General features: G+C 46.8%; 42 protein-coding genes (2 of these 42 cut by a window edge). 22 read left to right on the top strand and 20 right to left on the bottom strand.

Annotated features, from left to right (window positions below):
• The 5 genes from DN748_RS13735 to DN748_RS13715 all read left to right on the top strand — a co-directional run.
• Positions 1-358: the end of a RagB/SusD family nutrient uptake outer membrane protein gene (locus tag DN748_RS13735; protein WP_112372399.1), read on the top strand. It extends 1,163 nt beyond the left edge of the window; 358 of the gene's 1,521 nt are visible here — the last part of the coding sequence; its start codon lies beyond the left edge, outside the window; its stop codon occupies positions 356-358.
• 113 nt (positions 359-471) lie between these two features.
• Positions 472-1,983, top strand: a complete 1,512-nt coding sequence (locus tag DN748_RS13730; RefSeq protein ID WP_112372398.1) for a hypothetical protein — start codon at positions 472-474, stop codon at positions 1,981-1,983.
• Positions 1,984-2,267: 284 nt separating this feature from the next.
• On the top strand, positions 2,268-3,683 hold the full coding sequence (locus tag DN748_RS13725; RefSeq protein ID WP_112372397.1) for a sugar MFS transporter: 1,416 nt from the start codon (positions 2,268-2,270) through the stop codon (positions 3,681-3,683).
• A gap of 162 nt (positions 3,684-3,845) precedes the next feature.
• Positions 3,846-6,521: a WG repeat-containing protein gene (locus DN748_RS13720; protein WP_161554566.1), complete on the top strand. Its 2,676-nt coding sequence runs from the start codon at positions 3,846-3,848 to the stop codon at positions 6,519-6,521.
• A gap of 87 nt (positions 6,522-6,608) precedes the next feature.
• Positions 6,609-8,021 carry a sugar porter family MFS transporter gene (locus DN748_RS13715; protein WP_112372395.1) on the top strand — a complete coding sequence of 471 codons (1,413 nt, stop codon included), beginning with the start codon at positions 6,609-6,611 and terminating at the stop codon, positions 8,019-8,021.
• A gap of 11 nt (positions 8,022-8,032) precedes the next feature.
• Here DN748_RS13715 and DN748_RS13710 read toward each other — a convergent pair whose 3' ends face one another.
• Positions 8,033-9,265 (bottom strand): ROK family transcriptional regulator, encoded by a 1,233-nt coding sequence (locus DN748_RS13710; RefSeq protein ID WP_112372394.1) that lies wholly within the window; start codon positions 9,263-9,265, stop codon positions 8,033-8,035.
• Between the two features lie 410 nt (positions 9,266-9,675).
• Between DN748_RS13710 and DN748_RS13705 the strand changes: the two genes are divergently transcribed.
• From DN748_RS13705 to tssD, 7 genes are all read left to right on the top strand, one after another.
• Positions 9,676-10,878, top strand: coding sequence for a DUF5689 domain-containing protein (locus tag DN748_RS13705; protein WP_146746617.1), 1,203 nt, complete (start codon positions 9,676-9,678; stop codon positions 10,876-10,878).
• An 18-nt stretch (positions 10,879-10,896) separates the two neighbouring features.
• Positions 10,897-14,124 carry a SusC/RagA family TonB-linked outer membrane protein gene (locus DN748_RS13700; protein WP_112372392.1) on the top strand — a complete coding sequence of 1,076 codons (3,228 nt, stop codon included), beginning with the start codon at positions 10,897-10,899 and terminating at the stop codon, positions 14,122-14,124.
• An 11-nt stretch (positions 14,125-14,135) separates the two neighbouring features.
• Positions 14,136-15,902: a RagB/SusD family nutrient uptake outer membrane protein gene (locus tag DN748_RS13695; RefSeq protein ID WP_112372391.1), complete on the top strand. Its 1,767-nt coding sequence runs from the start codon at positions 14,136-14,138 to the stop codon at positions 15,900-15,902.
• An 18-nt stretch (positions 15,903-15,920) separates the two neighbouring features.
• The gene (locus DN748_RS13690) at positions 15,921-16,763 is read left to right on the top strand and encodes an endonuclease/exonuclease/phosphatase family protein (protein WP_112372390.1); all 843 of its coding nucleotides are present in this window, start codon (positions 15,921-15,923) and stop codon (positions 16,761-16,763) included.
• Between the two features lie 5 nt (positions 16,764-16,768).
• Positions 16,769-17,587 carry an endonuclease/exonuclease/phosphatase family protein gene (locus DN748_RS13685; protein ID WP_161554565.1) on the top strand — a complete coding sequence of 273 codons (819 nt, stop codon included), beginning with the start codon at positions 16,769-16,771 and terminating at the stop codon, positions 17,585-17,587.
• Between the two features lie 68 nt (positions 17,588-17,655).
• The gene (locus DN748_RS13680) at positions 17,656-18,840 is read left to right on the top strand and encodes a n-acyl-d-glucosamine 2-epimerase (RefSeq protein ID WP_410528313.1); all 1,185 of its coding nucleotides are present in this window, start codon (positions 17,656-17,658) and stop codon (positions 18,838-18,840) included.
• A gap of 303 nt (positions 18,841-19,143) precedes the next feature.
• Complete coding sequence (gene tssD, locus DN748_RS13675) at positions 19,144-19,530, top strand: type VI secretion system tube protein TssD (protein ID WP_112372387.1); 387 nt, start codon at positions 19,144-19,146, stop codon at positions 19,528-19,530.
• Between the two features lie 119 nt (positions 19,531-19,649).
• Here tssD and DN748_RS13670 read toward each other — a convergent pair whose 3' ends face one another.
• Complete coding sequence (locus DN748_RS13670) at positions 19,650-20,249, bottom strand: RNA polymerase sigma factor (protein ID WP_112372386.1); 600 nt, start codon at positions 20,247-20,249, stop codon at positions 19,650-19,652.
• Between the two features lie 343 nt (positions 20,250-20,592).
• Here DN748_RS13670 and DN748_RS13665 point away from each other — a divergent pair, with 343 nt between their 5' ends.
• From DN748_RS13665 to DN748_RS13640, 6 genes are all read left to right on the top strand, one after another.
• Positions 20,593-21,771, top strand: a complete 1,179-nt coding sequence (locus DN748_RS13665) for a FecR family protein (protein WP_146746616.1) — start codon at positions 20,593-20,595, stop codon at positions 21,769-21,771.
• A gap of 193 nt (positions 21,772-21,964) precedes the next feature.
• On the top strand, positions 21,965-25,351 hold the full coding sequence (locus tag DN748_RS13660; protein WP_112372431.1) for a TonB-dependent receptor: 3,387 nt from the start codon (positions 21,965-21,967) through the stop codon (positions 25,349-25,351).
• Positions 25,352-25,370: 19 nt separating this feature from the next.
• Positions 25,371-27,104, top strand: a complete 1,734-nt coding sequence (locus DN748_RS13655) for a RagB/SusD family nutrient uptake outer membrane protein (protein ID WP_112372384.1) — start codon at positions 25,371-25,373, stop codon at positions 27,102-27,104.
• Positions 27,105-27,124: 20 nt separating this feature from the next.
• Positions 27,125-27,946, top strand: coding sequence for an endonuclease/exonuclease/phosphatase family protein (locus DN748_RS13650; protein WP_112372383.1), 822 nt, complete (start codon positions 27,125-27,127; stop codon positions 27,944-27,946).
• A gap of 86 nt (positions 27,947-28,032) precedes the next feature.
• On the top strand, positions 28,033-28,809 hold the full coding sequence (locus DN748_RS13645) for an endonuclease/exonuclease/phosphatase family protein (RefSeq protein WP_112372382.1): 777 nt from the start codon (positions 28,033-28,035) through the stop codon (positions 28,807-28,809).
• Between the two features lie 33 nt (positions 28,810-28,842).
• Positions 28,843-29,928, top strand: coding sequence for an SGNH/GDSL hydrolase family protein (locus DN748_RS13640; protein ID WP_112372381.1), 1,086 nt, complete (start codon positions 28,843-28,845; stop codon positions 29,926-29,928).
• A 71-nt stretch (positions 29,929-29,999) separates the two neighbouring features.
• On the opposite strand, the gene DN748_RS13635 is transcribed toward DN748_RS13640, so the two are convergent.
• The 18 genes from DN748_RS13635 to DN748_RS13550 all read right to left on the bottom strand — a co-directional run bounded on the left by DN748_RS13635 (position 30,000) and on the right by DN748_RS13550 (position 53,851).
• Positions 30,000-30,269 carry a helix-turn-helix domain-containing protein gene (locus DN748_RS13635; RefSeq protein WP_112372380.1) on the bottom strand — a complete coding sequence of 90 codons (270 nt, stop codon included), beginning with the start codon at positions 30,267-30,269 and terminating at the stop codon, positions 30,000-30,002.
• A 311-nt stretch (positions 30,270-30,580) separates the two neighbouring features.
• A complete protein-coding gene (locus tag DN748_RS13630) occupies positions 30,581-32,959 on the bottom strand; it encodes an outer membrane beta-barrel family protein (protein WP_112372379.1) in 2,379 nt (792 codons plus the stop codon).
• 116 nt (positions 32,960-33,075) lie between these two features.
• Positions 33,076-34,032 (bottom strand): PorP/SprF family type IX secretion system membrane protein, encoded by a 957-nt coding sequence (locus DN748_RS13625; protein ID WP_236636869.1) that lies wholly within the window; start codon positions 34,030-34,032, stop codon positions 33,076-33,078.
• 31 nt (positions 34,033-34,063) lie between these two features.
• Positions 34,064-34,297: a hypothetical protein gene (locus DN748_RS13620; protein WP_112372378.1), complete on the bottom strand. Its 234-nt coding sequence runs from the start codon at positions 34,295-34,297 to the stop codon at positions 34,064-34,066.
• A gap of 163 nt (positions 34,298-34,460) precedes the next feature.
• On the bottom strand, positions 34,461-36,092 hold the full coding sequence (locus DN748_RS13615; RefSeq protein ID WP_112372377.1) for an AraC family transcriptional regulator: 1,632 nt from the start codon (positions 36,090-36,092) through the stop codon (positions 34,461-34,463).
• Between the two features lie 78 nt (positions 36,093-36,170).
• Positions 36,171-37,553 (bottom strand): hypothetical protein, encoded by a 1,383-nt coding sequence (locus DN748_RS13610; protein WP_112372376.1) that lies wholly within the window; start codon positions 37,551-37,553, stop codon positions 36,171-36,173.
• Between the two features lie 160 nt (positions 37,554-37,713).
• Complete coding sequence (locus DN748_RS13605) at positions 37,714-38,310, bottom strand: histidine phosphatase family protein (RefSeq protein WP_112372375.1); 597 nt, start codon at positions 38,308-38,310, stop codon at positions 37,714-37,716.
• Positions 38,303-39,739 (bottom strand): FGGY-family carbohydrate kinase, encoded by a 1,437-nt coding sequence (locus DN748_RS13600; protein ID WP_112372374.1) that lies wholly within the window; start codon positions 39,737-39,739, stop codon positions 38,303-38,305. The genes DN748_RS13605 and DN748_RS13600 overlap by 8 nt, the downstream gene beginning before the upstream one ends.
• A gap of 14 nt (positions 39,740-39,753) precedes the next feature.
• On the bottom strand, positions 39,754-41,199 hold the full coding sequence (locus DN748_RS13595; protein ID WP_112372373.1) for an FGGY-family carbohydrate kinase: 1,446 nt from the start codon (positions 41,197-41,199) through the stop codon (positions 39,754-39,756).
• Positions 41,200-41,202: 3 nt separating this feature from the next.
• Positions 41,203-42,168, bottom strand: a complete 966-nt coding sequence (locus tag DN748_RS13590) for a 2-hydroxyacid dehydrogenase (RefSeq protein WP_112372372.1) — start codon at positions 42,166-42,168, stop codon at positions 41,203-41,205.
• A 46-nt stretch (positions 42,169-42,214) separates the two neighbouring features.
• Positions 42,215-43,177, bottom strand: coding sequence for a metallophosphoesterase family protein (locus DN748_RS13585; RefSeq protein WP_112372371.1), 963 nt, complete (start codon positions 43,175-43,177; stop codon positions 42,215-42,217).
• Positions 43,178-43,227: 50 nt separating this feature from the next.
• Positions 43,228-44,187, bottom strand: coding sequence for an endonuclease/exonuclease/phosphatase family protein (locus tag DN748_RS13580; RefSeq protein WP_112372370.1), 960 nt, complete (start codon positions 44,185-44,187; stop codon positions 43,228-43,230).
• Between the two features lie 112 nt (positions 44,188-44,299).
• Positions 44,300-45,217 (bottom strand): endonuclease/exonuclease/phosphatase family protein, encoded by a 918-nt coding sequence (locus DN748_RS13575; protein WP_112372369.1) that lies wholly within the window; start codon positions 45,215-45,217, stop codon positions 44,300-44,302.
• Between the two features lie 88 nt (positions 45,218-45,305).
• Entirely contained in the window at positions 45,306-46,703 is a 1,398-nt protein-coding gene (locus DN748_RS13570) for an FAD-dependent oxidoreductase (protein ID WP_201741482.1), read from the bottom strand.
• A gap of 21 nt (positions 46,704-46,724) precedes the next feature.
• Complete coding sequence (locus tag DN748_RS13565; RefSeq protein ID WP_112372367.1) at positions 46,725-48,488, bottom strand: sodium:solute symporter family transporter; 1,764 nt, start codon at positions 48,486-48,488, stop codon at positions 46,725-46,727.
• A gap of 59 nt (positions 48,489-48,547) precedes the next feature.
• On the bottom strand, positions 48,548-50,239 hold the full coding sequence (locus tag DN748_RS13560) for a RagB/SusD family nutrient uptake outer membrane protein (RefSeq protein ID WP_112372366.1): 1,692 nt from the start codon (positions 50,237-50,239) through the stop codon (positions 48,548-48,550).
• An 11-nt stretch (positions 50,240-50,250) separates the two neighbouring features.
• Entirely contained in the window at positions 50,251-53,304 is a 3,054-nt protein-coding gene (locus tag DN748_RS13555) for a SusC/RagA family TonB-linked outer membrane protein (protein WP_112372365.1), read from the bottom strand.
• Between the two features lie 88 nt (positions 53,305-53,392).
• A complete protein-coding gene (locus tag DN748_RS13550; RefSeq protein WP_112372364.1) occupies positions 53,393-53,851 on the bottom strand; it encodes a hypothetical protein in 459 nt (152 codons plus the stop codon).
• Positions 53,852-54,171: 320 nt separating this feature from the next.
• On the opposite strand from DN748_RS13550, the gene DN748_RS13545 reads away from it, so the two are divergent.
• The 4 genes from DN748_RS13545 to DN748_RS13535 all read left to right on the top strand — a co-directional run.
• Positions 54,172-54,936 (top strand): DeoR/GlpR family DNA-binding transcription regulator, encoded by a 765-nt coding sequence (locus DN748_RS13545; protein ID WP_112372363.1) that lies wholly within the window; start codon positions 54,172-54,174, stop codon positions 54,934-54,936.
• Positions 54,937-55,195: 259 nt separating this feature from the next.
• Positions 55,196-56,932: a glycoside hydrolase family 127 protein gene (locus tag DN748_RS13540; RefSeq protein ID WP_201741481.1), complete on the top strand. Its 1,737-nt coding sequence runs from the start codon at positions 55,196-55,198 to the stop codon at positions 56,930-56,932.
• Complete coding sequence (locus DN748_RS19260) at positions 56,890-57,576, top strand: DUF6805 domain-containing protein (RefSeq protein WP_236636868.1); 687 nt, start codon at positions 56,890-56,892, stop codon at positions 57,574-57,576. The genes DN748_RS13540 and DN748_RS19260 overlap by 43 nt, the downstream gene beginning before the upstream one ends.
• Before the next feature lie 88 nt (positions 57,577-57,664).
• Positions 57,665-57,671, top strand: the 5' end (the start) of a protein-coding gene (locus DN748_RS13535; protein WP_112372362.1) for an MlaD family protein. The gene runs 959 nt beyond the window's last position; 7 of the gene's 966 nt are visible here — the first part of the coding sequence; it begins with the start codon at positions 57,665-57,667; its stop codon lies off the right edge, out of view.

Genomic DNA, 57,671 nt, shown 5'->3' with positions numbered 1-57,671 from the left:
AGCCCTTCGGTTTGCCGATGTTCTGCTGATGTATGCAGAGGCATTGACCATGCAGGGAAACCCGGAGGCAGCGGCTCCGCTGGTGAACCGTATCCGCAGCAGGGCCAATCTGCCTGACATATCCGGCCTGGGGCAGGAGGCGATGATGGCCGAGATCCGTCATCAGCGGATGATAGAGTTCTTTCGCGAAGGACTTCGTTTTTACGACCTGAAACGCTGGAGGCTTATCGGGGAGGAAATTGAAAACAGCGACAAGGTAGGAAAAGAATTCCTGAGCCTCCCCAGGCATGAGTATTTCCCCATTCCGCAGGGAGAGATCAACACCAACCCGGAGATTGAACAGAATCCGGACTGGTAAGACCTCGGGACTATACCTCCTTTTTATGGGAAAGCATATCACAAAATCACTGTTTCCGGTGATTTTGTGATAAGGTTCCGGAGTTTATCTTTGAAGGACCTAAAAATGTTTTTATGAATGCTTATCCCGTAAAAGGACTCGAACAGATAAAGGAACTGCTTCCCCCGGATTGCTGGTTCTGTGAAAGTATGAATCACGGAATGACTGATGGCGACAGGGCCCTGTATATGGAAGGGGATATAAACCTGGACCACCTGGACCTGGACTTTTCTTTTGACGGGGATGAGGTAGCCTATAGTCTTATCCTGGTAAATGGTGATCTCAGGGCAGGAAACATCAGTAACAGGGAGACCGACGGGGCAGTAGGGCTTATCGTTCTCGGTAACCTGAAGGCTGGAAACATTGTTGTGGGTGGACAGGAGATTTATGTTGCCGGCGATCTGGAAGTGAACGGACTGTACTGGGGAGATTACAATCACGGAAACCTGGTCGTTAACGGACATATCGGGGTCAATACTTTTTTGAGTACCGACTACGGTTTTGATCATCAACGCTTTAGTGATGGCCGGGGGGTAGATTATCGTCACTTTTTCTGGGACGAGGCGGAAAGCATCTTTGAACGGGAAGTGCTGGAACCGGTATTTCACCCGGAATGTCTTTTGGACGACGACGACCTGGTTGATGCCCCTTATAGTTATAAGGACTGGCTGAATGATTCTGAGATATTCTACCGGATGAAGGAAGGGCTGGACATACTGCTTGATGATGGTAATATGCCCGTTAAGAATGAAGAGGTACCCCTGGTTTTTGAAAGCCTGGAGTTTAATGGCCATAACCTGAAGCGTTTGAGGGAATCGCCGCTTTTTACGGATGCTTTCGGAGCGAAAATATCCGGAGATTACCAGGTCGTGGAATACTGGAAGGGGGATGATTTTAAAAGGGTAAGCGTGCAACAGCATACGGAGGGAAGTGAAAGGGTGTATTTCCAGAGTGGTGATAAGGCAGTTTTGATCCGGTATGAGAAAAATACTTCGGGAGCGTTGCAGGTCGCGGTAATCTGCAGGTATATCGAAGAAGGAACGGAAACGAAATGGTATTATTACGATCCGGAACTGCCCGAACACGAGGTGTTCGGTCCGCTGACGCAGCCCATGTGGGAGAAATTGCTCGTGGAATGGAGTGAAATGGAACACCTGCGGGAGCGTTTCAGGGAAACGGTTACTGTCGGGGAGGTACAGGCCATACTGGATTTGCCGGTAATCAGGCAGAAATACAGCGATTACTACAACGATGATGCCGAACAGCTGTGGTTTGGCAATTGTAACTGGCAGTTCAGGCAGGCCGATAATCCCGGGGGGAAATGTGCGCGTATCAGTGCGGTTGTACCATTGCAGTATACAGGAGATAAAGACTGCGGAGAGAACGGTGCTTTCGGGTTCTTTCATTTTGATCTCGACACGGGTGATGAGGGCTCCCGGATTAACCTGTATACCCAGTATACCGATGATTACAACAGCGCTGTTTCTGCCGTAAGCTGGTGGGATACGGAACGATATGGAAGAGCGATAAAATACTTCAACGACCTGAAAAAGCGTATTTATGCCCTGAATGAAAACTGGTCATGATCGTAAAGCCCTTTCTTTTACGGCGGTTGCCGGCGATAACGGACCAAGAAAAATCATTCGGGAAAATACCCTTGGATGATTCCTTTTTTCGTATGCGTTTGCCTGCATTAACTTCATTTTTTTTGCTTTGAAAATAGCAATTTATAGATCGCGGCCGGATTTTTATGTTATTTTTGCTTAAACGTTTTAGCAAAATACGGGGCAAAATGATCTTTTCTCCCGGCGAGGATGGTTAAAACGATTTCACTGTTAAGAACCATATATAGTAACAAACACACGCTTTAATGAACAATCAATCATCCAATTCGCAACCGCGGTACCTCGTACCGTTGATTGCGGTAACCGTACTGTTTTTCATGTGGGGGTTTATCACCTGTATGAATGATATCCTTATTCCGTATTTACAGCAGCTTTTCAATCTTACCTATTTCCAGTCGATGCTGGTACAGTTCTGTTTTTTCGGTGCCTATTTCCTGGGGTCGCTGGCCTATTTTCTCGTGTCCCGTTTCCGGGGAGACCCGATCAACCGGATAGGTTACAAAAAGGGAATTATAGCCGGTATTGTACTTGCGGCTTCCGGCTGTGCCCTTTTTTACCCGGCAGCCACTTTTTCGGTATACGGGCTCTTTCTCGGGGCATTGTTTGTTCTGGGGCTGGGGCTTACCGTACTGCAGATCACGGCCAATGCCTATGTGTCCCTTCTCGGTCCGGAGGATTCCGCATCGAGCCGGCTCAATATGACCCAGGCTTTTAATTCGCTGGGGACTACCATAGCACCGGTTCTGGGAGGGCATCTTATTTTTGAATTTTTTGCCGGAGAAGGCGGCAATATCAGCCCGGCAGCCACACGTATCCCCTACCTGGCCTTTGCCGTTGTTTTTGTACTTATCGCATTGATGATCTACCGGGTAAAACTCCCTTCTTTTACTCCGGATGAAGAAGAAAACGCTGAGACAGACGGTCTGGGGGCGCTGAAGTTCCCGCAGTTGCGGCTCGGGGTTATCGGGATATTCTGTTATGTGGGCGGCGAGGTGGCCATAGGGAGCTTTATGATAGGCTTTATGGAACTGGACAGCATTGCAGGCCTGTCTGAAACCGTGAGTAAAAACTACCTGTCCATGTACTGGGGAGGTGCCATGATAGGCAGGTTTCTCGGGGCGGTATCGCTTAACCAGTCGATGTCCCCATCCAAAAAGCTGGCCAGTATGGTGGCCATTGCCGTAGGGGTTTTTGCCCTGGTGTACAGTATTGTAGACCTCAGTTTTAGCCAGATGAGCTTTTTTATCGTGTTTATCATACTCAACCTGCTGGCGTTTTTTGTCGGCCGTTCCAGGCCGGCGTCTACCCTGGCCATTTTTGCTGCAATCAACGTATTACTGCTACTGGCAACCATCTTTTTTGACGGGTATACTGCCATGTATGCCGTTCTGGGTATCGGGATATTCAATTCCATCATGTTCTCCAATATCTATACCCTGGGCATACAGGGACTCGGGAAATACACCAGCCAGGGGTCGTCCCTGCTGGTCATGGCCATCCTTGGCGGGGCCATAGTCCCGTTGATACAGGGGTTTGTGGCGGATACACCGGTGGGATTGCACCGGTCTTTTATCGTGCCGGTATTCTGCTATCTGTATATACTGTATTACGGGGTCTACTGTTCCCGGAAAAAGCTACCGGTACAGGGCGCAGCCCATTAGGGGGTATCAGTAACTTATTAACTTAACAACCCAATAACCGATACCACACGAATAACGGATTTCCTGTATTGACAGAAAGGGAGTGGAAACGTACCTTCGCAGTTCATTTGCGATCCGGGAATGCGGAGGATGCTTTCCGGTGAATGTTTGAACAGGAAGGTTATGAAAATCAGGAAAATACTTGTAGTGTCGGCTTTACTTCTTTCCGGTTATTTCGGAGCGGCACAGGTGGTAGAGGTTACCGTACAGGCGGAAGACGAACCGGGGGATGCCCTTTCCCGTTTTGTAGGGGGATTTGCGAGGATAGTACAGGACGGGAAAAGTTTTTATATAGATACTACCGGGCAGTATGCCTTTGATAAAATATATGACGGGGAGGGTTTTGGCAAGGCATGGGCCGTGGAACAGTTCCGGGAGGAAACAGAAAGCGACCCGGACGGTATTCCCCGTACTGTTTTTGCCGTATATCGCGGCAGGGACAATAAATGGGGTGTTCTTGCCCCCGACGGATCCTGGTTGCTGCACCCACGGTATAATTATACGGACGAAATATTCCGGAAATACGGTATACTACCGGAAAATACCGGAAATACCGGCAAAGCCGGAAGCCCGGACCTGGAGGTTTTTGAAGATCATACCGGCCTGGACGGTACCCGTTTTATGGTAATGTCGGAAGGGAAATGGGGGGTATACGACCTGGAAAAAAAGGAGATGACCGTACCTGCCATATATGAAAAGATGGACTATTGCTGGGGTTGCGGGCTCAAATCGGATTACGTCTATGCGAGTATGGATGACCGATGGGGTGTGGTCTCTTTTGAAAATAAGGTGTTGGTGCCCTTTCTTTACGAACATGAACATTGGGGAATGCGTAGTGACGACTGGGTACAGGCATTTAAAAGAGATGGCGTACCGGTACTGATCTATATTCCCGATGCGAGGGAATTCGCAGGGGGAGAATTGATGGAAGGAGGGTTCGTCAAGACCCTTGCAGGCGGAAAACGAGGCCTGTCGGATAGCCGTGGTAATGATTTATTGCCCCCGGTTTATGATGATATACGTACTGCCCATGATATATACAGCCAGGACCGGTGTCCGTTTTTCCTGTTGAAACAGGGAGATTATTACGGGATAGCCGATATACATGGGAAAGTAGTGCAGGAACCCCGTTATGAAGATATCAGGTTTTACCGGGATTACCTGATCTTCAGGATGGACGGAAAGTACGGTATCATGGATATCGAAGGGAGCGATGTGTTGCTCCCCGGTTATGATGATATATATCCTTTTGAAATATCCCGGGCAGATGGTACCCGCAGTTACCTGTTCAGGACGGAAGATGCAGGGATGTATGGTTTTTATAACCCGGAAAATGATGTTGTGGTACAGCCTGCATTTCACAAGGTGGAAGGGGCTTATAGCGGTTATATCGGGGGCACTGGCGTAGAGCTTCCCGGGCTGGTACAGGTGGAATACGACGGAAAAACGGGATTGCTGGACCCCGAAGGAGAACAGGTAATGCCGCTGCAATACCAAAGCTGGGATCATTACGACAGCCAATACCCGCAACTGGTGGTAGTGGAGCGCAACGGGAACCGCGGACTTTTCGATATCGTACTGAAAAAGGAGGTTATTCCCGCAGCATACGGCGATGTGCGCAAACAGGAACGCAAAGATCTTGTCGTCGTGAGTACCGAGGCCTACGGTCAAGGTAATAAAGGGCTTTTTACTGTAGAAGGAAAACAGTTGTTGCCGGTGGCTTATACAAAGCTGGAACCGGTCGGTGACCTCGGGATATCGGTGAGCAGGAAGGTGTATGGAAAAAACGGTGCTGAAATAACGGTAAGCGGCCTTTTCGGTTTTGACGGAAGAGAAATACTGCCTGTGGAATACGAGGGGATATCGACACTTTCCAATGAAGTATGGCTGCTGGAGCAACCGGGTAAAAACCAGTTGTTCCTGCCCCGTAAGGAAAAACGGGTTCCGCTGAAATATCCCGTAGTCTGGAAAACGGGGTCGCCGGAAGTATTGCTGGTATCGGAAGACAGTCTCTCCGGAAACCTGTACCGGACTTCCGAAAACAGGATATTGCCCCGGGAATACAGTGCTTATTATTACAGCCGTAAACCGGATACTGCGAATACACTGCCTGTAATAAGGGATTTTAATGATGGCCTGGCCCGGATAGATATCACGACTGGCAACCGGCATAAATATGGTTTTATCAATACTATGGGGGAAGCGGTGGTCCCTTTGGAATATGAGCTGGCCTCTGACCGTGTCAAACACGGTATGATCCTTTTGGGAAAACAGGATGATTCCGGGACAGGAAATATAAAGTACGGTTATGCCGACCGTACGGGGAAGCTGGTAGTCCCCCTGGAATATGATTATACCGCACAGGGCGATCCGGTGTATCGCACGGAAAACCACCTTTTGCTGCTGAAGAGGGAACCCGGCGGAATGCAAAGGTTGTTTATGGGTATGGCAGGACACCAGGGAAAAGTGCTCGTCGAACCGCAGTTCAGCAAGGTACTGCCCTTTAAGAACGGAAAGGGCTTTTTGCTGAAAAAGGGAGGAAACCGGTATATAGACAAGAATTACTACGGAAACCGGACCCCCCCGGTAAAATTCGGCGTAGCTGACCCCGGTGGCAATACCGTGATACCAACGGTATTGGACGACATTGCTTTTGACGGCTTGTTGTATCACTTCGATATTACCGTCGATCTCTCGTTCCCGGTGCTGGGTAAGGAAGGGGAGGAGTGGAAGTATTATACCGGAACAGGAGAGAGTTTGAAATGGCTGGGTAAAACGCTTCAAGAGTTTATCCGGTAACACAATAATAAAAATTAATTTAATTACACTGTAATTAATAAAAAAATTTATTAATATTGTTGTCGTTTAATACAGCCATCTTAGTACATGAAAAGTTCGACCGTTTCTTCGGGAGTTAATACCTTATATGTTATCTTTCTTTCCCTGGTAGCCGCACTTGGCGGTTTTCTTTTTGGTTATGATACTGCCGTGATTTCAGGAACCATAGGAATGGTCTCCGAACAATTTCACCTTGATGCTTTTGCCCAGGGGTGGTATGTAAGTTCAGCCCTGATAGGTTCTATGGCAGGTGTATTGGCAGCGGGATGGCTGAGTGACAGGGCAGGAAGAAAGAGGGCTATGGCAGTGTCGGCGGTTTTCTTCCTGGTTTCGGCTATAGGCTGTGCCCTGGCGGCAGAAATGACATTTCTCATCGTGTACCGTATACTGGGGGGAATAGGTATTGGCATGATCTCGATCATATCGCCCATGTATATTTCTGAAATAGCACTTGCGCGTATAAGGGGAGGGCTTGTATCGTTATATCAACTGGCGATAACCATAGGGTTTGTCGGCGCCTATATCGCTAATTATAATTTACTGGAGTTTTCGGGTAGCAGACATTTCGGTGAAGGCGTATTAAACCTTGTCTTTCACCGGGAAGTATGGAGGGGCATGCTGGGGATGGAAGCAGTTCCTGCTTTTCTTTTTCTGGGGGTAATTATGTGCCTTCCGGAAAGTCCGAGGTGGTTGTTGCTGAAAAAAAAGCGGACAGAAGCCGGGAAGGTTCTGCAAAAAATATACGGATCTGCCAGACAGGTATCAGAGCAGATAAAGGCAATTGACCACGGTTCCGGGCAGCGTGGGGGCGGAATGTCAGCTATATTCAGACATAGTGTTTTCAGGAGAATGGTATGGATAGGAGCCGCCATCGCCCTGCTCGGACAATTTATGGGGGTCAATGCGGTCTTGTATTACGGACCGGTGATTTTTGAGAAGAGCGGGCTATCCGGAGGCGATGCCCTGTTTTATCAGGTGCTGATCGGGAGTATTAATGCCATTACCACGATATTGGCTTTGCTGATTATAGATCGTGTGGGACGAAAATTCCTGGTGTATCTGGGAGTAAGCGGTATGATTGTTTCGCTGGTATTAATCGCTCTTTACTTTACCTTTTCCGGAAGATATGGCCTTTCCGATATATGGCTGTTATGCTTTTTTCTCGCGTACATTTTTTTTACGGCAGGCTCTATTTCGGCGGTGATCTTTGTACTGTTATCCGAGATGTTTCCTACCGTTATCAGGGGAAGCGCCATGGCTGTTACGGGGTTTGCCCTCTGGATAGGAACTTTCCTGATAGGGCAGTTTACCCCCTGGTTCCTGGATACGCTGACCCCACAGGGTACTTTTGTCTTTTTTGCCATTATGTGTTTGCCATATCTGTATATTATTCACAGATATGTGCCTGAAACCGCCGGGAAAAGCCTTGAGGAAATCGAGGAATTCTGGTTCCGGAAATAACGGGGTGCTTTTCAGGTATTTAACAGCCGGTTCTTGGCGAGAAGGCAGCTGCCCCAAACCCCGGCCTCGTCACCGAATTCCGATAATTTTAGTTCGGTATCGTTTTTGACCAGATTAATGGAATATTTATTGACAGACATCTGCAGGGGAAGAAAAAAATGATCTCCGGTACTTGCAAGGGCTCCCCCGAAAAGAATCAGTTCGGGATTATAAAGGTGAATGAGTGTAGAAACAGCCTTGCCGAGTTTGGCTCCTATGGCCCCTATTAACTCTATGGCCAGCATATCGTCCTGGAGAGCAGCCTCGATAATATGTGACATTTTTATATCCTTGAGCGTATATTGATGTTGCAGCCCGGAAGTAGAACCTGATTGCAGTTTTTCCCTGAACGACTGTACCAGGGCACGGCCGGAAGCCTCGGTTTCCAGGCACCCTTTCTTTCCGCAGCGACAGATGATCTCATTGTTGAAAAAGGGGATATGTCCGAATTCTCCGGAATAACCGGATTTGCCGTAGTGCAGGTTGTTGTCGATCATGACTCCCAGGCCTATTCCGTAATCGGCATTGACATATAATATGTTGTCACGGTTTTTGATACGGTTAAGATGAAATTCCCCGAATGCTTTTGCCCGGGTATCATTTTCTATGAAGGTGGTAATACCGGTTTTTTGACGAATGATCCTGTTCAGGGGTTCGTCGTGAAAGTTGAAATAATTATGACTGTATCCTGTTTGATGATTAACCCTTCCGGAAAGGTTAATCTCTATCCTGACGATCTTGTCTTTCCACGCTGTTTCCCTGTCTATAAAAGTATTTATTAATGTACAGAGACGGAGCAGTGAACTTTCGGTATTTTCCAGTTCGTAGGGAATGTTTTTCTCAATACAGATAAGATCTTCGTTAAAGTTGATGAGACCCACATCGACATGATGCTCCCGGACATTAACTCCCAGGAAATAGATGGAATCACTTATCAAGCCAAAAAGCTGTGGTTTACGTCCCACTCCCGTCTCCATTTTGCCATAGTCCTTTACCAGACCTATGTCTATGAGTTCCTGCAGCAAGGCATTGGTCTTTGGTGCACTGATATTAAGACTTTTACTGATATGATTGATCGTAGTCTTTCCCTTGTGATCGAGATAACGAACTATTTTTTTCTTTAATAGCAAGTTCTTATAGGTGACACCTGATAAATGCTCATCGCTCAGTTCGGTAAAGAAATCCTGATATACATCTCCTGTCATTTCTGTAACTGATATGATGTTCCAAAAGATAAAAATAGCCAAAAAAACCTATTTGAAATGTCTCTTCTGTAAATTATTTAATAAGTGTCGGGTTTTGTGATAAATAGATTTTATAAGCTAATGTATACAGGTAACTATACTACAGTGACTTGTTAACCTTTATTTAATCATTTTGTATTATTAAATTAATTTTTTAATAATTGAAATATTAATTAAATATTTTTATATTAGCACCTGGTTTAGCTGTTAACAGATTAACCTTAATCTCCAAAACTTAATTATGACCTTTCAGCTTGATATATAAGCTACCTGTTTATGACTTTTTCTGCTGTTGATGTTCCGGGTGGTATTATCGACAGAACGGGTTAGAACAAGCATATCAATTAACTAACAAATATTTATTCAGAAATATGAAAACAAACTATTCAAGAATTATGGTGGTCATAATGCTGATTGTTACGGTGTTATCGTGTTCCGATGATCACCCTGTTGAGCCAGATAGAACTTCGAGACCAGGTAGTATTTCGGCATTGCGCAAGGTAGAGATACACGACGGGTTGAAATTTGGTGAAACTTCTATAAAAGGAGTGGTTATTTCAGATTTTTCACATGGAAATTTTGAGAGTGAAATTCTGGCAGTTCAGGAAGCGGGAAAGTTATCCGGCATATTACTGGAGTTGACCAATGCCATTAATTATGAGTCTGGAGAAGAAATAGACATTAATCTTGATGGTGCCACGCTCCATTACGTGAATGGCGAATTACGGGTAAAAAACTTATCGGCCGTAAATGTAGCTCCGACCGGTAATAAAATAGACATTACACCGCATTTGTCTGATATTGCCACCATAGCAGCGGAATCTCAATTCTGGGGGCCGGTCCTGGTGGCTGTGGAAGAAGTTACATTTACTGCGGAAACCGGCACAATAGGTGGGGAGAATACTATTGATGACGATATTGTTTCTGCAAAACTGACCGTATTGGAATCTGCCGATTTTTATAATGAAAAGGCCCCGGAAGGGTTTGCACAGGTTATCGGCATCAACAGGACAGAAAATGACGTGCTGAAGGTCTATCCGCGTTCTATGGAAGACTTGGCATTGCTTATTACGGAGCTAAAGGAGGATTTTGAAAACGATACGTCTACGACTTACGATAACCATAACCTGAATTTGAGAACGGGTAGCTGGAGACTTTCAGGTGGTATAACAGCAGGAACCACTGCCGATCTCAAGTTCGGAAGTCAGAGTATCAGGCTTCGGGGAGACCTGAACAATGAACTCAGGGATGGAATCCTGGAAATGCAGTTTGATTTGCAAGGCGTAAAAGGGGTACGGTTGTCACACGGTATTTACCCGGCTTCTGCCGAGGTGAGTAACGTAAATCCCACCACGCTGGATTTAGAGATTTCTTATGACCAGGGAAGCACTTATGAATTTGTGGCATCGTTTACCATAGATATTAATTCGGAGGTGCTTATTACTGAAGAAGTAACCCTGGATACTGCAGACCCTGACCAAAACGTAAGATTCAGACTGGTTAATTCCTCTGTGCCGTTTGCCAATAACAGAAAGCCCAGGATTAGTATTGACGATGTAATCTTTCTCTATTAATCATCTAAAAGAATATTGATGAAAACATTACAAGTATTGTTGATAATCCTGACCTTATCTTTTTCTCCGGGTATGGTGTACTCCACACAGCAACAGCAGGTAGTGGTAAAGGGAGAGGTTGTGTCTGAATCCGGAGAGCCTCTTATGGGGGTCACGGTATACCATGAAGAAAGTGGTGCGTATACAGTTACCGGTTTTGATGGGGATTTTGAACTTGGCTTACCTGTTTCCGAGGGTGTTTTACAAATATCTTATTTAGGGTATAAAAGCCGGGAGGAAGCTTTTAGTACAGATCACAATAATCTTACCATCATTTTGACAGAAGATGTGACTGCACTTGATGAAGTATTGGTAGTAGGTTATGGTACCCAGAAAAAGGAAAACCTGACAGGTGCTGTAGATCAGGTAAGTTCTGATGTGTTTGAGAACCGCCCTATAACAAATCTTTCACAGGGCCTTCAGGGAGCCATAGCCAACCTGAATATCATTCCTGCCGATGGAAAACCGACACAATCGGCAACATTTAATATCAGGGGAGCCACTTCAATAGGTCAGGGCGGAAATGCCCTGGTCCTGATCGATGGAGTACAGGGCGATCCGGCATTGCTGAACCCTAATGACATCGCAACCGTCTCGGTGCTTAAGGATGCTTCATCGGCAGCCATTTATGGGGCCCGTGGTGCTTTCGGAGTGGTTTTGATAACGACCAAAAATCCGGGAAAAAGTAAGATGTCTGTTACATATTCCAGCAATATAAGTATAAAAACACCTACGGTATTGCCGGATTATGTCACAGACGGATATACCTGGGCAAGTATGTTTAATGAGGCTTTTTCAAGCTGGAATAATTATGCCAGTACTCCGCAAAATGTAAATGTCAGCATGAATTTTTCCCAGGAATACCTGGCTGAGTTACATCGCAGGTCATTGGATCCGGATGCCCCGATAATAGAAATAGATCCGGTTACGGGAGAATATGTGTACTACGACAGTACTGATTGGATGGATCTGTTATATAAAAACTCAACCCATGCCGTAGATCATAACATATCGATATCAGGGGGTACTGAAAAAGCAGATTTTTATGTAACCGGTCAGGTATTAAAACAACCCGGTTTGTTCCGGTATAATTCTGATGATTACGCCATGTATAATTTCAGGGCTAAAGCCTCTATGCAACTTTTTCCGTGGCTCAAGGTGGGAAACAATGCGAGTTTCTCAAACACCAAATACCACAACCCCATAATTGTCGGGGGTAACGGGGATGTCTGGCGGGTGATGGCGGCTGCCGGATTTCCAATGTCACCGGTGTTTAACCCTGATGGTACCTTAACACATACGGGGGCTTTTTCCATAGGCGACCTGTACTATGGGAAAAATAGCCTGGATAAGGATAACAGGGTGTTCAGGAACACTACTAATTTTGAAGCAGATTTCCTTGATCATGCTTTTAAGGTAAAAGGAGATTTTACATATCAATCTACCGGTAGTTACGAAACCCGGAGAAGAGTTCCGGTGCCGTATAGCAGAACACGTGGAGTTATAGACTATCTGGGGGCTGCATACAATGACTACAGGGTAATTGACGGAGATTCGGAGTATCTGGCAGGAAATATTTACGGGGAGTACAGCAAGTCGATACACGATACCCATAACTTTAAGGTTTTGGGAGGGTTTAATTATGAATCGAATACTTTTAAGAGAGTGGGGATGCAGCGCAACGGACTTTTGTTTGAGGATGCCAGCGATATCAACCTTGCAGTAGGTGAAAGTATGATCACGTCCGGAGGATATGAAAAATGGGTGATAGCAGGAGGGTTCTTCAGGTTTAATTATGATTTCAGGAACCGGTACCTGCTGGAAGTAAATGGTCGTTATGACGGTTCGTCAAAATTTCCTGAAGATCAGAGATATGCATTTTTCCCTTCGGTTTCTGTGGGATGGAATATTGCTTCCGAACCTTTCTGGAAAGTACCTGATGAGATCGTGTCTAATTTAAAGGTACGTGCTTCATACGGTTCACTGGGTAATGGAAATATCAGTTCGTATATGTTTCAGGAACTGTTGAGCATCGGACGTTTGAACAAGATTCTGAATGGGGAGCTACCTTCCTATACTACGGATCCTTCGGTATTGCCTGATGGTCTGACCTGGGAGACGGTAACTACCAAAAATATCGGTGTAGACCTGGCAATGTTAAGAAACAGGTTAAGCCTGTCTATGGATGCTTATGTACGTACTACCAGGGATATGTTTACTGCAGGCCCGGAATTACCGGCTATTTTCGGAGCCGGCTCTCCCAGGGGAAACTATGCCGATTTGGAAACCAGGGGATGGGAAGCCTCCTTGTCCTGGAGAGATGGTTTTGATATGGCTGCAAAGCCTTTTAACTACGGTATCAGTGTTAATCTGGCCGATAACATTACCAAAATACTGAAATACAACAATCCCACCAGGCGGCTAAACGATTATTATGAAGGACAGATTCTGGGAGAAATATGGGGAAAAGTAACCGATGGTTTTTTCTTGTCTGCATTAGATGTAAAAACGTCTGCAGACCAGAGCCTGTTCAGTACTACGGCAGTTGGTGTCTGGAGACCGGGCGATATTAAATTCAGGGATCTGAATAATGACGGGATCATAGATAACGGTGAAAATACCGCAGATAAACCGGGTGACAGAAAGGTAATAGGTAATTCCAGGCCACGCTATTTATTCGGGGTCAACCTGAATGCCGACTGGAACAATATATTCTTTAATGCATTCATACAGGGTGTAGGAAAACAGGACTGGTACCCCAGCAGGGGAGCAAGTGATTTTTGGGGGCAATACAATGCACCGTATTCCACAGCTTTAAAATCACATATCGGAAATATATGGACTCCCGAAAACACGGATGCTTATTTCCCGAGATATACCGGATATCTGGCCTGGGCAGCAGGTGGAGCCCTGAGAGAGGTTCAGACCAGATATCTTCAAAACGCTGCTTACGTAAGGTTGAAAAACCTGCAGATTGGTTACAATATACCCGATGAGGTATTGAGCCGGATCGGGATAAGCAAATTACAGGTATACGCGTCGGGAGAAAACCTTTTTTCGTTTTCACCATTGTATAAAAACACCAAAGCCCTGGACGTGGAAAATATCGGAGCATCAGATCAGGATGTGTCAAACCAGAATTATGGTGACGGATTCAATTATCCGATTTTAAGAAGTGTGTCCTTGGGATTCAGCCTAACGTTTTAAAAAATAAAATTATGAAAAACATATTTTACGCTGGCCTGGTAATTTTGACGATGGCAGGTTGTAGCGAGCTGGACCAGGAACCGGTATCTGCGGTAGGCCCTGAAGCGGTATTTAACTCCGAAAGCGGGTTGAATCTGTACGCCAACTCTTTTTACACTATACTGCCTGATGCCACAGATATTATCAGGGCCGATAATATGTCTGATATTGCCGCGAGAAAGGAAGTTCCTGATTTTTTCAGGGAAGGTGCCTTTGGCCCGCAACAAAGTTCGGGATGGACATGGGACAGGCTGAGAAATATTAATTACTTTCTTGAAAATAATAATAGTGATGAACTTTCGCCGGAGGTTCGTGATCATTACAATGGTCTTGCGAGGTTTTTCAGGGCATGGTTCTATTTTGACAAGGTAAAGCGGTTCGGTGATGTGCCCTGGGTATCAAAAACCATTGATGTGGAGGAAGATGAAATACTTTATGCGGGAAGAGATTCCAGGGTAGTGGTTATGGATTCTATTCTCAGTGACCTGGACTATGCCATATCCCATATAACTGCGGAAAGTGATGACTCGCGTTCTCTGATCACCAGATATGTGGCAGCGGCCTTTAAGTCGAGAGTAGCTTTATTTGAGGGTGCTTTCAGGAAATATCATACCGATTATGGACTTGTTGAAACTGCAAATGATTTGTTCGAACAGGCTGCTGATGCGGCAGCATTAGTGATCGATGAAGGTGGTTTTTCATTGAATACTTCCGGGAACACTCCTTATTACGATCTGTTTACGAGCAAATCGGTCGTCACTTCAGAAGTGATTCTGGCCAATATATACGATTTGGAACTGGGTATTTTACATGATGCCAACTGGTATTATACCAGTTCCACTTATGGAGACAGGTTAAATTTAACACGCCGTTTTGTCCATACCTACCTCAGTATAGACGGTACACCTTTTACATCGAAACCGAATTATTCGAGAATTGGTTTTCCGGAGGAGACATACCAAAGGGATGAGCGTTTGTCACAAACTATACGTACACCGGGATACGAACGCGTGATAGGTGGTGAAATCGTTGCTTCTCCTCCGGTATTTTCATATACATACACAGGTTATCAGCCTGTTAAATGGGTATTGAAAGATGCTTTTTACGATAGCGGAAGCAACAATGACAATATAATTCCGGTTATTCGCTACGCCGAGGTATTGCTCAATTATGCTGAAGCATTGGCGGAATTAGGAACATTGACCGACGAGGATTGGAATACTTCTGTCGGAGCATTAAGGCGCCGGGCCGGGATAACCAACGGAACAACGGCTTTGCCTACCACGGTGGATCCTTATCTGCAGGCTGAGTTTTATCCGGGTATTTCAGATCCGGTGTTGCTGGAAGTGAGGAGAGAGCGCGGAATTGAACTGGCTCTTGAAGGCTTCAGGTTTTACGATCTTGTGAGATGGGCCAAAGGAGACTTGTTTGAAAAAAACTGGAATGGGTTTTATGTTGCGGAATTAAATGTGCCTATGGATTTGAATGACGATGGGGTTAACGACGTGCTGTTTTACCAGGGTACCCCTCCTAATCAGCTTCCCGGAGTAACTTATGTAGATGTATCTGATAATATCAGGGGAGACGTAAACCCCATGAGGCTGTCTAATGGCAACAGGGGTGAAATTTCCTGGCTTGAGCATATCTCTATTACCTGGAACGATAAGTTCTACCTGTATCCGATACCGGAAAGAGACAGATTGATGAATCCGGAACTGGGACAGAATCCGGGATGGTAAACTAAATTAAAAAATCATATGAAACATATATTTGTGCTGTTGGCTGTGTTCCTTCTTTCTTGCTCTGGCGATGATGAAGGTCATCCTGACGGAGAAGGAAACGGAACAAAGGGAACCTTAAAGGTAATGTCTTATAATATTCATATTGCAAACCCGCCATCGGAACCCGGGGTTGTGGATATCAATGGTATCGTGAATGTAATTAAGGAAGCGAATCCGGATCTGGTAGCTTTACAAGAGGTAGATCGATTTACAAATCGTTCGGGGAATGATCTGGATCAGGCAAAGGAAATAGCGGAACGGACCGGAATGAACTATTATTTTGCAAAAGCCATGAATCAGGACGGAGGAGAAATAGGACAGGCTATCTTGTCCAGATATCCGATAGAGGCATCAGACACTCATTTATTGCCGGGAGCTGATGGGGTGGAGGCTTTTATGAGAAGTATTGGTGTGGTCCGGATTGAAATGGAAAACGGTCAAAAAGTAATTTTCGGAGCCACTCACCTGGACCACCTCACCGATAAGAGCAGGCGGGCCCAGGCGAGAGAGATGATCATTTATCTGAGGGACACCTATCCGGAACTCCCCGTAGTAGTTGGCGGAGATTTAAATATGCCTCCGACCAACGAGATATGGAACCTTCTCAATACAGCATTTACAAGGGGATGCGATGTTGTTTGCCCGGGAACCTTTCCCGCTTCCAATGCAAGAACCACCATAGACTATCTTTTTATAAACAAAACGGCGGATTCCATATTTGAAATTGACGATTATTACACGATTCCGGAAACGTATGCGTCAGACCACTTACCGCTTGTCATGGAGTTAAAATTTACAACAGACCAAAATAAAAAATGATGAAGATGAAATATTTATATGTGCTTTTTGCCCTGCTGTGTTTCGCATCCTGTGCTAATGAAAGGAAAAACAAGGGCAGTGAAGAAGAAAAGGAAGTGATAAAGAATACCCTGAAGGTGATGTCGTATAATATTCATATTGCACAACCACCGTCAAAACCGGATATAGTGGATATTGATGCCATTGTCCGTACCATTGAGAAGGAAGATCCGGATTTGGTAGCTTTACAGGAAGTAGACAGGTTTACCGAGCGTTCCGGAAAGCATCTGGATCAGGCAAAAGCGATTGCCGATAAACTGGGGATGCATTTTTATTTTGCGAAGGCAACAGACCGTTCGAATGGGGCGTATGGTCTGGCCGTTTTATCAAAATATGCCATTATAAACAGTAATAAACAGATTTTAGGAGCCACATTGGAAGTAGAGCCAAGAACAATAGGTGTGGTAGAGGTCGAAATAGCAAGGGGGAAAAAACTGCTTTTTGCAACTACACATTTAGACCATCATGAAATCGATGAATACAGGGCTGTACATGCCAGGGAAATGATTGCCTTTCTGAAAGACTATGCAGATTTTCCGATTATTATCGGTGGCGACTTTAACATGTTGCCTGACAATCAGGTCTGGCAATATATAGAGCCGGATTTTAAAAGGGCTTGTGAAACCTGCCCCAATACGGCACCTACACCGGACCCCATTCGTGCTATCGATCATTTTCTGTTAAATGGCATCGGGTTATCGACGTTTGATATAGTTGATTTTTATACTGTTAATGAAACGTATGCATCGGATCATCTGCCTATTGTGATGAAATTGGAATATTAAAATTGGTTCTGTTTTTAACAGAATGATATAAATGAAAATAAATGTTGAGCTTGACTAAAGAAACTTTTATATCTTATAAAAATATATATCAGGATAATCTGCTGAAACAAACCGTACCTTTTTGGGAAAACTATTCTCTGGATAAAGAATACGGGGGATATTTTACCTGTCTTACTGCCAACGGTAATGTATATGATACTGATAAGTTCATCTGGTTGCAATGCAGACAGGTTTGGACATTTTCAAAGCTGTATGGCAATTTTGGTGCTGATAAAAACTGGTTGGAAATCGCCACGCATGGAGCAGATTTTCTGGAAAACTATGGGAGGGGAAAGGATGGCAGCTGGTATTTTGCTTTAGACCGGAAAGGACATCCGCTGGTACAGCCATATAATATTTTTTCAGATTGTTTTGCTGCCATGGCCTTTGGACAATTGAGCAAAATTACCGGCGAATCGCGATATACTGAGATTGCAAAAACCACTTTTCAGAATATATTGGAACGCCAGGAAAATCCGAAGGGAAAGTACAATAAGGCCTATCCCAATACCCGTGAACTGCAGAATTTGGGCTTGCCCATGATTTTGAGTAATCTGGTACTGGAACTGGACCATATATTGCATGGAGAGGTTATTGAGCAACAACTCAATTCAGTCAAAGATAAAATTGTGAACCAGTTTTACAAACCGGAATATGGGATTATTTTGGAAAATGTCGGTCTTAACGGGGAAATTAGTGATTCGTTTCAGGGACGACATATCAATCCTGGTCACGGATTGGAAACCTTGTGGTTTTTAATGGATATTGCCGAAAGGCAGGGGGATTCGGAACTTATACTCAAGGGGGTGGATATCGTTATTTCAACACTGGAATACGGATGGGATGGTAAATACGGCGGCCTGTATTACTTTATGGACCTGAAAGGGTCGCCACCGGAACAATTGGAATGGAGTCAAAAACTGTGGTGGCCGCATATTGAAGCGATGATAGCCTGCTTGAAAGGCTTCTATCTGACCCGTGATATGAGATGCTGGGAGTGGTTTGTAAAGCTTCACGATTATACCTGGGAACATTTTGTAGACGAAAAGTACGGAGAGTGGTTCGGTTACCTTACTCGTGAAGGAAAAGTTAACCTGGAACTGAAAGGTGGAAAATGGAAGGGCTGTTTTCATGTTCCCAGAGGACTGATGATACTTTCTTTACTTATGAAAAACCTGGAAGAATATGCCGGAAATATGGAGTGCAAAGCGTAACCTGAGGTTTATTTAGGAATAGATCTTCGGTTTCTATGGTAATTTTTAACAAGGACTGTCCGTACAAGGATGGTCCTTTTTTTCTTGGATATACTATGCTATAACCTCATTTTTCCTTTAAAATCGTAGGAAAGACAGAAATTATGTATGAATTAACTTCATTATGAATAACAAAAAACAACAATTTTTTAACGTTATATTTTGCATAAAAACTTAGCATTTAATATATTGCAAACTCTTTAATTCAATATTTGATTTGGTATTTTTTATTAGTTAACCTTAATTATTTAAATTTTAAGTATTATGTCATTTAAAGCAACACTGGATGTTGGCGGCAAGAAAGTAAATATCTTGAACGTCAGCTACGATCTGGCACAGGAAGTAGATGCCACAGGACGTCCTTCATCGGTAACCCGTGGAGGGCGCATTAATTTTACGGTAGAATCCACCGGAGATTCTTTCTTCTATGAGTGGATGACCAATAATTTCGAACGCAAGAACGGAACCATAACCTACCTGAAGCGGGATACTGAGGCCAAGCTGAAGGAAATGAAATTTACCGAAGGGTATATGGTGAAGTACAAGGAGAATTTTGATCACAACGGAGACAATCCCCTGACGGAGACCTTTACGGTATCCTGCAGAATGCTGGATTGTGGCGGTGGTAACCATACCAACGAATGGGTATAGCTGCCCCTGTCCGTTTTTTTCTGTAACGAACAAATCAAATATGACCGGGGGATGGTGAAGTGCCGTCCCCTTTGTTTATGTTTTTCCTGAAATAACAATTACGGTAAAAAATATAAAATTCAGGAAAATAAATCCATGAGGGTTATAATGGCAATCATAAACACGATATCGCTGTTTACTTCCAGGAACTTTCTTATAATGCCCATTGCCTTGCTCATCTGGTATTTGACCGTATTGACGGAAATGCCCATTTCACGGGCAATTTCTTCATAACTCTTACCCTGGTTTCTGGACATTTGAAAAACCAGCCGGCAGCGTGGAGGTAGTTTTTCCATGGCCCTGGACTCGAGCCAGGCATAATCCTGTTCTGAAAATTCCCTGTCCATGGTTTCCCCGGCCTGGCTTTTATAAAAGATGGCTTCCAGAAGTTTTTTGTTGTTGGCCATTTTCGTCAACAGGTTGAGGGTAAGGTTTCGGGTGATGGTAAATATATACGATTTGAGAGACAGTTCAGGGTTTAACCCTTCCCTTTTCAGCCATACCCTGAGGAATACTTCCTGGACAATTTCTTCTGCATGGGGGGGCGATTTCAATATGCTTAAACTGTAGGCATAAACATCCTGCCGGTAAAGATCAAAGAGTTTCCGGAAAGCCTGTTCATTTCCTTCCCTGAGCTTTAAAACCAATAGTTTGTCAGTATTTTCCTTGTTTTTAGCCATTCGGATATCCCGTTTTGATAAAAAAGAGATTTCAATGATTCCCTTGCCTGTGATATGGGGATACAAATAAACATTCGGTTCCGGCTTTTTGAGATTGTCTTACCATGAATACGGCGGATTTTTCCACAGTCAAAAGAGCCTTGAGGATGAATTTGTTATGGTGCAATATAGGAAATCATGTGTAATTACGGATGTTCCGTGCTACAAATATTTGTTAGGTTAAGGTTATGTTTTTCCCGGAAAGAAGGGTACTTCTAAGTCTTTTTTGAAGAAAATAAAAAAATAATGGTCTTCCTATAGTAGTTTGAGCCGGGTCGGCGGTATTATATATAAAGGTCCGGAAATGAAGCGTGAAGACTATATAAAACAACTGTTATACAAATTTGTAAAAGGGGAATGTACTTCGGAAGAAGTAGATGAATTGGTAGTATATCTGCGGCAGGATGAGCCAGGAGAGGAATTCCCGTATGTGGAAGAAGTATTGGAGACTTTGGAGGAACGGGCGGAGATGGGCAATGACAGGGCGGATGAAATTTACGACTGGATACTGAAAAAGGGCGAAGCGCAAAAAAACACCGGAAAAGACAGGTTCCGGAAAAAGAGAGCAATACTTCAGTATGTTCCGGTAGCAGCGGTTTTTATCGTATTGCTGGGAATAGGCGGATATTTCGGCTGGGTAAAAGACCGCCTGAAAACGGCTCCGGCATCCCTGGCTTCCGAACACATCGTCCTGGAAACCAAAGACGGGAAAGTAATGGTGCTCCCGGAGCACGGACAGCTTCAGCTTACCGATAAGGAAGGGAATGTAGTAGGGGAACAGGAAGGGAATAGACTGGTGTATAGCGATAGCGCATCGGATAACGGCAGTGCCGGGTACAATACGTTAAGAGTTCCGTACGGCAAGCATTTTGAACTCCGGTTGTCTGACGGCAGCGAGATCTATATGAACGCGGGGTCTTCCCTGAAATACCCGGTAAATTTTTTAAATACGGATAAACGGGAGGTCGTTCTTCGGGGAGAAGCTTTTTTTAAGGTGTCCGGGAATAAGAATAAACCTTTCATTGTCACCGCAGAGAACCTGGAAGTCGAGGTTCTGGGTACCGAATTCAACGTTTCTTCTTACCGGGAAGACGAGGTGACCAATGTAGTACTGGTAGAAGGCTCGGTAAAACTGGGAGCCCCGGGGAACCGTGAAGCACTGGCTGTTCTGGAACCCGGACAACGGGCAAATTTCGATCATAAGGATAAGGGGTTGGAGATCGATGAGGTGGATACCGGGATTTATACGGCCTGGATGAAGGGGGAACTGGTTTTCAGAAATATGAGTTTTGACAATATCCTCAAGAAGATGGAAAGGCATTACAACATCAGGATTGTCAATAATGATAAGGCTCTGGGGCAGGAAAAGTTCAACGCCGGTTTTGAGAACGAACCCATAGAGGCGATCCTGGATTATTTTGAGACCATTTACGGGATACATTATACCCGGAAAGAAGATCAGCGTATTATTATAAACCCTTAAACCCTGAAAAAAATGAGATGAAGTAAAATTACTATTGCCAGAAAACGGTCATAAATCGGGGGAATGTTGCAGCATTCTCCCCGATATGAAATGTGGCTGAAAAACGAGTATCACCAACATTTAAGACATTAAAGGTATGAAAAAACTATGCCATAGCATTACTGAACATTCTTTTTTTAAAACCAGCCTGAAAATGAAGCTTTCCTTATTGCTCATTTTTATTTCCCTCTTTGGCCTGCAGGCCAGGGATTCTTATTCGCAGAATATCATTACCCTGAACATGAAGGGAGTAAAAGTGACGCAGCTGCTCGACACGATCGAAAGCCAGACGGATTATAAGTTTGTGTATAAGATAAAAGATGTGGATCTGCAGCGTATTGTTGAGATCAGGGTCGATAAAGAAAATATCCGGAATGTTCTGGAAACGATCTTTAACGATACGAAGACCGGATATGAAATTATAGGGAACCAGATCTTTTTGACGGAGGTACGGTATCCTCCGGGATCGGGTTCACGAAGTATTATGGGGGTACAATCGGTCATTACCGTAAGCGGGACGGTTACGGATGCCGATACGGGAGCCCCGGTACCGGGTGCCAATATAGTGGAAAAGAACACCACAAATGGGGCCATCACCGATTTTGACGGAAATTATACGATTGAGGTACCCGAAAATGCGATTCTCGAGGCAAGCTATATGGGGTATACCACCCGGCAAATAGAGGTCAATGGCCGTGAACGTATCGATATTGTCATGAAAGAAGAGCGATCGGTACTGGAAGAGGTTGTAGTAGTAGGATATGGAACCCAGAAACGGGCTAATCTGACGGGGGCCGTATCGGAGGTCAGGGGGGATGTTCTGGAGAACCGGCCGGTAGCCAATGTCGGTACCGGAATCCAGGGATTATTGCCGGGAGTTACCATTACGTCTTCTTCCGGGCAACCGGGGAGTCCGGGAATGAACATTACAGTGAGAGGGGTAAATACCATTAACAGTAGTACCAGCCCCCTGATCCTGATCGACGGAGTAGCCGGGGGAGACCTGAATCTTCTGAACCCCGACGATGTGGAAAGCATTACCGTGCTGAAGGATGCTGCTTCCTCGGCAATATACGGGGCCCGTGCTGCCAATGGGGTCATACTGGTAACTACCAAACAGGGCCAGGGGAAAACGAAGTTCAGCTATTCCAGCAATTTCGGGATACAGAAGCCTACATCCCTGCCCGAGTTGGTTAACGGAAGAGAATATATGACGCTTTCCAACGAAGCACGCCGGGCCAGGGGCATAGCTATTCCGTATTCGGAAGAGGCTTTTGCCAATTACGATTCCGGAAACTTTCCCAATGATTATTCCAATACAGACTGGGTAAACCTTATCTATAAGGACTATGCCACCCAGCAGAGCCACAATTTTAATGTTAACGGAAGTACGGAAAAAACGTCCTATTTCATGTCTTACGGTTACCTGGACCAGACCGGGCTGATCGTGGGCGACGGGTTTAAATCGAGCAGGCACAATGTGCGGCTGCGGTTGACTACGCAGGTCACCGACCGGTTAAAGCTGGATGGCAATATCAGTTATGTGGATTTTGCCAGAAGAAATATCGGGGGGTCGGGAACAGGAGGCGTTTTCCGTCTCAGCCAGCGTATATCTCCCCTGTTGCCGGTTAGATGGCAGCTTGAAAATGATGAAGGAGGATATACGGATTCTCCCTACTGGTCGTATGGTTCCGTGCCCAACCCGGTACGGACAGCTTATGAGTCGGGATATACCAAGGTCAACTCGAGGACGTTTAACGGTAATTTTAAAGCGACGCTGGACCTCTTTGAGGGGATGTATGCCAATGCGCGTTATTCCTATAATTACTATACACAGGATGTCAAATCGTGGCGGCCCACCATGCCGAGGTTCCTGGCAGATGGTACTCCCAATCCTTCCAATGAAAATGCGAAGAACAGTATATCGCAGACTCATAGGAGCATTGTTACCCAAACCTTAAATACCACCCTGAATTACGAAAAGCAGCTGGGCAGGCACGACATCAAATTCCTGGCCGGGTTTTCCCAGGAATGGGCATACCTTCCCGTGCTCTCGGCATCCCGAAGAAATATATTGCTCGACGGTGTGGAGGAAATAGATGTCGGGACCGAAGATATTGTCAACGGAGGTACGGCAGAGCATTGGGCCATACGTTCGTATTTTGGCCGGTTCAATTATAATCTGGATGAAAAATATCTTTTTGAAGCCAATATCCGTTACGACGGTACATCGAGATTTTCGAAGCAAAACAGGTGGGGAGTATTTCCTTCTTTTTCCGCCGGGTGGAATTTTTCCAGAGAGCAATTCATGGATTTCTCCGGATCTGTTCTGAACCTGGGAAAATTACGCGGTTCGTGGGGGGAATTGGGAAACCAGAATATCGGGAGCAGTTATTATCCTTATCTGACGGAGATCGAAAGACAGACAAAGGCCTATCCTATCGGTAACAGGGAAAATGTAGGTTTCAGACAGTACGCACTGGCCAATCAGAATATTCAGTGGGAAACCATACGGATGCTGAATTTCGGACTGGATATCCAGATGCTGGACTATCGGCTGTCGCTGTCGCTGGACTGGTTTGAGAAAAACAATACCAATGCATTGTTAAAGCCTATTTATCCCGGTATTATCGGGAAAACGTCTTCCGACGATCTGCCTCTTGAAAATATCGGTTCCATAGAAAACAAGGGATGGGAAATCAATGTCGGATGGCACGATAACATAGGGGAAGTCGAATACGGGATTTCCGCAAATTTATCCGATGCCAGGAATAAGGTCACCGACCTCGGTACCAGTGCTCCTTATCTGGGCGACAGGATACGCAGGGAAGGAGACCCCGTAAATGCCTATTACGGCTATTTGACCAACGGTCTGGCCCAGGTAGATGATTTTGAGAGCTATAACGAAACTACCGGGAGGTACGAAAACCCGGAATTTGCAGTGATCAGCAGTTATGCCGATATCATACAGCCGGGAGATGTTGTTTACAGGGATATCAGCGGAGAGAACGGGGAACCTGACGGGCAGATTGACGATTATGACAAGGTGGTCTTCGGAAACCCGTATCCCCGTTATAATTATTCGTTCCGGGGATTTGTCAACTGGAAGAATTTCGACTTTTCATTCTTCTTTCAGGGCGTAGGGAAGGTGAATGGTTACCTCGCCGATGAGGCCCGTCATGCCTTTATCAATGATTACTCCGTTCCCAAAACGGCACACCTGGACCGGTGGACCCCGAACAACCCGGGGGCTTCCTACCCGAGAATGTATTATCAGCCCGACCACAATACCGTCTATTCCGATTACTGGCTTGAGGATGCTTCTTATCTGAGATTGAAAAATGTGCAGTTCGGATATACGCTTCCTTCGGAACTATCCGGCAAGTTTTTCGTAGAGCACTTCAAGATCTATATGTCTATGGAAAATGTGTTTACCATTACGGATTATTTTGGTGGTTTTGACCCGGAAGTAAGAGAGACTTCAGGGGATAACTATCCGCAGGTCAAGACATTTTCATTGGGCGTAAAGCTTTTATTCTAACTTAAAAATCATACGGGAAATGAAAAATTTCAGGTATATAAATATCATCTTGTTTACAGTTTTTTTGTCCGGGAGTTGCTCGGATGATTTTCTGGACAAATACCCTTTGGATTCCGTGACCAACGAAACATACTGGCAAACGGAAGACCAGTTAAAAGCCGCGCTCTATCCTTGTTACGACGGCTTTCAGTATGAGCTTGTCATGTATCCCGATATATTTGGCCCTGATGTGGAATGGGGAGATCTGAACAGTGGTTTGAGCAAAGTGCCCGGAGGTATCCATACCGCCCTGGACGGATTTCCGATCTCCTCGTTCTGGAATTATACTTACGGCCATATTTTCAATTGTAATAATTTTCTGGACCATTACGACGAGGCGGAAGTAGACCAGGAGGTAAAGGACTCTTATGCCGCCGAAGCCAAGGTGCTCAGGGCACTTCAGTATTTCTGGCTTACGAGTTACTACGGCGATGTGCCCCTGGTTACCAAGGTTATCAGTTCTTCCGAAGCATATGGCCCGCGTACCCCGAGGGCAGAGGTGATCGGGTATATCATGGATGACCTGGATTGGGCCGCGGAGAAATTGGGTGGTGAAATTCCGTCCGGAGACGATCTCGGCCGTATCAACCGCTGGGGAGCACTTGCCCTGAAAGCCAGGATCGCATTGCAGAATGAAATGTGGGAAGTGGCTGCGGAAACCGCAAAAGAGATCATGGATAACGGACCGTATGCACTTTATGACGATTACCTGGCCTTGTACCGGTTAAACGGGGATACGGAGGTAAATCCGGCCAATAAGGAAGCGATAATGTTCAGTCTGTATGCCGAGGATCTCAGGATGCACAACCTCTCCGGTTATATCTGTAAACCTGTGGATTATATCAGGTTTAATGCCTCCAGAAGACTTGTAGATGCTTATCTGTGCACCGATGGCAAGCCCGCCAAAAAAGGACTGGAGTACTACGGGCAGGACAATGTGACACTGTCTGACCTGTATACTTATCCGGAGCAGCACTATTCCGATTATTTTGAAGAACGGGACCCGCGTATGTCGCTTACCCTATACTCACCCGGAGATGAATGGCCGGGAGGGGACGATGGCGACGCCGATGTGGATGTGGCCAATCCCGTGTTCAGCCTGCCCAGGTTTGCCGCTTTACAGAACAATAACCGGATCGGGGCAAATGGGCTTACGGGGTTTTATTTCAAAAAATACAACAATCCCGAAATCGCCTCAGACTACAATCGCGATCATACCAATATCAACGTTATCCGTTACGCAGAGGTGTTATTGATATATGCCGAGGCCATGTTTAACATTCAGGGGGAATCCCTGACCCAGGACCAGATCGATATGACCGTTAACAAATTGCGGAACAGGGTGGGAATGCACCCCATGGTCCTCTCCGAACTGTCGGAATGGGGCATGGACCTCAAAACCGAACTCCACAGGGAAAGAAGGGTGGAGATGTCGCTCGACGGGATGGGATATTTCGATATCCTGCGATGGAAAAACGGAGATAAGCTCCTGGGAAAAGCCGTAATAGGTCCGAATGTTAATGTATGTGAGAACGACCTCGGAGGAAACCCCTTTCCGGATAACGGGGTCGATGAATTTGGAAATATCATTTATGAGAAATCCCGGAAAGAAGGAGGTCTCAGGAATTTTGATCCGTCAAAACATTACCTGTGGCCGGTTCCCTATGCGGAAAGGACCAAAAATGAAAATCTCGGGCAAAATCCCGGGTGGTAATAAACTGAAAATTTTCTGAAATGAACAGATTCATCATACTCACCATACTGTTTTTCCTCGAAATAGTGTCCTGTCACGGAACTCATGAAGAGATAAAGGACCCCGGATGGGAGGACACGGCAGATCCTGATACGATCACGGTAATGAGCTACAATATAAAATATGGCTCCCCGCTGGGGAGCAGTATTTCAGACCTGGAAGCGATAGCCGGAGTCATTGAGGAAGCAAAACCTGATGTGGTATTTTTGCAGGAAGTAGATAAAAACACCACACGTAGCGGTAATGCGGATCAATTGAAGCTTTTGTCTGAGAGAACCGGTCTTTCATCCTATTTCTACGGCAGGGCGATAGACTATCAGGGCGGGCAGACAGGGATAGGCATTCTGTCCCGCTACCCCTTGTCTGACCCTGAGCTTTTTAAGTTGCCCCGGGTAGAACTGGGAGAACAATATGTGAGTTACAGGGTACTGGTTACGGCGGATATCAGGGTGAAGGGTAAGGATATCACCATTGCCAATACACATCTGGCATTAACTGCAGAGAACAGGGAAATCCAGGTTCCGGAGATCCACAGGATCTTAAGTGATTCGGATAACCCTGTTATCTTTGGAGGTGATTTGAATGCCAGGCCGGATTCGGAAACCATAACATCCTTTATGGAATACGGCTACCGGAAAACCTGTAAAACCGATTGTTTTACCATTCCGTCGGTAGAACCGAACAGGGAACTGGACTATATCATGTTCAGGCCGGAGAATAGTTTTGAGGTGCTATCACACCAGGTTATCGGGAACCTCTCTTCCGATCACCTCCCTGTTGTTTCGGTACTGCAAATAAAATAAAGGAAAGATAAGACGGACCGGCATGACTGAAACGGATTTTGGTCGTGCCGGTTACTTATGACTGTTGAAAACCATAAAACAAACACGTGAAACCGATAAGAATAGTATTCGTTTTTTCCCTTGTGCTGTGTTCACACCTTCAGGCACAGGAACGATCGCTTAAAGTGCTTAGTTACAACCTGCGTTTCGGGGAGCTGGCCTCGCTGGAGGAACTGGCGGCATTCATAAAAAATGAAAAACCTGATGTGGTAGCGTTGCAGGAAGTCGATGTACGCACATACCGCGAAAGGGCCCCTGAACAGAACGGGAAAGATTTTATCACCGAACTGGGTTTTCGTACCGGGATGTTCTGTGCTTATGGCAAAACCATTCTCTATAAGGGAGGGTACTACGGCATCGGTATTCTCAGCAAATATCCTTTTGCTTCTACAGATCGCGTATATTTGCCCCGTACGGAAAACGGTAAAGAGCAGCGAGCCATGCTGATCGCCGATATAGAATATGAAGAAGGGAAGTATTTTACCTTTGTAAGTACGCATCTGGATTATACCAATACCAGGGAAAGGCAGCTACAGGTACAAAGGCTCAATGAAGTCCTGCAAAACAGGCCCTATCCGGTCATCGTGTCGGGTGATTTTAATGCCCGTCCCGAGTCGGAAGAGATCAGGAACGGGATGTCCGGCTGGTTATCCCTTTCCGGAACAGATAAAAAGACGGTTCCTGCAAAAGACCCGAAATACAAGATCGATTATATCTTTTGCCGGCCCGGAGAACAATGGGAAAAGGTGGTAGATACGGTTTATGGCGGTATACGGCTATCAGACCATTTGCCTGTTAGCGCCACAGTGAGGATCAAACCGTAAAAAGAAAAGCTAATCCTGTTTAAACCATACATCATGCTAAAATACATTCTTATATTTTTCTTTACTTTAGGTACATTGGGAATTTATGCCCAGGAGCATGAAGAGATCAGGTATGTTGACATATCCCGGTTTGAGCTATTGGGCAAATCGGATATTGCCGATGCCGTAAATTTTTACAGGATTGACGAAGCTTTGACTGCGGGATTTTCCGAAAGGCTGAAGGCGCTTTCAAAAAATACGGCAGGGTTTAATGTTGTCTTTAAGACAGATGCTTCTTTCATTACCGTAAAATGGGAATTGGACCGGTATAAGGTCTTGTCCAACATGACCCCTATTGCTGTCGATGGCCTTGATCTTTACGGCTGGAATGACGGTAAATGGCAGTATGTTTCTTCTGCCAGACCTTCGGGAGAAGAGAATACATGGACTTTTATTAAGAACATGTCAGGGGAGATGAGGCATTACAGGATATATTTTCCATTGTATACCGGTGTTAAAAAGATGGAGATCGGTATAGACCCGGAAAGCACCATCCTGCCGGCAGACGGGTCCCTGCTGCCGAAGCGGAAAATAGCGATTTACGGTTCGAGTATTACCCAGGGAGCTTCGGCTTCCAGGCCGGGAATGGCTTTTACCTCCGTACTGGGGCGGAAACTGAATGCAGATATTTACAACCTGGGGTTCAGCGGATCAGGAAAAATGGAAATGGAAATGGCGGAAGCCCTGACCGGGATCACCCCCGATCTGTTTGTGCTTGACTGCGTACCCAATCCTTCCGTGGAACAGATCAGGACCAGGACAGTTCCTTTTGTTAAAACCCTGAGAAAAGCCCATCCGGATATTCCCGTTTTAATGGTAGAAAGTGTTTTCAGGGAGCATGCCCATTGGGACCGGGAATGGGAAAAAACCGTAAGCGGGCAGAACGCCGCTTTCAGAAAAGCATACCTGGACATGAAAGAAGGCGGGATGGATAAATTATACTATATTGGCAGTGAGGGGCTTATAGGGAACGATCACGAAGCTACCATAGACGGTACGCATTTTACCGATGTGGGACATATGAGAATGGCCGACAGGCTGTATCCGCTGATTGTGGAGATACTCCCGGAAGATGAGTAGATTTGTGACGGAAAAGAAGGTTTAAAAAAGATTCAAAATAATTTTTCACAGGTTTGTACTCCGAATATTATTCAGCCTTTTAAGAGCTTAAGGTCCTTATCGTCGATTTCGAACTTGAAATTAAACAATTCCCGGGGATGTACATTGAGTCCTTCAGCCAGTTCAAAGACGGTAGGAAGCTGTATCCTGATCTGGCCCTTCTCGATCTTGGCGATCTTACTGTGTTCTACATCACATCTGCTGGCGAGTTCCCGGAGGCTTAACTTTCGTTTCTCTGTACGTATCTTTCTGATTTGCAATCCGAATAACCGCAGGAATTCTTTTCTTTTTTCTTCATCCATGTTTGCAAAGAATTTAAGTAAAGAAATTTCAAAAGTTTATAAGTATATATTGTAGTCTTATTAGACCACAATTAAGAAAAATTTGTGTTTTTTACATTTTATAATTGATGAATGATGCTTAAAAGAAAAGATCTTACCGGTATAAGAGCTTCTGTGTCAGTACAAACAGATTTTAGAGGAATGTATTATAACTTGATATGAATATATTGGGGGGCGGGAAAAGAACCTCCGGCCTTTCCATGATACTATTGGAGTTTTCTCCGGGCCGGGTTAATGGTGGAGATAAAGAGCAACTATAGGGAAAACAATGCTTAAAACTGCTTGACCCCGGAGTATTCCATGGCTTCTCCCTTTCCGAAACCGAAACTCAGCCCGAAAATAACGAAGCGACCGTTTTTTTCATTCTTGTACTGGCTGTAATCTTCTGTAAGGGTTACAGGGTTAAATCTCCGGCTGGCAAATACGTCGCGTATACTCATGTTCAGTACGAGTTTCCCTTTCAGGATCTTTTTTCGTATTCCCATGTCCATATATGCGTTGTCATTCATGGTGTACTGTACATTCCGGTATTCGGAGTGGTAGTTTCCGATGAATTCCAGGTCGACATCGGCAGGAAGTTTCAGTTTGGTGAGCAGCCTGGTTTGCCATTGATCTGTATTGAAATCGAACGAGATATTGTCGAGTTCTCCGTTGCGATCCATGTAATTGTAATTGAAATCCAGGTTAAGTGAGAGCCATTCCGATATGTTGTATTTGGCATTGGCTTCTACCCCCGTAGTGCTGCCGGAGCCTACATTGTCCGGGCTCACTACGGCGGTATTGTTCCCGAAGTCGAGCACATTCTCCACAACATCCGTAGTATGCCGGTGATAGATACCGGCGTTAAAGGAGATATCGTTCCATTTGGTGATGGCGGTCAGCTCATAAGAATCGGTGTATTCGGGATCAAGGTAGGGGTTTCCGACAAAGACATCGTAGTCGTTCTGGATGGAATAGAACGGGTTGAGGTCCCAGAGTGAGGGCCGTTTTATACGCCTGGAATACCCGGCCTGTATGGAGAAGGCACCGGATATTTTATAGGAGGTATGCAGTGTAGGGAAAAAGTCTGTATAGGTCCTGTTGTTTTTTTCAGGGGGAGTAACCAGGCGGGTATACAGTGCTGTGTTTTCGATACGCAGACCGGCTTTTATTCCCCAGTCTTTTTTCTCATAGGCCAGTGTAGCATAAAAAGCCAGCACGTTCTGCCGGTATTCGAAGATGTTGGTAAATCCAGGGTCGGCAATCCAGTCATTACCCTCCCGGTCTGATACCTCGTAATCATTGGTTACCCGTGTGATGACATACTGCGATCCTGCTTCCAGGCCAACGGTTTCCGAAAGGGGCAGCGTATAATCGCCCTTAAAGGTGTATTCTGCCAATTCATAATCGGTTTTCATTTTCTGGAGCATATCTTCGCTTCCGCCGTCTTCTACGGTGGTGTAGAGGGAGGAATTGTCCTTGCTGAAATACGACCCCAGTGCTGCGAGCAGTAACGAATGCTTCTCTTCCTTGTCGAAAGTTTTCCGGTACTGGAGTTCGTATTCGAATTTCGGATTGTCGGCCTCACCGTCTTCGCTCCTTATCCAGCTATCGGCAGTCTCCTGTATGTTATCGGTAAGGAGGTAATTAAAGTCGGAACGGGAGTCCTCGAGTTCCAGGGCATATCGTCCCGAGAGTGTAACGACCGAGGAAGAGCTGAAATGATAGTCGGCCCCGAGATTGATGTTGTAAAATTTTTCGGTGAGATCACGGTCGCCTTCCATACGCAGTTCGGTACCTTTGAGAAAATCCCTGTTTATAACAGTGCCTTCTTCCGGGAACGTCCGGCGTCCGATCCCCAACTGTCCGAAGATATTCCACTTTTCCGTACGTCGGTTCAGGCTGAGGCCCAGGCTATTATTGTCCGGAATGCCTATGTTTACCGTAGCTGAACCGTGAGTACCCTGTTTTTCCTCTTTTTTGATGATAATATTGATGATCCCGGAGGTCCCTTCCGCATTGTATTTTGCGGAAGGATTGGTAATGACCTCTATACTTTCGATCATGTCTGCCGTAAGCGTCCCCAGCGCATTGCTGTCGCCGCTGGTAAGCACGGAAGGTTTTCCGTTGATCAGTACCTGCACTCCCTGGCTGCCCCTCAGGCTGATCCGTCCTTCCATATTAACGGTAACGGAGGGCACATTGTTCAGTGCTTCGAGAGCACTTGCACCGGCGTTGCTGAGTTCCTTTCCTATGTGGAATACCCGCTTGTCGAGACGGAATTCTGTAGAAGAACGCTCCCCGCTTACCACGATCTCGTCGAGTTCTTCGGCATTCTCCTTTAATATGACAGATCCTGCGTCAACAGTATTTCCGTTTACGGAAAGGTCCCGGATCTCCCTGGTCTCAAATCCCATAAAACTTATTTGAAGGGATATGTTTTCATGCGGAGATGAGAGTGCGAAACTACCGTCTTCCAGCGAGGTAGTCCCGGTAATGACCTTGTTGTCGGACAGGTCGATAAGCAATACGGTGGCATAAGCGATGGGAAGGCCGTTCTGTTCGGTAATCTTTCCCGTAATTCCGATGCTTTTGTCCGATTGGGCACTGGCAAAAAGGAAGTGAAGGATAAAGAGCAGAAAAACAATATAGTGTCGCTGGATACTTTTCATTTTTGCAGGAATGGATTTGTGTAAATAACAAGAGGACAAAAATATCCATTCGTATAAAGATCGGCCTACGCAAGGAGGAATAAAACCTACGTGAAACGGAAAGCGGGCTGTTAAAATTAATGATTGCTGAAATCGTACGACAATACGATTCCGTGTGTATTGCCGAATAAGGTGTTTTTTACGCCTATGTTATAGTGGTACAGTATCCTTAACTGTCTGAAGAGGCGTACTCCGGCGAGGAGATTTACGGCGCTGCTGCTGCGGTACCCGGCGCCGAATTCAAACCTGTCCCGGAAACTGGCAGCCAGGTTAAGGTCTATCTGCACGGGAGCACCGTCTTCGTGTTTTAGCAGAATATTGGGTTTCAGGATGATATTTTCATTGTAGCGGTTCGGGTAAAAACGGTACCCGGCATAACCGTAGACAGGGTTAGACAGTTTGAGGTCGTCTCTTGATGCAAGCCGGTCTCCCAGTATATTCGGGGCAGATATCCCGATGTAGAAATCGGCGCGATTGTAAAGGAAGCCCACCCCGACCATCGGGATGGAAGCATGGATGTTTTCGGCAAACACCGGGTCGTCGGGGATGCCCAGCTCCAGAAGATTGTCACGGAGCTGGTGCAATCCTGCGGTTAACCCGAACGACAATACATGCTGATGATAGATCTGCCATGAAGGGCGGTCGCTTTTCAGGTCGAAAAATATCTTGTAGGAATAGGCCAGATAGATACGGGTATTGGTGGTAACCCCTATCTTATCGCGGATGGCAGCGGCGCCCAGTCCCATTTTACCCCGGGACAGGGGCAGGTGAACACTCAGGGAGGAATTCTCAGCACTGCCTTCGAAACTTTGGTCTGTAAAACCGGAGTGGGCCAGGGCTGCCTGTGCTCCCCATCCCATTCCTGCATAGGCAGGGTTTATGACAAAAGGATTTTCGTTGTATTCCGGGAACAGGGCGGTCTGTTGGGCACGGGCAGAATACATTCCCCCTATCAGCAGGATCATGGCGTATATGCAGTAATTCCGGACTTTTGCTCCTGTAACAGGTGTGTTTATATTATGCTTATACCCCATGTTTTTTTATTGATGGTTACTGGTTTTTATATTACCGTTTTATGTCCGGGAATCCTTTTACCTCTGCCCACTGCCTGTTTTTCCGGGTCAGGATCTCGTAAAAAGCAGGTACTTGTCCCCTCAGCGGCCCCGCCAGCGGGGCCGCTGAGGGGATACATGAAGGGACGGATACCGGGTTTTTCGCAATAAAATTCATTTCGGGGCACCCGGTAGCACTGCCTTGTGCTCCCAAAGGCACAACGGTAACATAGTAGGTGGTGTTCACTTGCCGGGAAACAGCAGGGGTATAGCTGGTTCCCGTAATATCTTGCCTGTCTGTATTTCCGTTACCGCGGCAAAAATATTCAAGGAGAGGGGGAGAAATGTTTCATCCTAAGGAGTGAGACCTGTTTATGGGTATTATGGAATATGGAAATGTTGAACCAGGCTTATGCCTCCCCGTAACGTTTCCGGTATGCGCTGGGGGTATATCCCGTATGCAGTTTAAAGACCCGGTTAAAGGATGATTTGCTTTTAAAACCGGAATCGTAGGCTATGGAAATAAGTTTGGCATCCTTGTGATCTTCCGATTGCATCAGGTTGCAGGCTTCGTTGACCCTGTAGAGGTTTATAAAATTATAGAAATTCTGTTTAAAACAGCGATTGAGTACTTCAGAGAGGTGATTATTACTTATTCCCAGTTTTGAGGCCAGCAGGGCGTGGTCCAGGTCGAGGTCGAGATATGGCTTGTCGGTTTCCATAAACTCGGTGATGCGTTCCATGAGTTTCCGGCGGTCTCCCGGGGTGAGGGAAGAATTTTTATATTGAGGTTCGGTTTCGTTTTCCGTATCCTGCAGGGTAGCCCCGCCGGGCCCCGAACTTTCGGCAACCTGCTGTATTCCGGACTTCAGCGTGTTGTTCTCTTCCGTAATGTCAAGCAGGTTTTTCAGGAGATGGGTGTGCCGTTTTTCCAGCTTTTTGCGTTTAAGATAAACAGAGACCAGGAGTACGGTCAGTACCGAAAGCACTATGGCTATGACTGCAATAAACCATTGCTGGCGCTCTTTGAGTACCTCTTTTTCCCGATGTGCGAGGGCGAGGTTTTCTTCTCTTTCGGTTTTCTCTTTTTCGTGATCCAGGTTCAGGGCACCGGTCCTTTCGTCCATTTTTTCCCCGACCAGCCGGGTATAGTGTTTTTGTTCCCTGTAGGAGTCTTCGAGCTGCCCGAGAGCTTCATAGCATTCCGCGAGGTATTTGTGGCTTTCCATCTGCAGCTCCCTGCTTTTCTGTCGTGCTGCCAACGCTACCGACCTTTTCAGATAGCCCAGGGCTTCCCCGGCCTCTCCCTGGCGTAAGTAAGCGAGCCCCTTGTTGATTAGGGCAAGTGTTTTTCCCCTTGTTTCCCTGTCCTGAAGCAGTTGTAGTGATGATGAGGCAGTTTCCAGGGCACGGTCGTATTGCTGTAATTCCAGGTAGGAGCTGCTCAGATTGTTGAGGGCGGTAACCATGATCGCAGTATCTTTGAGCTGTTCTCCTTTTTCTTTTACCTTAAGGAGATAATCCATGGCGGTTTTTTCGTCATCCAGTTGCGAATAGGCCGTAGCCAGCCCGTTATAGGCCGATATTTCGGTATGAGGCGGGACCGGGTACCTGCGGGAACGGAGGAGTACGGTATCCATCGTACTTATGGCTTTATCATGAGCTCCTATATTGTTGTAGGTATTCCCGATATTGACCAGGATAACGGTCCTGGCCACGTCGCGGCTGCTGATCGATGCACTCTGTTCCAGGGCAAGATAATAGCGTTCCAGTGCCTTTTCATAATCATTGACATGATTGTAATATACAGCCTGGTTGACTATAGCCATGACTTCCAGGTCATTGAATCCGTATTTTCGGGTAATGTCCAGCAGGGAGTCGCTGTAGGCCTTGTGGAGTTCGTAGTCCCCGTCCCGGTAACGGGCCTGTAGTTCTTCGAGATAGTACTGTGCCTGTTGCCCGGCGGTTTCCAGGGAAAGTCTTTCCTGCGTATATGCCGGGAAAAAGAATAAACAGAGAAAAATTATCGGCAGGTAAGGCATCTTCTTTTTAAGGTGTGAATGTCTATAACGCTGTTTTCTGATGTATTTGTATATGCAACCATGATCATTATGGTGCTGTCAGAAAAAAAGGTCCCCGCCATTGTCGATGGTTTTCAGGGTAAAGGCCGTGGTATCGGCCTGTACGTGGTGCAAAGCCCTGTTGAGTATGTGTACGGCCTCCCTGAAACGTTCTGCGGTAACACCGTCCTTTTCGCGGGCGGCCAGATAAAGTTTACAGGATGGAGCATTATGCCTTACCATGGAGAGCAGCATGTTAAATCCGGGGAGGGATGTTTCCAGGCTCTGATCCGGGGAAATGGAATCGGTAACCGGTACTTTCCACATATGCTCCAGTACGGGATAGTCGGTACTGTCCGTAATATTGGAGTTATACCGGGGTTTGATCCTGTGTTCGGGGTCGTATATCCTTAAAAACAGGGCCTTGTTCCCGGAAGCGGAATAGTCCCATACGGTCCCTTTGAGTTCTCTCGAATCCCCGTAACCGTCAGATAGTATCAGGCTGAGGCCGACGGAGTCCGGGTGCTGTACAAAATTCCGGAGGTCGTTTATGGCATTGTTGTATTCAAAAGTCTCAATGCCCGTAGGATTGTCGTAATACACGGGAGGAAGCAGGCCAAGCCTGGCCTCCGGGTCGTTGGAATAGAGGAAAAGCCTTCCTTCGGTCTGAAGGCGTTCCTGTAATATGCCCCTGGCCCGCTGCAGATAATGATCGTGCAGTTCCTCCGACTGCTGATGCATTTTGTAAAAGTCGGGCTGGTCTTTTTTAACCCAGTCCGATCCGCAGGTGCGTGCCAGGGCAAGGAGTCCCAGGGCAAGGCTTAAAGGGATGGCCCAGGTTCCTTTCTTGCTCTTTGCGATGTTCTTTTTAAGCTGCCGGTCCGGAGTATCGGCCTGTACGGTCTGCACAGGTGCTGTACCGGCCGGTCCGGAATGCGTTGCAGGTGTTGTAACGGGCGCCTGTTGCCGTGTTTCGTAGAATTTTTCCAGTTTGCCGGAGAGGGCTTCCTTGAACTGTAAAAAGACTTGAAGGTCTTCTTTACTGTTGTACAGGCTGCTTTGGTCACTCAGCGGCCACATTATTTTTTTTCCCGTTTTCAGGCGCATTTTCAGGGAAGGCGGTGGGGCCGTAAAAATATTGGCATCATAGACCTTACTGATCTCCGCGTAGGGAATACGGCCGAAATATTCAGAGTTCAGAGCGTCGTCAGTCAGGGTAATGCGATCCCTGGCTTTTCCTTTTGTGATCATAAGATAGATACCTGTTCCCAGGGGGAGCAGCATGGCGGCCAGGAAAACAGCAATACTTAAAAATTCGGAATCTACAGCATTTATGAAATCTGAGGCTACCACAATGCCTATGAGTACAAACGATACCAGTAGTCCGCCCACGAGATAACGGGCAGCCTTCGGGTTTTGAAAATTAAAGGAGAATGATTCCATGTAAAATGACTATACTTTTTAACGGCGTGTTGAAAACAGCTTCAAAGGTACTGTTTTGGATAAAAACGGAATATAGTCGAAAACAGGGATTTCCGGTCTTCCGGACGAAACCCCTGTATTTGTGGAACTCAGGTATTACGGGAGAGATGTTTTGGCAAGTTTAACTACAGTTGAGCTGTTCCAGTACATAGCCCTCTGTTTCCGAAAATGAGATAAGGGAGAGCCTGGAATTTTGCTGGCGGATCTTCCGGTAGTTTTTTAAGGGCATACCGAGAAGATGTGCCATCAGGAAACGATTTACCGCATTATGGGCTACCAGGAGTACATTGCCTTCCGGATGATTGGTGTGTAACTCTCCCATAAAGGAGGAAAGCCGTTTTACAAGTTCTGATGCCGTTTCACCTGTCCCTCCGGCGGGATGATGTTCCGGGTCGGTATTCCAGAGGTGCCACAGGTCGGGGGCTTCGGCAATAAATTCGCTTCGGGTCTTTCCTTCCCAGCGGCCGAAATCCAGTTCTGTCAATCTTTTGTCTATGCATACTTGCCGGTCCGGGGCCGCAGTAACAGCCGTTTTATATGCCCGTCTGAGGGGAGAACAGTACACTGCGTCAAACCGGATGTTACGGATAAGGTTGCGCAAATTTCCGGCCTGCGATATGCCCTTTTCATTGAGTTCCACATCTGTTTTTCCACAGTATCGGTTACCGTCGGCATTGAACGGGGTTTCCCCGTGCCGTGCAAGGTATATGTTAAGCATAATCTTCTTGTTTAATGTATTTTTTTGTCTCCATCAGGCGGAGAAACTTTTCGTATTGTTTTTCATAAGCTTCATTCAGTCCGGCATCGGGAAGAATTTCTTTTTCCATCCGGATCAGTTCTTTCCCCGCTTCCGCAAGCGTACCGAAAAAAGTTTGTGAAGCGGCCAAGACAGCGGCACCGAAGGCCCCGGAAGTGTGTTTCATTTTATATACGGGTAAGTTCAGCACACTGCTCCTGATCTTCAGCCATAAGGCACTGTTACTCCCTCCCCCGGCCGTATAGACCGCTTCAATGTTTTCTCCGGACAGTTTTTGTGCCAGGGTATAGGCCATTCGTTCTACAAAGGCCACCCCTTCCATATTGGAGGCGTAGAGAACGGCTCTGGAAATATCGTCCGGGCCGAAACCGACAGCCTCGGGGGCAATAAACGGGAAACGCTCTCCTTTTTGTATGAGGGGAAAACTCATTTTTCCGGTAGGAATATTGTTTTCAGCCGCTTTTTCCACGAGGTTCAGCTTGTTCCCGAAATCATGACTCACCCAGTCCGCACCGATATTCCCGGCACCTCCGGGCATCCAGTATCCCTGTGGGTGTTTGTGACTGTAAAACCTTCCCTGCGGGTCGATTATTTGCTTTTTGGTAACTCCTTTTATGACCAGTGTAGTCCCTATGGTAGTGTTCCACGTACCGGGGTAAATAGCTCCCGAGGCGATCTGGGATGCACAACCGTCAGTGATACCGGTAGTGATTTTCGGCCGGTTTCTAAAGCCGAGGACTTGTGCAATTTCAGGGTTCATGTGCCCGATAACCGTACCGGACGGGCGTACCTCGGGCATCCACGCCCTGGAAAGTCCGAGTTCGGAGAACAGGTATTCCGGCCATGTTTCGTTCCGGGTGTCATATCCTGATTTCAGGGCATTGGTATGGTCTGTTATGCCCCAGACACCGGATAATATGCCTGTGATGTAATCTGCGGCGTGAACCCACCGGGCTATTTGTCCGGCTTTTTCCGGGTGGTTTTCGGCAAACCAGATCATTTTGGACAACCCGCTCGAGGCATTAAAACCGGTATAGCCTTCTGTGTTTTCCCGGGCAGTGAGCATACAGCGTTCGCCTTGTCTTTCCGATCTTTTATCACTGTACATCAATGCAGGATACAAGGGGCTGTTTTCCCGGTTTAGGGGGATTACTGTTCCCGAAGTTGAGGTAACGGAAATACTTTCTATACTGTTTTTTACATCTTCACTGATGTTTTTTTGTATGAGGGTCCGGCAAGAGGTCCACCACATTTCCGGGGATTGTTCCTGCCGGGAATCTTCGGTGAGTTTAAAAATTTCTTCTCCGCTGATCACCTGGTTTCCCGAAATATCGGTTACAGCTATCCGGGCACCCTGGGTGCCAATATCAATTCCTAAAAAATATCGCATGTTTTTTGCTGGTCTTATCTGATAAAAGTTTCTCTCGTTTTTCGCCATGCATCCGAAACGGATGCCGGCACCTTGTTTTCCGGAAGATATTCGGTGATGGAGCCCTCCGGGGGGAGCACTTTCAGTCCGTATGCCTGGTTACAGCAATAGGCTGCTCCGGTTATCGTAGCGTGTTCAAAGCCGGTGTGTATCTTTATTTTTTTCTGTAGTACGCCGGCAAGGATACGTGCGAATGCAGCACTCTGAAATCCACCGCCGCATCCCCAGATATAGTTTTTATCACAGCTGTTTACCGATTGCAGGTACTTGTAGTTCTCGGCAATGCAAAATGCCATGTCCCATAAGGTGGCCAGCATAAAATCTGACCGTTTCAGATGGTGCGACAGAGGAGTGGTGAACCGGAATCCGCCGGAAGTTATCGCATGTGTTTCGGAAGCAATGAGGGACCCCAGCGAAGCTACGCATGACGGATTATTATACGGTTTCATTTCTTCTTCGATACGCTCATATCCGCAATCGGGATAAAACAGGGATTTTAAACGCTGGTAGTTGAGACCTGTAACCCCGGCATTGGTTTCCAGTACAAAATGGTCCGGGTCGGTATGCCTCCCGGTCCAGGTTTTCATCTGCGGGTCGAGTGTGTAGGAAGGAAGCAGTTTTACAATGGGAGTTGTGGTCCCCGCTACTACGATCACATCATCGGTTTCCGGCCGGGTACTGTGAATGGCCAGCTGGGTGTCTGCACCACCGACAATCACCCCGGTTTCTGTCGGGATGCCGAGCTCTTTCGCAATTTCGGGTAAAACAGTGCCGAGCAGGGTCCCCGATTCCCTCAGGGGGGGAAGAATACCCGGGTTTATGTCAAATTCCCTGCATAACCCGGCAGACCATTGCCTGGCGGAGATATCGTACAGCAGCGTTTCGGAAGCCTGGGAATGCTCGTATCCCGTGACCCCGCAAAACCGGTATTGTGCCCAGTCACTTATACTCATACATGTTTCCGTGGCATTGAACAGTTCGGGGCGTTTCTTTTTAATGCCATACAGTTTTAATGCTGAGAAAATGGAACCGGGATACCTTCCGCAAAGCCGGTATATCCTTTCGGGATCGGTGATGACGGATTCCCATTCCCGCCCCCTGTGATCGTGGTTGGGAAGACCGATAAGGCTATGGCCTTCCCGGTCTGTGAGGACAATGCCCTCGCGTTGGCTCGATGCTGTTATGGCCTTGATCCTGACGTCCGGATAACGGGACAATAGCTTTCCGGCCAGTGCCATGATCTGCTCCCACAATTGTCCGGGATCAAAATAAAGGGCTTCGGGATGGGTGCCATCCCGGTGATAATGTACTTCATCCCGTTCTATACCGGTTAGTTTTCCGTGAGAATCGATCAGGGCAACCCTCACATTTCCCGTTCCGATATCGGTAACCAGGTAATTTAATGTTTTATCGGTGTTCATCAGTTAAACAGCTTTGGTTTTGGTTTTTTGAAAGGTTTCGAGCAACCTGGCATTCATGATAAACGAATGGTGGTCTTCCACTTCATGGGTAGCCCCGGCAATATGGGGAGTAGCAAAGACATTGGGCAGGTGTACGATCCGGTAATCCGTTTCGTCCGGAGGTTCATGGTCGAATACATCCAGGTATGCACCGAGAATATGTCTTTTCTCCAGGGCTTCCAGCAGGGCTTCCCGGTCTACCACCGCGGCCCGTGCCGTATTGACAAAAACAGCGTCTTTTTTCATTTTGTCGAAGAGGCGTTTGTCTATCATGCCTTTGGTCTCTTCGTTTACGGGCAAATGAATGGAAACAATATCACTGGTTTCGAACAGGGTTTCGAGAGAAACGCTTGTATGCAACGGGTTGTCTGCAGATACATAGGGGTCGTAATACTGGATGGGACAGGGAAAGGCAGATGTCATTCCGGCGATCTTCCGGCCTATATCCCCAAATCCTACAAGCCCTATGGTTTTGTTGGCCAGTTCATTGCCCTTGAACTGCAGGTAGGAGGTATGGGCTCCTTTTTCCCATTGTTCGCCTTGTAGCCATGTGGTTGCGGGCACCACTTTTCGCAGGAGGGTAATAACCCCTGCCAGGAACAGTTCGGCCACGGCCTGTGCATTGCGGCCGGGGGTGTGGAACAGGGGAATATTCCGTTTTTTGGCTGTATCTACCGCAACATTGGAAGGGGTCCCCCGGCAAACTCCTATAAACCGGAGATGGGGAAAACTTTCGATAACCTTTTCCGAAACCTCGTCGTGTTCCGTAATCAGCGCATCGGCCTTGTATTCTTCCAGCAGTTTCAGGAGTTCCGCTTCGTTGTAGGCCCTTCCGTGGGGCTTCCAGGGTTGATATACGATCTTTCCGAAGGCATTTTTAAGTTCATTTAAGGCTTTTTCATGATAAGGTGCGGTAATAAGTATTGTCATTTTATTGAAGTTTTAATTAAATATCTGATCGCTTTCGGAGGAAAGATTATTTGATATCGATGATCAATTCATTCTCGGTCTTTCCCGTCTCAGAAACCAGGATGTTGTTTTCAGTGAGCCGGATCAACCTCCAGTTTTCCGGATTTTTGACAAGGGCATCGGTTTGTACCTGGATAATTTGATCGTGGGTACCCGCCGGGATTTTTTTAATAATGTTTTTGTGATGATGCCCCCCGACGATCAATTTGCACGATGGGTTTTGGGCAATGAGCGTATAGAGTTCATTATTTTTATACTTTTCGTTTTTTGTGCCGAAGGGGATATGCATAAAAATGATCTCGATGTCATTTTCCGATGCATTCAGCTGATCCTTGAGCCAGTAAAGTTGTGGCTTATCAATATAAGGGATCGCCCTTGTTCTATCTTCCTTTGAGAACTGGTAAAAACTGTCGTCGAGAAAAATGAGCCGGTAACGGGTTTGCCCTGCCCTGACTGTTTTACTGTAATAGGTTCCGTTGTTGAAACAGGAAACATTTTTAATCCATAACGATCTCGCACGGCCTGCATGGTTCTGGTTGTGCAAAAGTTTGTAATCCAGCTTGTCATCCCAGTCAAAAGTGAAAATATCGTGATTGCCGAGTGTGAGCAGGATGGGCATCTCATAATCCTCAAGTAATCTGGAAAATGCTGCCGGCTGGATATCTATGGTAGTACGGTCTACAGTTTTTGATTCGAAAAAATCGACCAGGTCTCCCGTGGCAACGACCATATCACCGGATGTCCTCGCCGGTACGGTTTCCAGGAAGCTTCTCAGGTGAATCTCACCCAGGTGATATTGTTTCTTTGCCCTGTAGTCCATCATTTCAGGAATATAGGCATACGGATTAAAGATCACATGAAGATCTGAAATATGAAGAATGGACAGCGTATCTTTCTGGGCCGTTACACTTCCGTTCATACACAAAAGGAAGAGCATCAAAATCGGCCGTAATGTAAATGGTGTTTTCATTTTTTTTCTGTTTTATTAAAGAATCAGGAGGTGTTGTTTATGGTAAAATGTTATAGTTTCACTTTTAAAATGACGGGGTAATGATCAGAAATATAGTCGGTCAGGGTATCCTGGACAATATCCGATCCGATGACTTTTTTCGATAGTTTTTTATTGGTCCAGATATAATCGATCCTGCGGAGGAAAGATGTTTTTTTTGCATGACCCTTTGTGGGAACGCTATTTTTGAACGTATCGTTTTTCAGGAAGTAGCTATCCTTAAATCCGGCATCTGAGACCATCCGGATAACCGAGTAGTCTATTTTGTCATTATTTAGGTTTTCCCGGTAGATTGTACGGTTTCTCAAAATGGGAGTCCCGCTTTTTGTGATGTACTTTCCTTCCGATTTCCGCATGGCATTCAGCAGGTCTTCTCCGTACGCTGTGGAGTCCATCGGAGATAGTGCATTGAAATCTCCGGCAAGGACAATCATTTCATTTTTAGGGATCAACCGGGTCTGTGCTATTATTTTCCGGATATCCTTTTGGCGGTCCTTAAGGGTAAAAGGTGCCAGGTGGGTAATAAAGAAATGGATTCCGTTGATCTTTGAGTACAGGTAACCATGCCATAGGTTGTCCATGACCCTTTTTACATCGAGTATGGGATATTTCGAAGTTATGGCGAGGGGATGGGTTACGGGAACTCCATATTCTTCGTTCATGATCACCGCATAAGGATGCCCGTACTTTTCGGCCAGTTCTCCTATGTCGTTTTGGGTGAAGCCGTTCATTTCCTGGTATGATACCACATCGGGATCAAGCTTTTTCACCCATTCGACATAGCGTTTTGTGAGTGCCGGATCTTTTTGAAAACCGTGTAGGGAATTGTAGTTCAGTATCGTAAATTCCTGTCCCTGCAATGGCAAGATAAACAGTATTGCAAATCCTGTAAAAAGGGGTTTTAAAACCCTGATAAAACATTCTGTCAGCCCGGAAGGTTCTCTTCGTTCTCTTGTGTTTATCCGATACATGTTTACTTATTTTTGGTTTAATCGTTTATAGTGGGTTGTCATCATTCCCAATGCGGCCCGAAGCAGATTTCTTTTGGAGAGAGATCCGGGAATGGAGCCCCGGCACTCCGGGTTAATCCGGCAAAATATCTGCGGATACAAAATAATGGTCGCTCGGGTATCTTCCGTCAGCATGGTCCCGGATGATGGAGGCATCTTTCACCTGCCAGTCCGCTCCCCTGGTGAAAATAAAATCGATCTTACGGCCCTTGTCCTTTTTTTCGTATTTGTCACCTTTAAACAGATGCACCGTATATCCGGGTTCGGCATCACCGTGTATGGCGGTATACGTATCCTTCCATCCGGCGTTACCGATAACGCCGTATACCTCGTTCTTTGCGCCGGCATTGAAGTCTCCCGCGAGTACCTGGGGAAAATCGGGGGGGTATTGGCCGGCCTCATCCGTGACTACCCTGATCTGTCTTTCCCTTGCCGGCTGGCTTTTGTGGTCTAAATGGAGGTTTACGACCCGGAATTCCCGGGAGGTCGCCCGGTCTTTGAGCCGCACCCAGTTGGCATTCCTTGCCCTTGCCGAATTCCAGGAAATGCTCCCGCCTTTCAGCGGTGTTTCGGATAACCAGTATTGCCCTGCCGCCACCAGTTCAAACCTTGTATTGGAAAATGCGATGGGATTCTTGGCAATGCCGTGGTATTCTCCATCTGTGTGGACATCCATTTCCGGGCCTTCGAACCCTATAACGGTAAAGTCCGGAAAGGCCGTTTTGAAATCATTGTTCTGGACTTCGAGGACTTCCTGGAGACAGATAATATCCGGTTTGTGATTTTTCAGGATATCGAAAAGCAGTGCTTTCCGGTCGTTCCATCCATGTCCTTTATCCGTATCTGCGGGCAGGGCCACCCGGATATTGGCGCTGATCACTTTAAAAGGGGCCCTGTTTTCCTGTGCAGGAACAAAGTTGCAAAACAGGAGCAGGAGTATTCCTGCCGGGAGAAAGCGGAGTAATACGTTTTTTATGTTATGTGATTTCATCTGTTCTTTTTTATTTGTTTTTCATAGGTCAGATGGAATGCCCAATGATCATTTCGGTTGGTATCCGAAAATTTTGGTTATGGGCATTTCATAATGCTTGTCGGTTTAAGGCAATTTCTTCATTCAGGTAGGCTCCTTTTTCGAGGAGTTCCTTTTGTAGGAGGCGGACATCCAGGGAGGAAGGCAGCACCCCGTGCCAGATAGCCAGTTTTGCAGCTCTTCCGGCGGCTTCCCCCATGGCCATACATGGGGCCATCACCCTTATGGCAGACATGGCTTCATGTGTTGTGGAAATGGCCCTTCCGGCCACCAGGAGGTTTTCGATGCGTTGCGGTACCAGGGAGGCATAGGGAATGTCGTAACAATCGCCGCACCAGGTGAGCGTACACCCTCCGTCGTGGGGGTGATGCAGGTCGAGAGGGTAGCTGGCTACCGCAATGGCATCGTCAAATCTTCTGCAAGACAGTATATCATCGCTGGTCATGACATAACGGCCCACTATTCTTCGTGTTTCCCTGATCCCGAGGAAGGGGGCCATCTTGGTAAAAAATGCTTTTTCGAATCCGGGTACGTATGCTGTCAGGTAGCGTTGGATATCCCTGATTTGTTGTCTTCCTTTGACTTCCCCGTGGGTCAGGTCCTCAGGTTTGGTCCCGTCAACCCCGTGTACACTGGACATGTTTATCCAGACTTCCCCTTTTCGCAGCCCGGTAATAATAATGGTTCGTTCAGTGTTGAGGGTAAAACCCTCATTTCTTGCCTTATTCATCAGGTCGCGTAATCCTACCACTATAAACTGATGGTTCTGCCCGAAATATTCGGCGGGGATAAAATCCGTGAGATAAGTGCGGTGTTCGCTGGCAATGCTCATCCTCAGCTTTTCGGTGTCCACACCACCCATGCAGAACATGAGGGTAGGGGGCTGCATTCCGCCTTTTTCGTTTCCTTTTTCACAAGGAACCCCGGCGCGGTAAGCCACATCGGCATCCCCGCTGCAATCGATGACCGTTTTGGCGAGAATGGCTTCTCTTCCGGCCTTACTTTCTATGATGATCCCTTTAATGGTATTGTGCTCGACAATGGCATCTACGAAATAGGTGTAAAGGATGACCTCAACATTCCCCTCGGTAAGCATTTCAAGAGCAGTATTCTTTACGGCTTCAGGTTCTACGAGGGTTATGCTCATATGTAACGGGCAGGGCCTGTGTTCGCTGGCGGCGTCCTGCATTTTGAGGCGTTCCGTAAACTTTTGCGGTAGTCCTTTGATGATCTGGTTTCCTTTCTGTCCGAGAAACCCCAGTACGGGAAGGCCTATGGTCATGTTCCCGCCGAGAAAACTCCTGTTTTCAATCAATACCACTTTCAGCCCGTCTTCAGCCGCGGCCTGTGCTGCCATTATTCCTGAAGGACCTCCGCCTACTACGAGTATATCTGCTTCTGTTCTTACCGGGACCTGTCTTCCCTTTTCGGTGATATGTTTCATCATGTTACGTGTTTATTATCGGTATTATCTTGTTTGTTCTGAATTCTCATTGATATGGATGTCGGGAGAAGCCAGGGCTTTTCCCGATTTTTTCTGCGATATGAGGATGAGTATCCCCAATAGCATCAGCCCTGTGGCAAACAAGGCCACAAGCGTACTATCGTCTTGTCCGATTAAAGTGATCATCATCATCAATACCCCCACAATTACGGACGACCAGGCACATAAGCTTGCGGGAAGCCGGGAAGCATCAGACGATTTTCCTTCCGTATAACTGCTTTTGTGATTTTTCACTTTAACCCACCCCTTGCAGGTATGCGGGGAACGCATTTCGCACCAGAAGAGGAGCACAAGGGGAAATATTGTGCCTGCCATGATTTCTGTAATCCGTTCATTGGCCATAGCCAGGGAAGCAATACCGGACAGCCATGAAATGCCTGTCAGAAAACCTTCGGGCTGAAATCCGATTTTTACGGTTATTCCGAAGACTATGCTCGCCAGGGTAACTCCCCAGGCATCCCGGAGACCTATTTTCCTCGAATAGAGTCCCCAGATGGTTGGCAGGACCATAGGCCCCGTAAGCATGGCCACGGAGGCCAGGATATACCCGGTATATGTTCCCATTGCGGGGATTACCAGTGCCCCGGCAATGATAATTCCTCCCAGTAAAAGGGTAAACAGACGCCCTGCCCTTACAAGTTCGGTATCTGTGGCGGAAGGACGTATGACCCTGTGATAGAGCTCGGTGGTAAAAGCCCCGGCAAAGACATTGAGTTGCGTAGTGGCCATACTGGCCGTAGCGGAGCACATGGCAGCAATCATAAGCCCCAGCATTCCTGCAGGTAATACTTCCTGGCTGGCCAGAATATAGGCCTGTTCGTAATCGGCACCGGGGTTGATAACCCTGTAGGCCATGGGGGGAAGCATCCAGATAAAAGGGCTTGCGATGTAGAGAATACCAAAGAGGTAAGTGGCCTTCCGGGCATCACGGCTGTTAGGTACACATACAAATCGTTGGACATAGGCCCATTCCCCGCCGATTTTGAAAAAAAACACCAGGCTCCACCCCAGCAGGAAATACCATGAAAACTCATTGTTGACCAGTTGTCCGAAACCTTCGGGTGCTGCCTGGAAAAGCCCGGAAATCCCTCCCGTTCTGGCCAGGATAAGAGGTACTACGATAAGTACGGAAGCCGAGAGGATTATAAACTGTAAGGCGTCTGTCATGAGTACGGCCCAGAGCCCTCCGCCGAAGGTAATGATAATGACCAGTAAGCACAAGGCCAGGGAGGTAAATGTTACCGAAAGGTGACCTGTCAGGGGATCGGCAAGTATATGTCCTTCAGGCAAGGGGACCAGGGCAGTAATTACCACGGAAAGGGCATAGACTGCGCCTCCCATGGTAAACAGTCCGACCAGTCCCTGCAGTAACGTATAAAAGTGAACCAGTGATCTGCCGAAGCGGTCGTTGAGAAATCCGGCGGCCGAATTATAACCGAATTTTTTCCATCGGGATGCCAGGAACCATCCTGCAAACATGGCAGCTACTCCTATCACCATAAGGATGGATACGCTCACCATGCCAAAACGATATGCGATCCCTCCCCAGACTACAAAAGTCCCGGCGGAGAAAGTGGTCATAAACGACGATAAGCCGGAAAGCCACCAAGGTGACTTTCCGGCTGCTGCGAACATTTCGCTGGCATTTTTCATCCGGGAGAAAATACTTCCCATGCCTATAAGGCCAATAAGGTATACGATTAATACGACAATATCTATGGTATGCATGTTTTGTTTATAGGTTCATATTCTGTTTTGGCTTAAGATGTTACAAACTGCCATTACATTCAGTAACCGGGATTCTGTTCCAGATTATCGTTGATCAGTATCTCCTTAGACGGTATGGGGAACAGGTATTGCCTGAGGTCAAAATTGCGTTCGACAAGGAGTTTAATGTATCCGCTGTTGTACATGGATGAAAAGTCGGGAAGTCCGTCCTCATCAATTTCCGGTGTTTCCGGCCAGAACCACAGTCCCGGATCGACTACCTTTTCCTTTAGATCATTAGGGTCCAGCATTCCGTAAACGGGGCGGGTAAGGGCTTTTTCGGCCAGTTGCCATCGCAACAGGTCGTCAAAACGCCGGTTTTCCCAGGCAAATTCTACCCGTCTTTCGTTGCGCAGTTCTTTGCGCAACGGGGCCTGGTTTGTTGTGGTTACTGCCGGGTATTCCCCCGTCTCGTCTGCAGAAACCCCGTATGCCCTTGCCCGTACGGCATTAATGGCTTCAAGAGTAGTATCATCAATTTCATCGAGTTCGATAGCGGCTTCCGCATACATCAGCAATACATCGGCATACCGCATGATCTTGATGTCGAAATCGGCCTGGTTGTCATCCGTCCAGTCTTCGTCTACCCCTTTATTAAGAGTGAGCCCGTTATGAGAGGCGTGGGTAACCACGCTTCGGGTATCGAGGTTTTTGACCAATTGACCGGTAGATACCTTCAGTATCTCGGTGGCATAAGGGTTGGGGTCGTAGATATAGTCGAGGTGTTCCGTGCCGAATTCCACAATGGTCATAGGCAACCTTGGGTCGCGATTTTCAAAGGGATTATGAGGGTTGAATAAAGGTGATTCGTCTATCGGTAATCCGTCTGTACAGAGGTAGGAAGCAAACAGGTCCCAGGACGGTTGGGCCACAGAGCTTCCGCCGGGTGTCCGGGTATAGAAATTTTTTGCATTCCAGTATTGCCCGAGCTCCGTGGATTGCGGCAGGGCAAAAATGGTTTCGGAGGAATTCCGGGTTTTGGAATAGAAATAATCATCATACTGAGGGTGTAATTCATAAATTCCGAGATCCATACAGGCTTTTGCACTTTCCCTGGCAAGGGCCCAGTCTTCCATATAGAGGGCTGTACGGGCCTTAAAAGCCATAGCGGCACCTTTGGTGGCCTTACCCAGTTCGTTGCCGGGATAACTCCCGGGAAGGTTTTCAATAGCGATGTCGAAATCTTCGTAAACGTGTTTTATGATCTCATCCTTGTCGGTCCTGCCCAGTTCAAAAGCAGCTTCGATATCGATATACTCCGTGTAGTAAGGAACATCTCCATAGTAAAATGCCAGGCGGGAATAGAATACCGCCCGGAAAAAACGGGCTTCACCTTCGAATTGTTTTATCTGCTCTTCTGTGAGATCGTCCGGTGCGTTTTCCAGGTTATTGAGAATGGTATTTGCCCTCGAAATACCTTTATAGGTGCTCAGCCATAAGTCTGAAGCAGTTGACCATTCGCTGTTTATGGTCCCGGAAGTAAAGTCGGATATGACCATTCGCTGTGTCCAGTTGTCTGTCATTCTTTCGGTGGTCAGGTTGATCTCCAGGTCCCAGAGATAGGTCCTGTAGAGGTCGTTCAGTGACATTTCATATTCTTCGGCACTGGAATACCAGTTTCCCGAAGAGGCTTCAGACAACGGGTTGAGGTCGAGGTCCTCGCAGCCACAAAGGACTGCGGTACACAGGAAAAAAGACAGTATTTTCTTCATTTTGCTGATTTTTAGAATTTAACAGACAGGCCAAACAGGAAGGTGGAAACCATATAAGTATGGTCTGCGGTTTCCGGGTCCCATCCCCCGGGGTAGTTATCTATGGAAAACAGGTCGGTAGCCGACACAAACAACCGTGCGTTACTCACATTGATACGAGTGGTCACGGACTCGGGCAGGGTAAACCCGAGCACTATGTTTTTCAGCCGGAAGTAACCGCCTTCGAACAACCAGAAATCCGACATCTCATAATTGTTGTTTTCGGCCCCGGCATGAGAGAGCCTGGGGTAACGGGCTTTCTGGTTTTCTTCAGGGGTATTGTAATGGCTCCAGTACTTTCCGTCGATAATGGCCGGGGCATTGGTCCAGGTAGAGAAGAAGGGTCTTACCATTTGCGGGGTCAGGCGGCTGTTTTGTTTTCCTACACCCTGGAAACCGAGGGTCAGGTCGAAGTTTTTGTACTCCGCATTAATGTTGCCCCCGTAAAGATACCTGGGCAGGGAACCTCCGAGGGGAACACGGTCGTAATCGGGAGAGATAATGCCGTCCGGTACCCCGTCCGGACCACTGATATCCAGGTATTTTACATCCCCTGGCTGTACAGAAGAATTGAGTGTGGGCGAATCGGCCACTTCTTCCGCAGTCTGGAACAGTCCGTCAGACCGGTAACCGTACCACTCGTTGAATTCCGTCCCCTCACGGGTAATCTGTGCCCCGGAGAATACAATTCCGCCCAGGTTGCCCATTTTGGAACGGTAATCGGATACGTTGGCACTTACGGAATATTTTAGCCCGCCGATCCGGTCCCTCCATGCGAGTTCAAGATCCCATCCTTCGGTATGCATTTTCCCGGTATTCTGATCCGGGTTTTCATAGCCCATATAATCAGGGATCTCCAGTTGCAGTAGCATGTCTTTGGTGGTTTTTTTATAATAATCGGCTGATAACATCAGCTTGTTTTCAAAGAAATAGGATTCAAGACCTATATTGGTGGTTTCGGTGGTTTCCCAGGTAATGTTGGGGATGGCGTAATAAAATTGGGCTGCCGTAGTAGCCGAAGTCACATTATTACCCCGGTAGAACAAGGCGTTGGAAAACCCGATGGTTGACTGGTAGGGGTAGTTACCAATACGCTCGTTACCGAGTTGTCCCCAGCTTGCCTTGAACTTCAGATAGGAAAGGGGAGAATCCTTTGGCATAAAGCTTTCCTCGGTGATCACCCACCCGGCAGATACCGAAGGGAAGGCTCCCCAGCGGTAATCGGGGTGGAAGCGCGACGAACCGTCGTAACGCAGATTGGCCTGTAACAGGTATTTTCCTTTGTAATCGTATAGGAGGCGGCCGAAATAAGAGCGATATGCTGTTTCCACGGCCCCGCCCGAGTTTCTCATGTTATCCAGGGGACCGAGGTTGAGATACGGGAAGCTGGATACTTCATAATTTTCGGCCTGCGCATCCAGTGATTCCGTATAGGAGGAAAAACCTTCATAACCCGCAAGCAGACTAAAATTATGACTGCCGATAGAGGCATCGTAGTTAACCAGAAGCTGGTTGGTAATATTCCACCCGTCGTTTCTGGCTTCGTAGAGATTTGTAGTGTTGTGTCCGGAGATATATCCCAGTTGTTGTGTGGGATCCTCTGCATCGTAATACGGGATTTTTTTAACGAATTTCTTACCTTTGGTATTATAGATGTAAGGTGCGAATACCCCGGTAATGCGGAGATTTTTTACAGGGCTGTATTCCAGTGATATGCGGGAATTGAACTTGTTTCTCCACGTATTGTCAAACCCTCCGTAATGCAGGCGGGCATAGGTATTGAAACCGTTTTGTCCCTGGCCGATACGGCCGTCGTCCCACACGGCGGCATAAACCGCCGGATACCGTTGGGCAGATTCTACCGGGTTAATGACAGGAGCTTTTCTTCTTTCGTGAATATAGGAGAAATTTACGGAGGCTTTTAACTTTTCAGAGATAGTAAAATTATTGTTTACCCTGCCCATGATGCGGTTAAAGGACTTGTGGTCGTACATGGCATCGATCTGTTCGTAATTCAGGGAAGCCCTGGTCCTCAGCCTTTCGGTACCCCCGGTAAAGGAAATGTTGTGCGAACTTCTCGGGGCGAAGTCATTGATTATAAGTCCCGTCCAGTCGGTCAGCGGGTAACGGTTGGGGTCCGTGGCGTTGTTGGCCACCCAATTGTTGACCTCGTCTTCAGTATAAAGTGCATATTCCCCGCCTTCGGGGTTACCGGCATCGTTCCAGGTAAATTCGTTAATCATTTCGAGGTAACGTTGGGGGTCTACCATATCGGGAAACCGGGTAGGGACATCAATGCCATAGCTCATTTTGTACTCCAGAGACGATTTTTCTTCCCCGGATTGTTTTGTGGTGATAAGGATCACCCCGGCTGCTGCCCTGGCGCCATATATGGAAGCCGACGCTGCATCCTTGAGTACGGAAATATCCTGGATATCGGCAGCATTAACATCATCGATACTGCTTACCGGAACACCGTCAACGATAACCAGGGGATCGCTGTCCCCGATGGTAGTGATACCCCTTACCCGTATGGTTCCGCCTGCCCCGGGTTCGGCATTGGTACGGGTTACCATGACCCCTGGCATGGTCCCCTGCAGTGCCTGAGACAATTGTGTGTTATTTCTTTTGGAAACGGTTTCGCCGTCTACAGTGGCAATGGAACCGCTGATATCCTTTTTTTTGGCGCGGCCGTAACCTATGGCTACGACCTCGTCGAGCCCGACGGCCTGCGAGATCATGGTAATATCCAGGGTAAGCTGATTGCCTACTTCAATTTCCTGGGGTTCCATTCCCATATAGGAGAAAAGAAGAATGGTATTGTTTCCGCTGATATCAAGCGAAAAATTACCGTCAAAGTCGGAAATTGTCCCTTTATTGCTGTCTCCGACCAGAATGGTAACCCCCGGAAGAGGGGCACCTTCTTCGTCCCGGATATGACCTGTTACCGTACGTTGCTGCGCAAATGAAGATATGGTTGACAGGCAGAAAAGAAACAGCAAAGAAATTTTTAGAGTTTGTTTCATAGTGCTGGTTTTATGAGTCGTATTTCGGTTTTTGGTTTACTTACTAAGTGAGGTTCAAAATGCTTGTCTGAGGGTATGGAATTGATTTTCACAGGAATGTGTATGATTTTTGTTGGTACAGGGGCCCGGTAAACATGCTGTCTTCATTTTCTTCGAGAATATTGGCTCCTGTCCTGGGCGCAAAGGTGCGTACACTCGGGGTTTCATTGTCCAGATCTATTTTCATGATCCTCATAAGTCCGTTCCCACCGTTACGGTCGTTTTCTATCCAGGCGATTTGCTGTTCGAACATCTCCGTGGTTCCACCGTGCTTGAGATCGGTGCAATACCGGGTGTCGGGCAGTACGGCAATTTGGAAAAAGCTGGAGCTTTCCAGGTTTACTGCAGAGGTGTCTATCTCTGTTTCGGCCGTTACAGAGTCTTTGTCCCGGCGGATATCGGTACCTTCCGAATCAGTACGGGCAGCCGTAAAAACTATTGCCTGGACAAGGATGAGCCAAAAGAATTTTTTTTCAGCAGATCTTAAAATAGGTGGTGTGATTTTCATAATACTGTGTTTTGGTTTTATTTTTTTGACGATATGCTATTTTTTACGGTTTTAAAAAGGACAACTATCTTTGTCTTGTTTCGATAACAAATTAAAGAAATAAAATTAAAAGAAACATAATTTAATATAATGAAAGTTTAAAATCCCTAATTTTTAATTAAATTTAACTTTAACAAAAGGGTTTCGAAAGTAAATAAATTGTTTTCTTTGCTGTGTACAGGAAGTTGAGTGTTAACTTTACGTTAGGGTTCTGTGTGTTTTGAAACTTTTTGAAGGGATTGTTAATTTTATATTAAATCAAAAAAAATAAAGATAAAAGTATGGATATCACTGACAGGCATGAGATGATCCTTCAGAAACTCAAGGAGGAGGGGCGGGTCAAAATAAATGATCTGATAGAATGGCTCAATGTTTCCGGTGTTACGATCCGGAAGGATCTGAAGCTGCTTGAAGATAAAAAATTGTTGTTCCGGACCCACGGAGGGGCTTCCAGCAGTAATCCGTATATGAACGAACGTACCATCGACGAGAAGGAACAGATTAATGCGGAAGCAAAGCAGAAAATCGGAAAGGCAGCATTGGGCCTTATAAAGGAAAGTGATTCTGTGATCGTGGGTTCCGGCACTACGGTTTACACCTTTGCCAATATGCTGCATCCTTTACGACAGATGACAGTAATAACCCCGGCAGTGAAAGTAACCCTGGCCTTGTGTAGCAGGCCTAACATAGAGATCGTGCAGTTAGGGGGTACCATCAGGCCCAATTCTTCATCCGTAGCGGGGAGAACCGCAGAGAATACCCTGGAGGAGATATCCTCCGGAATTTTATTTCTCGGGGTAGACGGCATTGACCTGGATTTCGGCTTGTCCATTACAAACCTGGCAGAAGCTTCCCTCAATAAAAAAATGATAGAATCTGCCCAGGTACTGGTAGTACTGGCCGACAGTTCAAAATTCGGGAAAAGGGGACTGGGAAAGGTTTGTGGCCTCGAACAGGTACACTATATTGTAACTGATGCCCATGTGCCGCCGGCAGTGGTAAAAGACCTGGAAGGAAGGGACATTAATGTAATTATAGCGGACTGACCTATAGATGGTTTGCGCAGCGGGAAAGTCTTTTTCCCGGTTTTATGACTTGATTTCCGGAAAGCATAATTATAAATGTACGATCCGAAAAAGTTTGGAAAAGCATTTGCGGCATTAATTTAGTGTAAAAACTACATTTAATTTGTAAAAGCACCTGGTTTTATCTATTTTTAACCCGTTGTCATTGCTTTCCCGGTCCTGACAGGCATGTCGGAAAGAGAGAGGGGGCGATTTTCCGGAACTTATAAAAAAGTATAAGATGATACAGCGGTATTTTGTTTTTTTTGGGATTGTCATGGCAAACCTGTTTTCGGTATACGGGCAGTCGCTTGAACCGTTTTCGCTGTCGGCAGTAAGGCTTGGCGGAGGGCCTTTCTATGAGGCCCAGCAAACGGATATGGAGTATATCCTTGCCCTGGACCCCGACAGGTTGCTGGCTCCCTATGTGAAGGAGGCAGGACTGGAACCCCGGGCAGAAGCGTATGGCAACTGGGAGAGTTCGGGCCTTGACGGTCATATAGGAGGGCATTACCTCTCTGCCCTGGCGTTGATGTATGCCGCTACGGGAAATGAAGCACTTGTTAACCGGCTTTCTTATATGGTATCGGTGCTGGCAGCATGCCAGGAAGCCAATGGTAACGGTTATACCGGCGGGATTCCGGGCGGAAGGGAGATGTGGGCGGAGATCGCTGCCGGAGATATCAGGGCTTCCACGTTTTCACTGAACGACAAATGGGTGCCGCTTTACAATATACACAAGTTGTTTGCCGGCCTGAGAGATGCCTGGCTTGTTGCGGGAAATAAGGAAGCAAAGACTGTGCTGGTAAAGTTATCGGACTGGGTGCTGGAGGTTACTTCTGCCTTGTCGGATGAACAGATACAGGAAATGCTGGTGAGCGAACACGGTGGAATGAACGAGGTGTTTGCCGATGTCTATGCGATCACAGGCAGTGAAAAATACCTGGATCTCGCCAGGCGGTTCTCACACCGGAAGATCCTCGATCCCCTGCTGCACGGCCGGGACGAACTTACCGGCCTGCACGCCAATACCCAGATCCCGAAAGTGATAGGGTATAAACGGATCGCTGACCTGGAGCATAATACAGACTGGAACCGGGCGTCGGATTTCTTCTGGAATGAGGTGGTAAACCGCCGGTCGGTATCCATCGGGGGGAACAGTGTCAGGGAACATTTTCACCCTGATGATGATTTTTCAGGGATGGTGACCTCCAGGCAGGGGCCCGAGACCTGTAATACCTATAACATGCTCCGGCTCACCCAAATGCTTTTTTTGTCAAAGCCCGAAGGCAGGTATATGGATTTTTACGAGAGGGCCATGTACAACCACATTCTCTCTTCACAGCATCCTTCGGGTGGGTTTGTATACTTTACGCCCATGCGCCCCCGGCATTACAGGGTATATTCCCGACCCGGACAGGGATTCTGGTGTTGTGTGGGTTCCGGGCTGGAAAATCACGGGAAATACGGGGAGCTGATCTATGCCCGCCGGGGTAATGACCTCTATGTAAACCTGTTCGTTCCTTCATCGCTGGAATGGAAAGAAAAGGGAATGGTGCTCACCCAGGAAACGGGTTTTCCGGATGAGGAGCATACAAAACTGACGCTTTCCCTGGACAGGAGTTCACGTTTTTCGGTGGTTGTAAGGCGCCCGGGATGGGTGAAGGAAGGAAAGTTTGAGGTATATGTCAACGATAGACGATATCATGCGGATAAAACGGAGTCCTCCTATATCCGGATAACCCGGAAATGGAGAAATGGCGACAAGGTGGTACTGCGTTTTCCCATGCATACTACGGCAGAGTATCTCCATGCGGAAACAACCGGTACGGACCAATGGGTGTCTTTTGTACATGGCCCCGTTGTCCTGGGAGCTGTCACCGATACACGACCGGCCTGTTTGGCCTTTATGCCGATGACAGCCGTATGGGGCACGTGGCACAAGGAAAAAGTTATCCCCTGGACGAGGCCCCCATGATCCTCGCACAGCCGGGAGAGCATCCTGAAGATGCCGTACGGGCGGTAACGGGAAAACCCATGACTTTCAAGGCCTCCTCCGTGATTTATCCGCAGAAATACAAAAACCTGGAACTGGTGCCTTTTTATACCATATACGATGCCCGCTATATGGTGTACTGGCCTGTGGAAGAGAGAGAAGGACTGGAGGAAAAACTTCGCACTGTACGGAAGAGGGAAAAGGAGAAACTGGAACTCGAGGCCAGGACGGTCGACCAGGTGGCTCCCGGGGAGCAGCAGCCGGAAACCGAACACAACTACCGTGGAGAGCAAACATCTTCGGGAATGAATAAAGGAATGTTCTGGAGACAGTCGGAATCATGGTTTTCCTATGACCTGAACAATACCGGGAAGCAGGGCAAGGTATTGCGTGTGGAATATTACGGAGGAGATAAGAACCGCCACTTCGGTATCCTGGTCAACGGAGAGCTGCTGAAAGACGTTTCCCTTCAGGGTGGGAAAGGAGATGTGATCTATCACGAGGACTACCGGATACCGGATACTGTTCTGGAAAAAAGTACGGGAGGCCGGATAACGGTGAAATTCGTGGCTAAAGACCGTACCACGGCCGGGCCGGTATACGGGATAAGGCTCCTGCGTCCTTGAGGTTACAGGTTTGCCAATAACCCGGTCAGGGTAACCTAATAACCAAAATTATTCCTAAATTTGTTCTCAATACCAAAAGTGAGAACATTTGAAGC

This window comes from Sinomicrobium soli, from assembly GCF_003285545.1.
Classification (GTDB): Bacteria; Bacteroidota; Bacteroidia; order Flavobacteriales; family Flavobacteriaceae; genus Sinomicrobium.
Note: the sequence above shows the minus strand (reverse complement) of the source record. Positions and strands in the feature narration are given on the sequence as shown.

What these genes read in the sequence shown, in the direction of transcription:
- DN748_RS13730 (WP_112372398.1), top strand. Translation starts at nt 472, where the DNA reads ATGAATGCTTATCCCGTAAAAGGACTCGAACAGATAAAGGAACTGCTT.
- DN748_RS13725 (WP_112372397.1), top strand. Translation starts at nt 2,268, where the DNA reads ATGAACAATCAATCATCCAATTCGCAACCGCGGTACCTCGTACCGTTG.
- DN748_RS13720 (WP_161554566.1), top strand. Translation starts at nt 3,846, where the DNA reads ATGAAAATCAGGAAAATACTTGTAGTGTCGGCTTTACTTCTTTCCGGT.
- DN748_RS13715 (WP_112372395.1), top strand. Translation starts at nt 6,609, where the DNA reads ATGAAAAGTTCGACCGTTTCTTCGGGAGTTAATACCTTATATGTTATC.
- DN748_RS13710 (WP_112372394.1), bottom strand. Translation starts at nt 9,265, where the DNA reads ATGACAGGAGATGTATATCAGGATTTCTTTACCGAACTGAGCGATGAG.
- DN748_RS13705 (WP_146746617.1), top strand. Translation starts at nt 9,676, where the DNA reads ATGAAAACAAACTATTCAAGAATTATGGTGGTCATAATGCTGATTGTT.
- DN748_RS13700 (WP_112372392.1), top strand. Translation starts at nt 10,897, where the DNA reads ATGAAAACATTACAAGTATTGTTGATAATCCTGACCTTATCTTTTTCT.
- DN748_RS13695 (WP_112372391.1), top strand. Translation starts at nt 14,136, where the DNA reads ATGAAAAACATATTTTACGCTGGCCTGGTAATTTTGACGATGGCAGGT.
- DN748_RS13690 (WP_112372390.1), top strand. Translation starts at nt 15,921, where the DNA reads ATGAAACATATATTTGTGCTGTTGGCTGTGTTCCTTCTTTCTTGCTCT.
- DN748_RS13685 (WP_161554565.1), top strand. Translation starts at nt 16,769, where the DNA reads ATGAAATATTTATATGTGCTTTTTGCCCTGCTGTGTTTCGCATCCTGT.
- tssD (WP_112372387.1), top strand. Translation starts at nt 19,144, where the DNA reads ATGTCATTTAAAGCAACACTGGATGTTGGCGGCAAGAAAGTAAATATC.
- DN748_RS13670 (WP_112372386.1), bottom strand. Translation starts at nt 20,249, where the DNA reads ATGGCTAAAAACAAGGAAAATACTGACAAACTATTGGTTTTAAAGCTC.
- DN748_RS13665 (WP_146746616.1), top strand. Translation starts at nt 20,593, where the DNA reads ATGAAGCGTGAAGACTATATAAAACAACTGTTATACAAATTTGTAAAA.
- DN748_RS13660 (WP_112372431.1), top strand. Translation starts at nt 21,965, where the DNA reads ATGAAGCTTTCCTTATTGCTCATTTTTATTTCCCTCTTTGGCCTGCAG.
- DN748_RS13655 (WP_112372384.1), top strand. Translation starts at nt 25,371, where the DNA reads ATGAAAAATTTCAGGTATATAAATATCATCTTGTTTACAGTTTTTTTG.
- DN748_RS13650 (WP_112372383.1), top strand. Translation starts at nt 27,125, where the DNA reads ATGAACAGATTCATCATACTCACCATACTGTTTTTCCTCGAAATAGTG.
- DN748_RS13640 (WP_112372381.1), top strand. Translation starts at nt 28,843, where the DNA reads ATGCTAAAATACATTCTTATATTTTTCTTTACTTTAGGTACATTGGGA.
- DN748_RS13635 (WP_112372380.1), bottom strand. Translation starts at nt 30,269, where the DNA reads ATGGATGAAGAAAAAAGAAAAGAATTCCTGCGGTTATTCGGATTGCAA.
- DN748_RS13630 (WP_112372379.1), bottom strand. Translation starts at nt 32,959, where the DNA reads ATGAAAAGTATCCAGCGACACTATATTGTTTTTCTGCTCTTTATCCTT.
- DN748_RS13625 (WP_236636869.1), bottom strand. Translation starts at nt 34,032, where the DNA reads ATGGGGTATAAGCATAATATAAACACACCTGTTACAGGAGCAAAAGTC.
- DN748_RS13615 (WP_112372377.1), bottom strand. Translation starts at nt 36,092, where the DNA reads ATGCCTTACCTGCCGATAATTTTTCTCTGTTTATTCTTTTTCCCGGCA.
- DN748_RS13610 (WP_112372376.1), bottom strand. Translation starts at nt 37,553, where the DNA reads ATGGAATCATTCTCCTTTAATTTTCAAAACCCGAAGGCTGCCCGTTAT.
- DN748_RS13605 (WP_112372375.1), bottom strand. Translation starts at nt 38,310, where the DNA reads ATGCTTAACATATACCTTGCACGGCACGGGGAAACCCCGTTCAATGCC.
- DN748_RS13600 (WP_112372374.1), bottom strand. Translation starts at nt 39,739, where the DNA reads ATGCGATATTTTTTAGGAATTGATATTGGCACCCAGGGTGCCCGGATA.
- DN748_RS13595 (WP_112372373.1), bottom strand. Translation starts at nt 41,199, where the DNA reads ATGAACACCGATAAAACATTAAATTACCTGGTTACCGATATCGGAACG.
- DN748_RS13590 (WP_112372372.1), bottom strand. Translation starts at nt 42,168, where the DNA reads ATGACAATACTTATTACCGCACCTTATCATGAAAAAGCCTTAAATGAA.
- DN748_RS13585 (WP_112372371.1), bottom strand. Translation starts at nt 43,177, where the DNA reads ATGAAAACACCATTTACATTACGGCCGATTTTGATGCTCTTCCTTTTG.
- DN748_RS13580 (WP_112372370.1), bottom strand. Translation starts at nt 44,187, where the DNA reads ATGTATCGGATAAACACAAGAGAACGAAGAGAACCTTCCGGGCTGACA.
- DN748_RS13575 (WP_112372369.1), bottom strand. Translation starts at nt 45,217, where the DNA reads ATGAAATCACATAACATAAAAAACGTATTACTCCGCTTTCTCCCGGCA.
- DN748_RS13570 (WP_201741482.1), bottom strand. Translation starts at nt 46,703, where the DNA reads ATGATGAAACATATCACCGAAAAGGGAAGACAGGTCCCGGTAAGAACA.
- DN748_RS13565 (WP_112372367.1), bottom strand. Translation starts at nt 48,488, where the DNA reads ATGCATACCATAGATATTGTCGTATTAATCGTATACCTTATTGGCCTT.
- DN748_RS13560 (WP_112372366.1), bottom strand. Translation starts at nt 50,239, where the DNA reads ATGAAGAAAATACTGTCTTTTTTCCTGTGTACCGCAGTCCTTTGTGGC.
- DN748_RS13555 (WP_112372365.1), bottom strand. Translation starts at nt 53,304, where the DNA reads ATGAAACAAACTCTAAAAATTTCTTTGCTGTTTCTTTTCTGCCTGTCA.
- DN748_RS13550 (WP_112372364.1), bottom strand. Translation starts at nt 53,851, where the DNA reads ATGAAAATCACACCACCTATTTTAAGATCTGCTGAAAAAAAATTCTTT.
- DN748_RS13545 (WP_112372363.1), top strand. Translation starts at nt 54,172, where the DNA reads ATGGATATCACTGACAGGCATGAGATGATCCTTCAGAAACTCAAGGAG.
- DN748_RS13540 (WP_201741481.1), top strand. Translation starts at nt 55,196, where the DNA reads ATGATACAGCGGTATTTTGTTTTTTTTGGGATTGTCATGGCAAACCTG.